Origin of the sequence: Phyllobacterium sp. P30BS-XVII, from assembly GCF_014138335.1 — a bacterium.
In the GTDB taxonomy this organism is placed as follows: Bacteria; Pseudomonadota; Alphaproteobacteria; order Rhizobiales; family Rhizobiaceae; genus Phyllobacterium; species Phyllobacterium meliloti.
Map to the genome: position 1 here is coordinate 114,521 of NZ_JACGXO010000002.1, position 57,393 is coordinate 171,913.

Annotated in this window: 54 protein-coding genes and 1 riboswitch (2 of these 55 only partly in view); of the genes, 33 read left to right on the top strand and 21 right to left on the bottom strand. The window is 56.1% G+C overall.

The features are described from left to right. Together FHW17_RS06495 and FHW17_RS06500 are read right to left on the bottom strand one after the other, a co-directional pair. On the bottom strand, positions 1-715 hold the 5' portion of the coding sequence (locus FHW17_RS06495; RefSeq protein ID WP_182509457.1) for an amidohydrolase. Its footprint begins 119 nt before the window's first position; 715 of the gene's 834 nt are visible here — the first part of the coding sequence; its start codon is at positions 713-715; its stop codon lies off the left edge, out of view. A 13-nt stretch (positions 716-728) separates the two neighbouring features. Further along, positions 729-1,529 (bottom strand): IclR family transcriptional regulator, encoded by an 801-nt coding sequence (locus FHW17_RS06500; protein ID WP_182509661.1) that lies wholly within the window; start codon positions 1,527-1,529, stop codon positions 729-731. A gap of 168 nt (positions 1,530-1,697) precedes the next feature. Between FHW17_RS06500 and FHW17_RS06505 the strand changes: the two genes are divergently transcribed. From FHW17_RS06505 to FHW17_RS06575, 15 genes are all read left to right on the top strand, one after another. Next, positions 1,698-3,014 (top strand): sugar ABC transporter substrate-binding protein, encoded by a 1,317-nt coding sequence (locus FHW17_RS06505; protein ID WP_112530247.1) that lies wholly within the window; start codon positions 1,698-1,700, stop codon positions 3,012-3,014. A 107-nt stretch (positions 3,015-3,121) separates the two neighbouring features. Continuing rightward, complete coding sequence (locus FHW17_RS06510; RefSeq protein WP_112530249.1) at positions 3,122-4,018, top strand: sugar ABC transporter permease; 897 nt, start codon at positions 3,122-3,124, stop codon at positions 4,016-4,018. 1 nt (position 4,019) lies between these two features. Beyond that, on the top strand, positions 4,020-4,886 hold the full coding sequence (locus FHW17_RS06515; RefSeq protein ID WP_091878146.1) for a carbohydrate ABC transporter permease: 867 nt from the start codon (positions 4,020-4,022) through the stop codon (positions 4,884-4,886). Between the two features lie 6 nt (positions 4,887-4,892). Continuing rightward, positions 4,893-5,990, top strand: coding sequence for a sn-glycerol-3-phosphate ABC transporter ATP-binding protein UgpC (gene ugpC / locus FHW17_RS06520; protein ID WP_182509458.1), 1,098 nt, complete (start codon positions 4,893-4,895; stop codon positions 5,988-5,990). A 2-nt stretch (positions 5,991-5,992) separates the two neighbouring features. Further along, positions 5,993-7,105, top strand: coding sequence for a mandelate racemase/muconate lactonizing enzyme family protein (locus FHW17_RS06525; protein ID WP_182509459.1), 1,113 nt, complete (start codon positions 5,993-5,995; stop codon positions 7,103-7,105). A gap of 3 nt (positions 7,106-7,108) precedes the next feature. After that, positions 7,109-7,438, top strand: a complete 330-nt coding sequence (locus tag FHW17_RS06530; protein ID WP_182509460.1) for an L-rhamnose mutarotase — start codon at positions 7,109-7,111, stop codon at positions 7,436-7,438. Positions 7,439-7,622: 184 nt separating this feature from the next. Continuing rightward, positions 7,623-8,708 carry a Gfo/Idh/MocA family oxidoreductase gene (locus tag FHW17_RS06535; RefSeq protein WP_182509461.1) on the top strand — a complete coding sequence of 362 codons (1,086 nt, stop codon included), beginning with the start codon at positions 7,623-7,625 and terminating at the stop codon, positions 8,706-8,708. Then, a complete protein-coding gene (locus FHW17_RS06540; protein ID WP_113095569.1) occupies positions 8,709-9,164 on the top strand; it encodes a MaoC/PaaZ C-terminal domain-containing protein in 456 nt (151 codons plus the stop codon). 33 nt (positions 9,165-9,197) lie between these two features. After that, positions 9,198-9,932 carry an SDR family oxidoreductase gene (locus FHW17_RS06545; RefSeq protein WP_113095568.1) on the top strand — a complete coding sequence of 245 codons (735 nt, stop codon included), beginning with the start codon at positions 9,198-9,200 and terminating at the stop codon, positions 9,930-9,932. A 19-nt stretch (positions 9,933-9,951) separates the two neighbouring features. Then, positions 9,952-10,797 carry a fumarylacetoacetate hydrolase family protein gene (locus FHW17_RS06550; RefSeq protein ID WP_112530261.1) on the top strand — a complete coding sequence of 282 codons (846 nt, stop codon included), beginning with the start codon at positions 9,952-9,954 and terminating at the stop codon, positions 10,795-10,797. A 39-nt stretch (positions 10,798-10,836) separates the two neighbouring features. Next, entirely contained in the window at positions 10,837-12,114 is a 1,278-nt protein-coding gene (locus tag FHW17_RS06555; RefSeq protein ID WP_182509462.1) for an L-fuconate dehydratase, read from the top strand. A gap of 109 nt (positions 12,115-12,223) precedes the next feature. Next, the gene (locus tag FHW17_RS06560) at positions 12,224-12,934 is read left to right on the top strand and encodes a DUF1868 domain-containing protein (protein WP_182509463.1); all 711 of its coding nucleotides are present in this window, start codon (positions 12,224-12,226) and stop codon (positions 12,932-12,934) included. A 100-nt stretch (positions 12,935-13,034) separates the two neighbouring features. Continuing rightward, positions 13,035-13,236, top strand: a riboswitch (cobalamin riboswitch). A gap of 122 nt (positions 13,237-13,358) precedes the next feature. After that, positions 13,359-14,603: an aromatic ring-hydroxylating dioxygenase subunit alpha gene (locus FHW17_RS06565; protein ID WP_182509464.1), complete on the top strand. Its 1,245-nt coding sequence runs from the start codon at positions 13,359-13,361 to the stop codon at positions 14,601-14,603. A 6-nt stretch (positions 14,604-14,609) separates the two neighbouring features. Continuing rightward, positions 14,610-15,701, top strand: coding sequence for a hybrid-cluster NAD(P)-dependent oxidoreductase (locus FHW17_RS06570; RefSeq protein ID WP_182509465.1), 1,092 nt, complete (start codon positions 14,610-14,612; stop codon positions 15,699-15,701). 57 nt (positions 15,702-15,758) lie between these two features. After that, on the top strand, positions 15,759-16,658 hold the full coding sequence (locus FHW17_RS06575) for a LysR family transcriptional regulator (protein WP_182509466.1): 900 nt from the start codon (positions 15,759-15,761) through the stop codon (positions 16,656-16,658). A 370-nt stretch (positions 16,659-17,028) separates the two neighbouring features. Here the strand turns inward: FHW17_RS06575 and purU are convergent, their stop codons facing one another. From purU to FHW17_RS06600, 5 genes are read right to left on the bottom strand one after another with little or no spacing between them, the layout of a single operon-like run. Beyond that, on the bottom strand, positions 17,029-17,925 hold the full coding sequence (gene purU / locus FHW17_RS06580; RefSeq protein WP_182509467.1) for a formyltetrahydrofolate deformylase: 897 nt from the start codon (positions 17,923-17,925) through the stop codon (positions 17,029-17,031). A gap of 4 nt (positions 17,926-17,929) precedes the next feature. Continuing rightward, positions 17,930-18,727: a 3-methyl-2-oxobutanoate hydroxymethyltransferase gene (locus FHW17_RS06585; RefSeq protein ID WP_182509468.1), complete on the bottom strand. Its 798-nt coding sequence runs from the start codon at positions 18,725-18,727 to the stop codon at positions 17,930-17,932. Positions 18,728-18,739: 12 nt separating this feature from the next. Further along, positions 18,740-19,972 (bottom strand): FAD-dependent oxidoreductase, encoded by a 1,233-nt coding sequence (locus tag FHW17_RS06590; protein WP_246706751.1) that lies wholly within the window; start codon positions 19,970-19,972, stop codon positions 18,740-18,742. Beyond that, positions 19,969-20,286 (bottom strand): MocE family 2Fe-2S type ferredoxin, encoded by a 318-nt coding sequence (locus tag FHW17_RS06595; protein WP_112530598.1) that lies wholly within the window; start codon positions 20,284-20,286, stop codon positions 19,969-19,971. The genes FHW17_RS06590 and FHW17_RS06595 overlap by 4 nt, the downstream gene beginning before the upstream one ends. 60 nt (positions 20,287-20,346) lie before the next feature. Then, positions 20,347-21,438, bottom strand: a complete 1,092-nt coding sequence (locus FHW17_RS06600) for a fatty acid desaturase family protein (RefSeq protein ID WP_182509469.1) — start codon at positions 21,436-21,438, stop codon at positions 20,347-20,349. Positions 21,439-21,603: 165 nt separating this feature from the next. Between FHW17_RS06600 and FHW17_RS06605 the strand changes: the two genes are divergently transcribed. The 6 genes from FHW17_RS06605 to iolG all read left to right on the top strand — a co-directional run bounded on the left by FHW17_RS06605 (position 21,604) and on the right by iolG (position 28,935). Beyond that, positions 21,604-22,635 (top strand): LacI family DNA-binding transcriptional regulator, encoded by a 1,032-nt coding sequence (locus FHW17_RS06605; RefSeq protein ID WP_182509470.1) that lies wholly within the window; start codon positions 21,604-21,606, stop codon positions 22,633-22,635. A 123-nt stretch (positions 22,636-22,758) separates the two neighbouring features. Continuing rightward, positions 22,759-23,586, top strand: coding sequence for a TIM barrel protein (locus tag FHW17_RS06610; protein ID WP_182509471.1), 828 nt, complete (start codon positions 22,759-22,761; stop codon positions 23,584-23,586). A gap of 434 nt (positions 23,587-24,020) precedes the next feature. Next, complete coding sequence (locus FHW17_RS06615) at positions 24,021-24,950, top strand: sugar ABC transporter substrate-binding protein (RefSeq protein ID WP_113096874.1); 930 nt, start codon at positions 24,021-24,023, stop codon at positions 24,948-24,950. Positions 24,951-25,026: 76 nt separating this feature from the next. Beyond that, positions 25,027-26,568 (top strand): sugar ABC transporter ATP-binding protein, encoded by a 1,542-nt coding sequence (locus FHW17_RS06620; protein WP_112530588.1) that lies wholly within the window; start codon positions 25,027-25,029, stop codon positions 26,566-26,568. 28 nt (positions 26,569-26,596) lie between these two features. Further along, positions 26,597-27,622 carry an ABC transporter permease gene (locus FHW17_RS06625; protein WP_112530586.1) on the top strand — a complete coding sequence of 342 codons (1,026 nt, stop codon included), beginning with the start codon at positions 26,597-26,599 and terminating at the stop codon, positions 27,620-27,622. Between the two features lie 323 nt (positions 27,623-27,945). Next, positions 27,946-28,935 carry an inositol 2-dehydrogenase gene (iolG, locus tag FHW17_RS06630; RefSeq protein ID WP_091878117.1) on the top strand — a complete coding sequence of 330 codons (990 nt, stop codon included), beginning with the start codon at positions 27,946-27,948 and terminating at the stop codon, positions 28,933-28,935. A 260-nt stretch (positions 28,936-29,195) separates the two neighbouring features. On the opposite strand, the gene FHW17_RS06635 is transcribed toward iolG, so the two are convergent. Further along, a complete protein-coding gene (locus FHW17_RS06635; protein WP_182509472.1) occupies positions 29,196-30,329 on the bottom strand; it encodes a Gfo/Idh/MocA family oxidoreductase in 1,134 nt (377 codons plus the stop codon). A 159-nt stretch (positions 30,330-30,488) separates the two neighbouring features. Between FHW17_RS06635 and FHW17_RS06640 the strand changes: the two genes are divergently transcribed. The 6 genes from FHW17_RS06640 (at position 30,489) to iolB (ending at position 37,537) form a co-directional block, all read left to right on the top strand. After that, positions 30,489-31,331, top strand: a complete 843-nt coding sequence (locus tag FHW17_RS06640; protein ID WP_182509473.1) for a MurR/RpiR family transcriptional regulator — start codon at positions 30,489-30,491, stop codon at positions 31,329-31,331. A 312-nt stretch (positions 31,332-31,643) separates the two neighbouring features. Further along, entirely contained in the window at positions 31,644-33,575 is a 1,932-nt protein-coding gene (gene iolC, locus FHW17_RS06645; protein ID WP_112526009.1) for a 5-dehydro-2-deoxygluconokinase, read from the top strand. A 31-nt stretch (positions 33,576-33,606) separates the two neighbouring features. Continuing rightward, on the top strand, positions 33,607-35,457 hold the full coding sequence (gene iolD / locus FHW17_RS06650) for a 3D-(3,5/4)-trihydroxycyclohexane-1,2-dione acylhydrolase (decyclizing) (protein ID WP_182509474.1): 1,851 nt from the start codon (positions 33,607-33,609) through the stop codon (positions 35,455-35,457). A 173-nt stretch (positions 35,458-35,630) separates the two neighbouring features. Continuing rightward, positions 35,631-36,515: a myo-inosose-2 dehydratase gene (iolE, locus tag FHW17_RS06655; RefSeq protein WP_112526004.1), complete on the top strand. Its 885-nt coding sequence runs from the start codon at positions 35,631-35,633 to the stop codon at positions 36,513-36,515. Beyond that, entirely contained in the window at positions 36,512-36,733 is a 222-nt protein-coding gene (locus tag FHW17_RS06660) for a hypothetical protein (protein WP_091878111.1), read from the top strand. The genes iolE and FHW17_RS06660 overlap by 4 nt, the downstream gene beginning before the upstream one ends. 3 nt (positions 36,734-36,736) lie before the next feature. Continuing rightward, positions 36,737-37,537 (top strand): 5-deoxy-glucuronate isomerase, encoded by an 801-nt coding sequence (gene iolB / locus FHW17_RS06665; protein WP_112526002.1) that lies wholly within the window; start codon positions 36,737-36,739, stop codon positions 37,535-37,537. Positions 37,538-37,823: 286 nt separating this feature from the next. Here iolB and FHW17_RS06670 read toward each other — a convergent pair whose 3' ends face one another. Beyond that, positions 37,824-38,465, bottom strand: coding sequence for a DUF1109 domain-containing protein (locus tag FHW17_RS06670; RefSeq protein WP_112526001.1), 642 nt, complete (start codon positions 38,463-38,465; stop codon positions 37,824-37,826). Beyond that, positions 38,452-39,009, bottom strand: coding sequence for a sigma-70 family RNA polymerase sigma factor (locus FHW17_RS06675; RefSeq protein ID WP_182509475.1), 558 nt, complete (start codon positions 39,007-39,009; stop codon positions 38,452-38,454). Before FHW17_RS06675 ends, FHW17_RS06670 begins: the two co-directional genes overlap by 14 nt. Before the next feature lie 207 nt (positions 39,010-39,216). On the opposite strand from FHW17_RS06675, the gene FHW17_RS06680 reads away from it, so the two are divergent. The 4 genes from FHW17_RS06680 to FHW17_RS06695 all read left to right on the top strand — a co-directional run bounded on the left by FHW17_RS06680 (position 39,217) and on the right by FHW17_RS06695 (position 42,099). Next, complete coding sequence (locus tag FHW17_RS06680) at positions 39,217-39,930, top strand: DUF1223 domain-containing protein (RefSeq protein WP_112525997.1); 714 nt, start codon at positions 39,217-39,219, stop codon at positions 39,928-39,930. A gap of 145 nt (positions 39,931-40,075) precedes the next feature. Continuing rightward, on the top strand, positions 40,076-40,396 hold the full coding sequence (locus FHW17_RS06685; protein WP_112525995.1) for a pentapeptide MXKDX repeat protein: 321 nt from the start codon (positions 40,076-40,078) through the stop codon (positions 40,394-40,396). Between the two features lie 72 nt (positions 40,397-40,468). Continuing rightward, positions 40,469-41,329 (top strand): cytochrome b/b6 domain-containing protein, encoded by an 861-nt coding sequence (locus tag FHW17_RS06690; RefSeq protein ID WP_182509476.1) that lies wholly within the window; start codon positions 40,469-40,471, stop codon positions 41,327-41,329. After that, a complete protein-coding gene (locus FHW17_RS06695) occupies positions 41,326-42,099 on the top strand; it encodes a molybdopterin-binding protein (protein WP_112525991.1) in 774 nt (257 codons plus the stop codon). The genes FHW17_RS06690 and FHW17_RS06695 overlap by 4 nt, the downstream gene beginning before the upstream one ends. 1 nt (position 42,100) lies before the next feature. Here FHW17_RS06695 and FHW17_RS06700 read toward each other — a convergent pair whose 3' ends face one another. Together FHW17_RS06700 and FHW17_RS06705 are read right to left on the bottom strand one after the other, a co-directional pair. Then, a complete protein-coding gene (locus tag FHW17_RS06700; RefSeq protein ID WP_182509477.1) occupies positions 42,101-42,487 on the bottom strand; it encodes a RidA family protein in 387 nt (128 codons plus the stop codon). Positions 42,488-42,617: 130 nt separating this feature from the next. Continuing rightward, complete coding sequence (locus FHW17_RS06705) at positions 42,618-43,700, bottom strand: AraC family transcriptional regulator (RefSeq protein ID WP_182509478.1); 1,083 nt, start codon at positions 43,698-43,700, stop codon at positions 42,618-42,620. Between the two features lie 153 nt (positions 43,701-43,853). On the opposite strand from FHW17_RS06705, the gene FHW17_RS06710 reads away from it, so the two are divergent. Then, positions 43,854-45,344 (top strand): coniferyl aldehyde dehydrogenase, encoded by a 1,491-nt coding sequence (locus tag FHW17_RS06710; RefSeq protein ID WP_348643709.1) that lies wholly within the window; start codon positions 43,854-43,856, stop codon positions 45,342-45,344. Here FHW17_RS06710 and FHW17_RS06715 read toward each other — a convergent pair. The 5 genes from FHW17_RS06715 to FHW17_RS06735 all read right to left on the bottom strand — a co-directional run bounded on the left by FHW17_RS06715 (position 45,341) and on the right by FHW17_RS06735 (position 52,087). Then, on the bottom strand, positions 45,341-46,468 hold the full coding sequence (locus FHW17_RS06715) for an alanine racemase (RefSeq protein ID WP_182509480.1): 1,128 nt from the start codon (positions 46,466-46,468) through the stop codon (positions 45,341-45,343). The genes FHW17_RS06710 and FHW17_RS06715 overlap by 4 nt on opposite strands. 38 nt (positions 46,469-46,506) lie before the next feature. Beyond that, positions 46,507-47,799, bottom strand: coding sequence for a D-arabinono-1,4-lactone oxidase (locus FHW17_RS06720; protein WP_210275826.1), 1,293 nt, complete (start codon positions 47,797-47,799; stop codon positions 46,507-46,509). Between the two features lie 19 nt (positions 47,800-47,818). Beyond that, positions 47,819-49,009 carry an MFS transporter gene (locus tag FHW17_RS06725; protein WP_182509481.1) on the bottom strand — a complete coding sequence of 397 codons (1,191 nt, stop codon included), beginning with the start codon at positions 49,007-49,009 and terminating at the stop codon, positions 47,819-47,821. A gap of 90 nt (positions 49,010-49,099) precedes the next feature. After that, the gene (locus FHW17_RS06730; protein ID WP_182509482.1) at positions 49,100-50,215 is read right to left on the bottom strand and encodes an outer membrane protein transport protein; all 1,116 of its coding nucleotides are present in this window, start codon (positions 50,213-50,215) and stop codon (positions 49,100-49,102) included. Positions 50,216-50,548: 333 nt separating this feature from the next. Next, on the bottom strand, positions 50,549-52,087 hold the full coding sequence (locus FHW17_RS06735) for an MFS transporter (RefSeq protein WP_182509483.1): 1,539 nt from the start codon (positions 52,085-52,087) through the stop codon (positions 50,549-50,551). Positions 52,088-52,314: 227 nt separating this feature from the next. Between FHW17_RS06735 and FHW17_RS06740 the strand changes: the two genes are divergently transcribed. Continuing rightward, the gene (locus FHW17_RS06740) at positions 52,315-53,199 is read left to right on the top strand and encodes a LysR family transcriptional regulator (RefSeq protein ID WP_112525977.1); all 885 of its coding nucleotides are present in this window, start codon (positions 52,315-52,317) and stop codon (positions 53,197-53,199) included. A gap of 3 nt (positions 53,200-53,202) precedes the next feature. Here the strand turns inward: FHW17_RS06740 and doeB are convergent, their stop codons facing one another. The 4 genes in view from doeB to eutB are tightly spaced (at most 23 nt apart) and all read right to left on the bottom strand, a layout consistent with a single transcriptional unit that may run on beyond the window. Continuing rightward, positions 53,203-54,210 carry a N(2)-acetyl-L-2,4-diaminobutanoate deacetylase DoeB gene (gene doeB / locus FHW17_RS06745; protein WP_246706753.1) on the bottom strand — a complete coding sequence of 336 codons (1,008 nt, stop codon included), beginning with the start codon at positions 54,208-54,210 and terminating at the stop codon, positions 53,203-53,205. A 5-nt stretch (positions 54,211-54,215) separates the two neighbouring features. Further along, positions 54,216-55,397 carry an ectoine hydrolase DoeA gene (doeA, locus tag FHW17_RS06750; RefSeq protein ID WP_113096893.1) on the bottom strand — a complete coding sequence of 394 codons (1,182 nt, stop codon included), beginning with the start codon at positions 55,395-55,397 and terminating at the stop codon, positions 54,216-54,218. A gap of 23 nt (positions 55,398-55,420) precedes the next feature. Next, positions 55,421-56,413: an ectoine utilization protein EutC gene (gene eutC / locus FHW17_RS06755; RefSeq protein ID WP_182509485.1), complete on the bottom strand. Its 993-nt coding sequence runs from the start codon at positions 56,411-56,413 to the stop codon at positions 55,421-55,423. Next, positions 56,401-57,393, bottom strand: partial view of a hydroxyectoine utilization dehydratase EutB gene (eutB, locus tag FHW17_RS06760; RefSeq protein ID WP_182509486.1) — the 3' portion only. It continues 9 nt past the right edge of the window; 993 of the gene's 1,002 nt are visible here — the last part of the coding sequence; its start codon lies off the right edge, out of view — the gene reads right to left on this strand; it ends in the stop codon at positions 56,401-56,403. The genes eutC and eutB overlap by 13 nt, the downstream gene beginning before the upstream one ends.

A 57,393-nucleotide genomic window follows, 5' to 3' on the forward strand; every position in this document is an offset into this window, starting at 1 on the left:
TGCAGACGGGCCAGTCACTGCCCCAGACAATGCGGTCCCAGCCGAAACTGTCGATAATATGATGCACATAGGGTTTGAGCGTATCGGCAACCCATTCTCCATCGGCGTAGGCGACCACGCCGGAAATCTTGGCGATCACATTGGACCGCTTGGCGATCTCTGCAATCTTGCCGCGCCACGCCTCGAAATCATTGCCCTTGATATCTGGCACGCCGCAATGATCGAGAATGAATGTCACGTCGGGCGCCAGATCGACCAGAACAATTGCCCTGTCCATCTGGCGTGGCAGAACGCAGAGATCAAACGTCAGACCTGATCCGCCAATACGCCTGATGTTGTCGCGGAAAAGCGGGTTTTCCGAGAGTTCATCCGGCATGGTGTGCAGGATGCGGCGGAAGCCTTTGACGAACGGGTTGGCTTTCTGGTGTTCGAGATAGGCTGCAAACCCGTCTTCCTCCGGACGGCAGGCGGCAATTGCCCCGGCGATCAGATTATCATTGCGCTTTAATAGATCGGCCACATAGTCGATTTCCGTCTGGATTTGCGATGGTGCAACATCCACTTCCATATGGAGCGCCTGAGTGATTCCGGCGCGGCGGGCCTGAAGCGCATATTCCTCGTAAAGAAAATCGCGGTTGAGCGCCTCGACGCCCGATAGCCAGGGGTAGTGCAGGGCCGACTGGTCAATGAGATGAAGGTGTGTATCGATCAACATGCTTGGCTCCGGTTCAGGCGTGACGGATGACACTGGAATGGATCACGTCAGCACCCGCCAGTTCCGAGAGTTTTTGTGCCGTTGCCACCAGCATTTCGCGGGCCTCATCCACATCGGGCGCGTCGGCAATGTTCAGGAGCTTGATATAGGGACAGGTCAATGCGGCAATGGACCGTCCGTCAGGCCCGAGAATCGGTGCAGATATGTTGAATACGCCTGCGGTCTGTTCACTTGCCATGATTTCGTAGCCGCGCTCACGGATATGGTCGAGGCGTTCGCGGAAGTCTGACGGCTGGGCGATATCGTCAGCATGTTTTTCATATTCGGCAATCATCATTGCCCGTTCTTCATCGGAGCGGAACGCCAGGAGCACATGGCCGGAGCCGGTGTTGAACAGACTGATATGCGAGCCGACGCGGATCGAAATGCCCCAATAATCAGGCGCTTCCTGCTGGGCAATGACGACGGCTGCACCGCGGTCAAAGACACTCAACTGGTTGGCCTGTTTTGACATGACCGCAAGATCCCGCATCAGCGGTGTAGCATAAGATGCCAGCCGCCGGACCGGCGCATGAAGCTGGGCAAGACCGAAAAGCTTCAATGTCAGCGAATAGCGGTCGCCTTCTAGCCGGGTGACATAGCCACGCCGGACAAGCCGGTCGAGCATGCGGTAAAATTCGTTGGGACTGCGGCCAAGATGTTTGGCAATTTCGGCCTGCGTCAGGCCGCCATCAATTCCCGAAAGTAGTTCGAGAATATCCAGTCCCTTGTCGAGTGCCGGGGCGCGATACCGGTCGCTGTCGTCTTCTTCAATCATGGCAATCCCCTCATTTCACTCAATGCATATACGAAGATTATCTTCATAGGAAAGCGTTTCCACGCTTGACGGTCAAGCCGCATAATGTTTGTATATGAATGACACGCCCATATATGGGTGAAGAAAAGTGCCGGGAGGCGGCACTCTGGGATTGGGAGGAATTGCATGAAGAAGCTTTTGGCCAGTGTTTCGGCTGGCGCCATCGCGCTTTTGAGCACAAGCTTTGCCATCGGCGCCGAGTTGCCGGGCAAGTTTGCAGGCGTGACCATCGACGCCAAGCTTATTGGCGGCCAGCAATATGAGCCGCTCTATGAGCGTATCGGCGAGTGGGAAAAACTCACGGGTGCCAAGGTCAACATCCTGTCGAAGAAGAATCACTTCGAACTCGACAAGGAGATCAAATCGGATATCGCTTCGGGCAGCCTGAAGTGGTGCGTGGGTTCGAACCACTCATCCTTTGCGCCGCAATATCCTGATATCTACACGGATTTGACGAAGCTTATTCCTGCCGAGGAAATTGCAGCCTTCGTTCCTGCCAACATCAAAGCTTCGACTCTCGACGGCAAGCTGGTGATGCTGCCGCGTGCGCAGTTCGATGTTTCGGCGCTCTACTATCAGAAGAGCATCTATGCGGATGAAGCCAACAAGACGGCGTTCAAGGCCAAATATGGTTATGAGCTGACGCCTCCTGATACATGGCAGCAGGTCACGGATCAGGCGATATTCTTCACCAAGGCGCCGGATTTCTACGGCACGCAGTTTGCGGGCAAGGAAGAGGCGATTAATGGCCGCTTCTATGAAATGCTGGTGGCGGAAGGCGGCGAATATATCGACAAGGACGGCAAGCCAGCCTTCAATTCAGCCGCTGGTATCAAGGCGCTCGACTGGTTCGTCAATCTCTACAAGGCCAAGGCTGTGCCTGCCGGAACAACCAATTACCTCTGGGATGATCTCGGTCAGGGTTTCGCTTCGGGTTCAATCGCCATTAATCTGGATTGGCCGGGTTGGGCAAGCTTCTTCAATGATCCGAAGTCTTCGAAAGTTGCGGGCAATGTCGGCGTCAAGGTGCAGCCGGCGGGATCGTCGGGCAAGCGCACCGGCTGGTCTGGAAGCCATGGCTTCTCAGTAACCAATGCCTGCGCCAACAAGGAAGCTGCCGCTTCGCTGGTCTGGTGGCTGACCAATGAGGACAGCCAGAAGCTGGAAGCGAAAGCCGGGCCATTGCCGACCCGCACCGCAGTCTGGGCCTGGGATATCGAACAGGCCAAGGGCGATGCCTACAAGACCGAGGTTCTGGCCGCTTTCCAGGAGGCTGCCAAGAACGCATTCCCGGTTCCGCCGCTGGCTGAATGGATCGAGATTTCCAACGCTGTTTATCCGGAACTGCAGGCTGCCATCCTTGGGGACAAGACCTCGAAGGAAGCACTCGACACCGCCGCCCAGAAGGCAACCGACATCCTGAAGGATGCCGGCAAGCTTTAACGGGATCTGAGTGGAATGAAAAAGCTGCTTACCCCCTTTGGCCCTTGGTCGGAGGGGGTGGGTAGTATTCATCCCGCAGAGCAGAGATCAGAAGGCCAATATACCAGATGAAATTTCCCAAACTCTCAGCGCCGACGCTTCTGCTGCTGCCTGCCATTATCGTTCTGGCGGCGGTCATCGTCCTGCCGCTGCTGTTTTCGCTCTATTCGAGCTTTACGCCGTTCCGGCTGACCAAGCCGGAGACGCTGTGGATTTTTATTGGCTTCCGCAATTATGTGAGCGCCTTGACCAGTGTGGAATTCTGGTCAGCATTCGGGCGCACGGTCCTGCTTTTGACAATTGCGCTGAATGCCGAAATGTTCCTTGGCCTCGGGCTTGCCATGCTGGTCAACAAAGCGACGCGCGGTCAGCGGCTTTTGCGCACGCTGATGATGTTCCCGATGATGTTTTCACCCGTCCTCGTCGGCTTTCAGTTCAAATTTCTGTTCAATGACAATATCGGCTTCGTCAATAATGTGCTGCAGTCGCTTGGAATAACCACATCGGCCATACCATGGCTGATCGACGGCAATCTGGCGTTGTTCTCTATCATTATTGCCGAAGTCTGGTCCTCCACCTCGGTTTTCGCCATCCTCATTCTCGCTGGCCTTCTCGCCATGCCGCAGGAGCCGGTTGAAGCAGCGCGTGTCGATGGCTGCACGCCGTGGCAGACATTCCGCTATGTCACCTGGCCCTATCTCATGCCGTTTGCCTTCATCGCCATGACCATCCGCTCGCTCGACGTGGCGCGTGCCTATGACATTGTAAAGATCATGACCGATGGCGGTCCGGCAAAACGCACGGAACTGTTGTGGACGCTGGTTGGACGCACCGCCTATAGCGATGCACGCATGGGGCTGGCCAATGCCATGGCCTATATCTCCATCCTGCTTTCCATCCTGTTCACCGTGTATTTCTTCAGAAAGCTCGCCGCTGCGCGCCAGCAAATCGGAGCGGAGTGGTAAGATGGACCAGAACAACGCACATCGCCTCAAGCGCCGCGGCCTGAAAGTCCTGCATTTCGTCGGACTGTTCCTCGCCATGCTGGTTATCTGCCTGCCAGGCCTCTGGATCGTCCTCAATTCACTCCGCCCGACGGTGGAGATCATGGCAAAGCCACCCGTGTGGATTCCGCAGGATATTTCGCTTGATGCCTATCGTTCCATGTTTGGCGGTGCCGGGCAGGGCGGCATTCCGGTCTGGGAATATTTCCGCAACTCTCTGATTATCTCGATTACCTCCACTGTCATCGCACTGATCATTGGCATGGCCGGCGGTTATGCCTTTGCCCGGTACAAGTTCAAGGGCAAGTCGGCGATCTTCCTCGGTTTCATGCTGACCCGCGCCGTTCCCGGCATTGCGCTGTCGCTGCCGCTGTTCATGGTTTTTGCCCGGCTCGGGATTATCGATACGCACTTCTCCATGATCCTTGTCTATGTGGCCCTGAATGTGCCGTTCACGATCTGGTTGATTGATGGGTTCTTCCGTCAGGTGCCGAAGGATCTGGCGGAGGCGGCACAGATCGATGGCTGCACGCGCTGGCAGGCATTCTGGCAGGTGGAATTCCCGCTGGCTGGCCCCGGCATTGCGTCGGCGGGCATTTTCGCCTTCCTCACGTCGTGGAACGAATATGCGCTGGCGGCGCAGATCACCCGCTCGGTCAATTCGAAGACACTGCCAGTCGGGCTTCTCGATTACACGTCGGAATTCACCATTGACTGGCGCGGCATGTGCGCGCTTGCCGTGGTCATGATTGTTCCGGCGCTGACCCTCACATTCATCATTCAAAAGCATCTGGTGTCCGGACTGACGTTCGGCGCGGTGAAAGGTTAAGTTGTAATGGCACCCGTAACCCTGAAAAAGCTGGTCAAGCGCTATGGCAGTGTCGATGTCGTCCACGGCATTGATCTTGAAGTGAAGGATCGCGAGTTCATCGCGCTGGTCGGACCCTCCGGCTGCGGCAAATCCACGACGCTGCGCATGATTGCCGGGCTTGAGGAAATCAGCGATGGCGTGATCGAAATCGGCGGCAAGCCAGTCAACGATCTGCCACCGCGCGCCCGCAATATCTCGATGGTGTTCCAGTCCTATGCGCTCTATCCGCATATGACTGTGCGCGAAAATATGGGGTTTTCGCTGAAGATCGGCAAAATCGCGCAATCCGAGATTGATCAGCGCGTCAATGAAGCGGCTGCCATTCTCGATCTCGATAAGCTGATGGACCGGCGCCCTTCGCAACTGTCAGGCGGACAGCGCCAGCGCGTGGCCATGGGCCGTGCCATTGTGCGCAAGCCTGAAGTCTTCCTGTTCGACGAGCCGCTTTCCAATCTCGATGCGAAACTGCGCACGCAGGTGCGCACAGAAATCAAGCGTCTGCATGCCAAGGTGCAGGCAACTATGATTTATGTGACCCATGATCAGGTGGAGGCGATGACGCTTTCCGACCGTATCGTCATCATGCGTGATGGATATATCGAGCAGGTCGGCACGCCGGAGGAAGTGTTCAAGCGCCCGGCAACGCGCTTTGTCGCGGGCTTCATCGGCTCGCCGCCAATGAACCTGAATGAGGCCACTGTCGATGGCGGCAAATTGGTCTTACAGGGTGGTCAAAGCCTTCCGCTTCCCATTGAATTCCGCAACAAGGTGGTTGCCGGGCAGAAGGTTATTTTCGGCCTGCGTCCTGATGATATCTACCCGACAGGTCATGGCCTGAGTTCCGGCGATGCGACCGATGTACATGAGCTATTGCTGCCTGTCTCAATCACCGAACCGCTCGGCAATGAAACGCTGGTATTCATCACGCTGGGCGAGCGCGAATGGGTGTCGCGCATGCTGAACCCGCGTCCGCTCGGATCAGGCGAAACCATCAAGCTGAGCTTCGACCTGTCGCAGGCGCATCTCTTCTCGCCTGAAACCGGCAAAACCTTGCGGAGCTGACCATGGCCAAAATCGAACGGGTTGAATTGCGCATGGTTGATCTGCCGCCAAAAGTGCTGCGGACCGATGCGATCCAGAGCTTTGTTTCGCAGGAAACACCGATTGTCACGATTACCGATAGCGATGGTGCTGTCGGCACGGGATATAGCTATACGATCGGCACTGGTGGTTCGTCGGTGATGCGGCTTCTGTCGGATCATCTGGCACCGCGCCTGCTCGGCAAGGATGCCGATCAGATTGAAGCGATCTGGCGCGAGCTGGAATTTGCCACGCACGCCACCACCATCGGCGCAATCACAGCTATTGCGCTGGCCGCCATCGATATCGCGCTGTGGGATTTGCGGGCGAAGAAGCAGAACCTTCCCTTATGGAAACTGGCCGGCGGCGCGAAAGATCGCTGTCCGCTTTACACAACTGAAGGTGGCTGGCTGCATATTGAAAAGCAGGCGCTGGTGGATGATGCATTGCAGGCGAAGGCAAAGGGTTTCAAGGGTGCCAAGGTGAAGATCGGGCGCCCGCATGGATCGGAAGATCTCGACCGGTTGTCGGCGGTGCGCGATGCGGTTGGCTCCAGTTTTGAGATCATGACCGATGCCAATCAGGGCTTTACACTGGATGAAGCTATCAGACGCTCGCAGGTGCTGCGTGATATCGATCTGGCCTGGCTGGAAGAGCCGCTGCCTGCCGATGATATTGATGGCCATGTGCGGCTGTCATCGGCCACGCAGACACCGGTTGCGGTTGGCGAGTCGCTCTATTCCATCAGGCATTTCCGCGAATATATGCAAAAGCGCGCCTGCTCCATCGTGCAGGTGGATGTGGGGCGGATCGGTGGCATCACGCCCTGGCTGAAAGTGGCGCATACGGCTGAGACTTTTGACATACCCGTTTGCCCGCACTTTCTGATGGAACTGCATGTGAGCCTCACCTGTGCGGTGCAAAACGGCAGATATGTCGAATATATCCCGCAACTGGATGACCTCACCCAAACACAGATGCGCATCGAGAACGGCTATGCCATTGCTCCGTCGGAACCGGGCATCGGTATCGACTGGGACTGGGATGCGGTGAAGGCACGCAGCGTTGGCGAGTTCACCACGGAAATCCGGAGCTAGATCATGCAGCGCATGGGAATGATGATCGGGCTCAATGGCGAGAAGGTTGCCGAGTATAAGCGGTTGCACGCGGCTGTCTGGCCCGAGATTCTCGCGCTGATTTCCAGCTGCAATATCCGCAACTACACGATCTTCCTGCGCGAGCCGGAGAACATCCTGTTCGGCACATGGGAATATCACGGCGCGGATTTTGCTGATGATATGGCGAAGATGGCTGCCGATCCGAAAAATGGGGAATGGTGGGCTGTTTGTATGCCTTGTCAGGTGCCGCTGGAAACACGCGCGCCGGGAGAATGGTGGGCGATGATGGATGAAGTTTTTCATCTGGATTGAGGAATGATGATGCGTGCTTTCACCCCCCTCTGTCCTGTCGGACATCTCCCCCACAAGGGGGGAGATCACATTGACATGAACGCTTTCCTACAACGGGAAACATTGCAGATTGTGCAAAGGCGGTACTCGCAGCTGATCTCCCCCCTTGTGGGGGAGATGCCCGACAGGGCAGAGGGGGGTGCCGTTGCCTCATACTGAATATTTCAATCCAACCACTCTGCAACAAAGCTGGCCGCTGCCTGCAAAGCTTCGCCCTATTGTGACATTCGGGGCGGGTAGCATTGTTGGTGATGCGCATTATCCTGCCTATCGGAAGGGTGGTTTTCCCATTGCGGGTCTGTTTGACCCGGATCAGGCCAAGGCTGGTAAAATCGCCTGGGAGTGGAATGTGAAAGCCTATGCTTCACTGGCCGAAGCGGCGGCGGTGGAGAATGCGATCTTCGATCTGGCGACACCGCCCGCGCGTCATGCGGATGTGCTGAAAGCCCTACCGGAAGGTTCATTTGCGCTGATCCAGAAGCCGATGGGCAGCGACCTTGAAGAGGCCTCGGAAATCCTTCGCATTTGCCGTGAACGGAATATCACGGCTGCGGTCAATTTCCAGCTGCGGTTTGCGCCGATGATGCTGGCGCTCAAGGATGCGATTGCTCAGGACTGGCTTGGCGAGGTCATCGATTTTGATGCGTGGCTTGCGCTGGATACGCCATGGTCGCTATGGCCATTTCTGGCTGATCTGCCGCGTGTCGAGATTGCCATGCACTCGATCCATTATATCGATCTGATCCGCCAGATTCTTGGCAATCCGCTGGGCGTACACGCAAAGACGCTTGGTCATCCCGCTCACAAGGTGGCGCAGACCAGAACCAGTGCGATCCTCGACTATGGCGACCGGGTGCGCTGTTCGCTGTCGATCAATCATGACCACAAATTCGGGCGCAGGTTTCAGGCCTGCGAATTCCGTGTCAGCGGCACCGAGGGTGCCGCCTATGTGAAACTCGGGGTTAATCTCGATTATCCGCGCGGCGAACCGGATGAGTTGATGATTTACCCCAAGGGCGGTTCGGATTGGGTCAATGTGCCCTTGCAGGGCGCGTGGTTCCCGGATGCTTTTACCGGGCGCATGGCCAATCTGCAGCGCTTTGCCAGCGGCGAGGACAAGGAGCTGGTGAGTTCCGTTGAAGATGCCTGGCACACCATGGCGCTGGTCGAGGCTGCTTATGAGTCAAGCGCAGCGCCCGCGACACCGCTCGCCCAAAAGCCGGAGGCCTGAATGTCAGAACAGACCGTTTATTTCGAGGAATACGAACTCGGCCATGTGCGCACAACGACGGGGCGAACCATAACCGAAACGGATTTCGTTGTGCATGCGGGGCATACGGGCGATTTCTTCCCGCATCATATGGACGCTGAATTTGCCAAGACGACACCGTTCGGCCAGCGCGTGGCCCATGGCACGATGATTTTTTCCATTGGCGTCGGCTTGACGGCGAGCCTTATCAATCCCGTAGCTTTTTCCTATGGCTATGACCGTTTGCGGTTTGTGCGCCCGGTCTTCATTGGCGATACGATCCGCACGCGCGTGACGATCAGCGCCAAGGAAGATGACCCGAAACGGCCGGAAAGCGGGCGTGTGGTCGAGCGCTGCGAAGTTCTCAATCAACGCGGTGAAGTTGTGCTGGCTGCCGACCACATCCTCATCGCCGAGCGCAAAACAAAAGTGATATGACGGGTACATCAATGTGCCAAATGGAGGTTTGAAATGACAGGTAAGCTTGAAGGCAAGCGGGTATTGATCACAGCGGCAGGGCAGGGCATCGGCCGTGCCTCTGCGTTGGCTTTTCTGCAGGAAGGCGCGATTGTTCACGCCACAGATATCAACCAGCAATTGCTCGATGCGCTGCCAAAGGAAGCTGGCCTCAAACCGCGCAAGCTCGATGTTTTGAACACCGATGAAGTGACCAAAGTGATCGGCGAGATTGGCCCGGTTGACGTCCTCTTCAACTGCGCCGGTTTTGTTCACAGTGGTTCCATACTGGAAATGCCCGATGCGGATCTGGAGTTCGCCCTCGATCTCAACGTACGGGCGATGGTGCGTACGATCCGGGCCGTTCTGCCCGGTATGATCGAGCGCAAAGATGGCGCGATTATCAATATGTCGTCGGTTGCCAGCAGTGTGAAGGGCGTGCCGAACCGCTTCGCCTATGGCGTTACCAAGGCTGCCGTTCTCGGCCTGACGAAATCCGTGGCTGCGGAATACATCACGCAGGGTATTCGCTGCAATGCGATCTGCCCCGGCACGGTGGAAAGCCCATCGCTGGAACAGCGCATGCGCGCCGGTGGCGACTATGAAGCGGCGCGCGCTGCTTTCATCTCCCGCCAACCCATGGGTCGTCTCGGCCTGCCCGAAGAAATTGCCGATCTCGCTGTCTATCTCGCCGGTGCAACCTACACCACGGGACAGGCATACAACATTGATGGCGGCTGGACCGTCTAGTGAACCAAAGGAATAAATGATGAAGTATCTCCGTTACGGCGAAGCAGGGCAGGAAAAGCCCGGTGTGCTCGATGCCAAGGGGCAAATCCGCGATCTTTCCGGCAAGGTGAACGATCTTTCCGGTGCTGCACTTGATCCCGCTGCGCTGGCAAAACTTTCCGCTGCGGATGTGGAAAGCCTGCCTCTGGTCAGTGGCGATCCGCGCCTTGGCCCCTGCATTGCCGGGACTGGAAAGTTCATCTGTATCGGCTTGAATTATGCTGATCACGCGGCGGAATCCGGTATGGCGGTGCCACCGGAACCCGTCATTTTCATGAAGGCAACATCGGCCATTGTCGGCCCGAATGATGATCTTGTTATTCCGCGCGGTTCGCAGAAGACCGACTGGGAAGTCGAGCTTGGCATCGTCATTGGCCGGACGGCAAAATATGTCAGCGAGGCCGAAGCACTGGATTATGTCGCGGGGTACTGCACCGTGCATGATGTCAGCGAGCGCGCCTTCCAGATTGAACGTGCGGGCCAGTGGACCAAGGGCAAATCCTGCGACACGTTCGGTCCGACCGGCCCATGGCTGGTGACAAAGGATGAAATCACCGATCCGCAGAATCTCGGCATGTGGCTGAAGGTCAATGGCGAGACAATGCAGAACGGCTCTACCAAGACCATGGTCTATGGTGCTGCATTCCTCGTCTCCTATCTCAGCCAGTTCATGTCGCTGCATCCCGGTGACATCATCTCGACGGGAACACCGCCCGGCGTTGGCATGGGCATGAAGCCACCGCGCTACCTCAAAGCCGGTGATGTGATCGAGCTTGGCATTGATGGTCTTGGCACCCAGAAACAGGTGGCTCGCGCTGACGTTTAGTTCAGTGCTGGTCCCGCAACATTATTCAAGAGGCATATTGTGACCCGCATCACCGATCTTCGCGTCTTCGACGTCCGCTTTCCCACCTCGCAGAGTCTGGATGGATCGGATGCCATGAACCCGGATCCGGATTATTCCGCCGCCTATGTTATCCTCGATACGGATAACAAGGCACTCTCCGGTCATGGCCTGACCTTCACCATCGGTCGCGGCAACGAAATCTGCTGCCTCGCGATTGAAGCGATGAAGCATCTGGTTGTCGGGCTTGAACTGGACTGGGTGAAGGAAGATCCGGGCCGTTTCTGGCATTTCATCACGGGTGACAGCCAGTTGCGCTGGATCGGGCCGGATAAGGGCGCGATGCATCTGGCAACCGGTGCCGTGGTCAATGCAGTATGGGATCTTTTGGCGAAAGAAGCGGGCAAGCCAGTCTGGCAGCTGGTTGGCGAAATGACGCCTGAGGAGATCGTCAATATTGTCGACTTCCGCTACCTGACTGATGTGCTGACACGCGAGGAGGCGCTGGACATTCTGCGCAAGGCTGAGACCGGCAAACGGGAGCGGATAGCAACGCTGAAGGCGGAGGGTTATCCCTGCTATACAACGTCGGCGGGATGGCTTGGCTATTCCGACGAAAAGCTGCGCCGTCTTTGTCAGGAGGCTGTTGATTCAGGCTTCAACCACATCAAGATGAAAGTTGGCCGCGATCTTGAGGACGATATTCGCCGTCTGACCATTGCGCGCGAGGTGATCGGGCCGGATCGTATCCTGATGATCGATGCCAATCAGGTATGGGAAGTCAACGAAGCCATCGATTGGGTCAACAAGCTTGCCTTCGTCAAGCCATTCTTCATCGAAGAGCCGACCAGCCCTGACGATGTGGCTGGGCATCGCAAGATCCGGCAGGCGATCAAGCCAGTGAAGGTTGCCACGGGCGAGATGTGCCAGAACCGCATCATGTTCAAGCAGTTCATCGCTGAAGGCGCTATTGATGTGGTGCAGATCGATTCGTGCCGCATGGGCGGACTGAATGAAGTGCTTGCCGTATTACTGATTGCCGCGAAGTACGAGCTGCCCGTCTGGCCGCATGCTGGCGGCGTGGGTCTTTGTGAATACGTGCAGCATCTGTCGATGATCGACTATATTGCTGTGTCGGGCACGAAAGAGGGCCGGGTGATCGAATATGTCGACCATCTGCATGAGCATTTCATCGATCCCTGCAACATTCAGGACGCGGCCTATATGCCGCCATCACTGCCGGGTTTCTCGATTGAAATGAAACAGGCTTCGATCGAGGAATATCTTTACCGGCCATAGGCGGGCTTCATCTGCCTGACAAAGAGCTGTCCTATGGCGGAGGGATCATTTGCGTGCCAGTGAGTCCCATTGGCATGTGACACTCTCATTTACTCGTCACGGGGTTTCCATGCTCGACCTGATCAAGCCTTCACTTGCCCGCTTTGCCGCCAGCCTTCACCCGGAGCCGCCCGTTCATCTCGGCAGGCGCTATAACACCAAGGGCGAGTTTCAGCTTGAGCCGGGCAATACGGTGGTCTGCCATCTGGTGAAAGGTTCTGAGTCTGAGGCGGCTGTTATTGCGGTGCGCGAGCGGATGCTGGCTATGCCGGATGCCGGGCAATTGGCATTCACACCCATCTCCAGCCTGCACATGACCCTGTTTCAGGGTATCATCGAATATCGCCGCCGGGCATCCTTTTGGCCAGATGATGTTGCGCTTGAGACCAGTATTGACGATATGACCCAGCTTTATGTGGATCGTCTGCAGGATTTTGAAGGGTGTGGGCCGTTTAATGTCAAAGTGATCGATGTCACACCTGCGGGACTTACGGTTGCCGGTGCGAGCGAATATGACGAGCAAATCCTGCGGGCCTGGCGCGACGCATTGGCCGTTCCGTTCGGGTATCGGCATCCTGATCACGACACCTATGTTTTCCATATTACACTGGCCTATGTGATCGAACGTTTTCCCGATGAACGGCTTGGCGCATGGCAGGCGCTTCTCGATGATTGCCTTGCTACCATTCAACGCGATGCGCCCATTATTGCGCTTAATCCGCCGGCTTTTTGCAGTTTCGTCGATATGAACCACTTTGAAGAGCTTGTTGTTCTCGGCTGAATTAGGGGCACCTGCTGGCCATTCTGCGACATAGTGTACAGTGTCGTCTTACGTAAATGGGATGTCGTTTCCGCACCTATTCTTTTTTTATGCCGAATGCTTTTATCGGGGCACTTGAGGTGCCGCTTTTTTCTAGGGAAGCGGAGAATTGGGAAGCCGGTCGGAAACCCGGCGCTGCCCCCGCAACGGTAGTGGAGTGAAACACGGCATAACAGCCACTGGGCCACAACCCGGGAAGGCGTCGTGACAGCCGAGATGGCAACTCCAGAGCCCGGAAACCAGCCTCGGGACTGAAACCGACTGATCGCGGTGGGCGATCAAGGAGCATGATTTTATGCGGGCATCGGCTTGTGCTGACCGTGTAGGCGTTCTTCCTCCGTCACCACCAGTCAGTTCTTTCGCAACATTGAGGCGAGGACACGACATGGATATGCGCAACGAACTGCTCCGGAACCTGAAAAACCGGAAACCCGGCTACGGCCTCGAACAGGCCTTCTATTCCGATCCGGACTATTACCGTCTGGATATGGAAAATATTTTTTATCGTGACTGGCTGTTCATCGGCCATGATTGCGAAGTCACCAAGCCCGGCAATTTCTTCACCGTGCAGGTGGGCGACTATCCTGTGGTCATCGTGCGTGACCGTCAGGGCCAGATTCGTGCTTTCCACAATTCCTGCCGCCATCGCGGTTCGCGCGTCTGTGCGGCTGAGCGCGGCACATCGGCAAAGCTCGTCTGCCCCTATCACCAGTGGACCTATGAGCTTGACGGCCGCCTGCTTTTCGCGCGCCAGATGGGCGATGATTTCGACCCCAGCCAGCACAGCCTCAAGCCTGTGCATTGCGAAAGCGTTGGTGGTTACATCTTCATCTGTCTTGCGCAGAACCCGACTGATTTCAGCGCAACCCGCGCACTGATCGAGCCTTATCTTGCACCGCATAAGCTCATCGACACAAAGGTTGCCTATCAGAGCACCATTGTGGAGAAGGGCAACTGGAAGCTGGTCTGGGAAAACAATCGCGAGTGCTATCACTGCGTCGCCAACCATCCTGAACTGTGCAAGACTTTCCCGGAAGCGCCGAGTGTCACCGGTGTACAGGGCGCCGGTGACGATCCAGAAATTGCTGAACATTGGCAGCGTTGTGAAGCTGCGGGCCTCCCAAGCACTTTCCGCATGTCCGATGATGGTCAGTATCGCGCCACCCGTGTTCCGCTGCTGCGGGATTCGGAAAGCTATACGATGACCGGTCGCCGCGCCGTCGGTAAGCAGCTCAGCGATATTGTCAATGAGAAGCGGATCGGTTCGCTGTTGCTGTTCCATTATCCGACCACCTGGAACCACATTCTTGGCGACCATGCCATTTCGTTCCGTGTGCTGCCGCTTGGCCCGGATGAAACACAGGTTACAACCAAGTGGCTGGTACATAAGGATGCCGTCGAGGGCGTAGACTATAACCTCGAAGAACTGACGCATGTGTGGACGGAAACCAATGATCAGGACCGCCGTATTGTCGAGGAAAACGCTTTCGGCATCCGCTCGCCCGCCTATGAACCCGGTCCCTATTCGACCGAACATGAAGGCGGCGTACTGCAGTTCCTCGAATGGTATTGCAGGTTCATGGAAGAGCGTCTCACCGGCGGTGATACGCGGCTCAGCAAGGTAGCATAGGTAAAAATGAATATGGGCGTTCCTCAGTCTTACCCGCACCTCGACCAGATGCAGCCGTGGAATGATCGGCTGCATTTATTGGAGTGCCTGTCGATCATTGAGGAAGCGCCGAATGTGAAGACTTTCACATTCCGTTCCGACAATCAGAACTGGTTCCGCTATGAGCCGGGCCAGTTCATGACCTTCGAACTGCCGACCCAGCCCGAAGCTGTTTTGCGTACCTATACGCTGTCATCCAGCCCGTCACGGCCATTCACTATTGCTGTGACGGTCAAAGCGCAGGAAGGCAGTATCGGCACCCGCTGGATGCTGGATCACCTGACGCCGGGTGTCCGGCTGAAGGCATTCGGGCCGCTCGGCGATTTTTCCATGCGCAAGCATCCGGGCGAAAAATATCTGTTCATCTCGGCGGGATCTGGCATTACGCCGATGATGTCGATGACCCGCTGGATGCATGATTGCGCGCCGCAGAGCGATATCAGCTTCGTTACCTGCGCCCGCCGCCCCAGCGATATTATTTTCCGCCGGGAACTGGAATATCTCACCAACTGCATGCCCAATCTGAAACTGTCGTTTCTGATCAAGGAACACGAGATGGGGCAGCTTTGGACCGGCATTCGCGGCAGGCTTGAGGCGCCCAAACTGCCGCTGCTTTCGCCTGACTTCAAGGATCGGACAATTTTCTGCTGTGGCCCGGAAGGTTTCATGCGGGATGTGCGTACCATGCTTGAGGCCAATGGCTTCGATATGGCGCATTATCATCAGGAAAGCTTTGGCCCCGCCGCCGAGCCGGTATTGCCCATGCTCGATGTCATTTCCACGGAAGCATTGGAATCGGCTGCCACGATCACCTTCTCCATGTCTGGTATGGAAGTGCCCTGCATGCCGGGTGATACGATCCTGAAAGCAGCGCGTGGTGCGGGTATACGCATTGCAGCCGCTTGCGAATCCGGCCTGTGCGGCACCTGCAAGGTGATGAAACTGTCGGGCAAATCCGAGATGGATCACAATGGCGGTATTCTCGATGAGGAAATCGACGAGGGGTTTGTGCTTGCCTGCTGCACGAAGCCGCTTGGCAATGTGGAAATCGAGGCCTGATTATTGCCGTTTGGGTATTCTTCATTTCAATAAAATAAATGTGCTAGTATTCAGCGCATGAATTTGCGATCTGTCGATTTGAACCTGCTCGTGGTGCTCGATGCGCTTCTGGATGAAGCGCATGTGTCGCGTGCGGCTGACCGGCTTGGCCTCTCGCAGCCCGCCACCTCAAGCGCGCTCGATCGTTGCCGCCATCTGTTCGACGATGCGTTGCTGGAACGCGGCAAGGGGATGATGCGGCTGACGCCAAAGGCAGAATCGCTGCGCGTACCCATCAAAAACCTCTTGGCGCAGATTACGCTCGTTCTTGATCCACCCGACATTGATCTTGCCACCATTCACCAGACGGTGCGCATACTCACTGCTGATCTTCCAGCTGTGGCGATCATCGGGCCTTTGCGCGAGAGGCTTGCACGATCAGCGCCCGGTATTGATCTGGTGATCCAGCCCTGGCATGGCACTGAGGATTCGCTGGACAAGCTTGCGAAAGGGGCGGTTGACCTCGCCGTGGCGGTTTTCCCGAAAACGGATGTTTCGTTCCGGCGTGTGGATTTGCTGCACGAGCACTATGTGGTGATGATGCGCAAAGATCATCCCGCGGCAAAGGATTTTACACTCGACCGCTGGCTGGAATTCCCGCATGTGATCGTTTCGGGGCAGGGGCATCGGTACAGCCCACTGGATGAGGAACTGGCAAAGATTGGCCGCGAGCGGCGGGTGGGCATCGTCGTCCCGAGCTTTCTGATGGTCCCGCCGCTGGTTGAAAATTCCGACATGATTGCAATGACGCCGAGCCTGTGTGTTCCGGCGGATAGTATGGGCTTCGCGTTGTTTGAACCGCCTATTCCGGTCGAGGGCTTTACGCTGCATCTGGCATGGCATGTCAGGCGCGACGAGGATCGCGCCGTTCAGCATGTGGGGGGTATTATCAGGGAGTTGTTGCAGAGCCCGGTATGAGATTTCTGCGTTGCATGAACATTGTGTGTGGCGTGGTTCGTTGTTCGACAAGCTCACCATGAGGGGCTTGGGTGGATGCAATGCTAATCGCAGAGATTGCAGAACTTGGCTTCCCCCGTCACACCCAATTCCGTCATCCTCAGTCCTCGGGTTTAACCCGAGGATGACCCGAGGACCCACAATTTAAAAGCTGCGAGCATCCAAGTTCGTTCAATCTCCTTAACCGTGGTCCTCGGGTCAAGCCCGAGGATGACGGAGAGGGTGAGGTTGCAGGGAGTTTTACTCTGCAATCTCTGCGATTAGCATTGCATCCTCACTCTCCCTCATGGTGAGCTTGTCGAACCACGAACCACACTGCAGATTTATAATGTTAAAACACCACCGTCTTATGGCCATTGAGCATGACACGGGATTCAAGGTGTTTCTTGACTGCCCGTGCCAGCACCCGGCTTTCAATATCGCGGCCGGTGGCAACAAAGTCCTCGGCGCTCATGGCGTGGCTGACCCGCTCGGTCTCCTGCTCGATGATCGGACCTTCATCCAGATCAGGGGTGACATAGTGTGCCGTCGCACCGATCAGCTTCACGCCGCGCTCGAAGGCCTGATGATAGGGCTTGGCCCCCTTGAAGCTTGGCAGGAAGGAGTGGTGGATGTTGATCACCTTGCCAAAGAGGCGCTTGGAGATGTTGTCTGACAGCACCTGCATATAGCGGGCAAGGATGACCAGATCAGCACCGGTGTCCTTGACGATCTTCAGAAGCGCTTCTTCCTGCTCCTTCTTGTTGTCCTTGGAAACGGGCAGGACATGGTAGGGGATACCCTCATGCTCGGCAAAGCGGCGGCTGTCCTCGTGGTTGGAGACGATGGCGGCCACTTCCGCATCAAGCCAGCCAACCTTGATCTGGTAAATCAGATGCAGCAGCGCATGGTCGAATTTCGATACCATGATGACGATCTTTGGCTTCTTCGCCTGATCGATAAGGGTTGTCTTCATGCCGAAACGCTCGACGGCAGGTTTCAGCGCCCGCTCGACATCATCCTTGGAGGTGGCTTCCGAAGCGGCAAAGGCAATGCGCATGAAGAAGCGGTTGGTCTGGCGATCCCAGAACTGGTTGCTCTCGGCAATATTGGCATCAAGTGCCGCAAGCTCCGTTGTCACCGATGCCACAATCCCCGGCTTGTCTTCGCATGAGAGGGTGAGGACAAAGCTGTGCGTGTAATCAGAGGACTGACGGGCTGCGGGCAGGGTGGGGGACTGATGATCCATTGGTTCAAACTCCAGGAAGCTCTTTCAGAAAACGGTCGAGTTCGTCGTGCGCAATTCTAACCATATGTTCGGCTCCCGGATAGGTTTTTGCATGTACGTCTGCGACAAACTCGGAAAAGGCTGCGACCCTTTCCTGCTGGAGGCGGTCATATTCTGCGGAAAAATTGCGATAGACCTTGGCATGGCGGGGATAGTGGCCGCGGTTTGACCCAAGAATATCCTCGGCGAAAAGATATTGCGCGTCGCAGCCCGCGCCTGCACCCATGGAAATCATGAACATGGATGTGCGCTCGCAGATGGCTGTCGCCACATCAACGGGCACGACCTCAATCTCGGCGGCAAATGCGCCCGCTTCTTCCAGCGCTTTGGTCTGGTGCCAGATATCAAGGGCGCTCCGGGCTGTTTTGCCAACCGCCTTGAACCCGCCGGTCCATGTTGCTTTCGAGGGGATCAGGCCGACATGGCCGCAGACGGGAATGCCTTCATCGTGCATTCGCCGGATAGTGGAAAGGCTGGCCGCGCAATAGACAGCATCGCCGCCAGCGCGCAAGGCGGTAAAGGCTGCACGCATATAATCTTCAGCCGTGACGAAATCTCCATACTCCAGACCGGGGATGGTGAAGCAGTTGGGTGCCGCATCGCGAAAAACAGGGGTCAAAAGCGTGGGCGGTACCGAAAGGATGTCAATGCGTGCGCGTTCGGCGGCTTCGGCTTCCTCCAATGTTTCAACCCGCAGCATGGTCAGCTGACGGCGACCCTTCATGGATAAAATGTCTGCCACCGTGGGGCGTTTATTGGCCATATGGGTTATCTTTCAAGCTGCGAGTAGGGATTTGAGTTTGATATCCGACGCGGCAAGATGTGCCGGATCAGGATAGGCGCGCCGTGCAATCAGCATTTCGGCGAGGCGGATATCCCGGGCGACAGCATTGCCGGGACCAATACCGCTGGCGGCGACAAGGCGTCCGTCCGATGCGAGATGGAAGAGAATGAAAGCGTCATCGCCTAAATCGCGGCGGATTATGGTGCTGCCTTCGTCGGCAAGCCCTGCCACCTGTAGCCCCAGATCATATTGATCGGACCAGAACCACGGAACCGACAGATGCGGCTCGGCAAGACCCAGCATATTGCGCGCGGCCAGCGTTCCCTGCTCCTGCGCGTTGCGCCATGCTTCGAGCCGCACGCGCCGGCCGCCATAGATGGAGAGCGGGAAATCACAGCAATCACCAGCGGCAAAGATCGCCGGGTCATCAGTCTGCAAGTGTTCATTGACAATGATGCCATTGCCTATTGCAAGGCCTGCGGCTTCGGCAAGTGCTGTGACCGGTGTAGCGCCGATGCCGATGACAATGAGATCAGCGGTCAGGCTTTCACCATTGGCAAGGGTGATCGTGGCGCACGCATCATTGTCGGAAATTCCCGATAGCCCAATCCCGCAGCGAAGATGCACGCCCTCCTTGGCATGACGGGCTGCAATAATTTTGGCGATTTCCTCCGGTACGCCGCGCATCAGCACCCGCGTCTGCGTTTCAAGCACGCTCACCGAAGCACCGCGTTTGCGCGCACTGGCGGCAAGTTCCAGCCCGATAAAGCCGCCACCGATGATGGCAATGTTTGCCCCCGGTTGAAAGCGCGCGCGAATAGCAAGCGCATCATCATAGCTGCGCAGATAGGCGCAATGTCTGCTTTCCACCGCCAGCGGCAGGGCGCGGGGAACAGCTCCAGTTGCGAGCAGGACCTTGTCATAGGCAAGACTATTTCCGTTTGCGAAGACGACTTTCTTCGCTTTCCGGTCGATTCCTGTCACTGCTGTATCAGCCAAAAAGCCGATATTCTGCCCAAGGAATTGGTCTTTACTTGCGATGGTTTTCGGCGCGGGATGTTCCTGCGAGATCATTGCATCCTTGGACAAGGGCGGGCGCTCATAGGGAAGATGCTTTTCAGCACCAATCAGAGTGATCGAACCCTCGTGGCCATTTTCGCGCAAGGCAAAGGCGGCCCGGACGCCGCATTCGCCAGCGCCGATGATGACCATGCCCGATGTCATTGACTCAACTGGATGAGGACTTTGCCCGCTTCCACCTTTACCGGGTAGGTTTTCAGATTAACGCAGACTGGTGCGCCCTTGGCCTGTCCGGTCTTGTAGTTGAAACGGCCATTGTGTTTGGGACACTCGATGATGTCATCCATGACAAGCCCGTCGGCCAGATGAATATGCTCATGCGTGCATAGCCCATCGGTCGCGAAGAACTCGTCGTCCGGGCTGCGATAGATGGCAAAGGTGCGGCCTTCGTGGTCAAATCGCATGACATCCTCCTCGTCAATATCGTCAGCCGTGCAGGCCTCTATCCAGTCGTTCATGGTTTCCTCCCTTTGGTGAGAGCTATAAAAGCTCTATCGTTACGTAAGTTTTTACTTACGTTATTCTGCTGCTCGGGCTGCTTCCCCATGAAACTCGTCGCGATAGGGCTTGGCGGTCAGCGGCAGTTCACGGCGCAGGTAATAGTCTTCGTTGCGCAACTGGCGCAGGAAGGCCGGCAGCATCTCCCGGTAACCGTCCAGAATCCCGGGATTGGGTGCAGGAAGGTCGTGCCTGATCATGGCGTGGAGGCGTGGCAATGCGTGGTAGGGCACCATGGGAAACATATGGTGTTCGACATGATAATTCATGTTCCAGTAAATGAACCGGCTGACCGGATTCATGAGGACCGTGCGGCTGTTGAGGCGGTGATCCACAACATTATCGGCAAGGCCGCCATGCTGCAGCAGACCGGTCAGGACGTGATGCCATGCACCGTAAAGGCGGGGCAGGCCAATCAGCACGAGGGGCAGGACCGAGCCCATATAAAGAGCCAAAGCAATGGTTACGATATAGATGGCCAGCCATATGCGGGCAATGCGGACGGCCTTGGGTTGCTCCTGCTCGGGGATGAATGTCTTTTCTTCGGCGCTAACGAAACCGGCAGCATTGCGCAGCATGTCGACAACCGCATGCCCTGCATCGAGAATCCCGAAGAAATTCAGGACGAGCCGCAAAAGATCGGGCGGGCGCATGACCGCAATTTCGGGATCGCGTCCGACAATAACGGTATCGGTATGGTGACGGGCATGGCTCCAGCGCCATGTCACGGGATTACGCATGATCATGAAACAGGCGATCTGATAGACCACATCATTCATCCAGCGGGTTTTGAAGGCTGTACCGTGGCCGCATTCATGCCAGCGGGAATCGGAGGCCGATCCATAAAGCACTCCATAAGCGAGGAAGAACGGGACACACCAGATACTGCCCCACAGGGCAACACCAGGCACTGCCAGAATAACCATGCTGCCGAGCCAGATCGCCGTGTCGCGAATGGCTGGGCCATCATCGCGCTTCATCAGCTCTTTCATATCTTTGCGGGAAACATCCGTGTGATACCATTCCGCTGCGGCAAGGCCAGTTTCAACAGCGCGTTGTGAATCGCGGCCGATAAGGCTGTAGTCGCGTGCTGCGGGTAATATTGCGTCCATTACAGGACCTCCCAATCCTCTGGCTTGAAGGTTTAAAGACCTCCGTATCTCCAGGGGAATGGTACCGATGCGACAGCTGGGGCTCAATCGCAGATGATAATATTCTATCATCAGCCATCATCTGATGCTATCAATTGATGATAGAATCTATCATTTGAGGCGCATATGGCAAACAGACCGACAATTGCTGATCTGGCCCGGGTTTCCGGGGTCAGTGTTGCCACAGTGGATCGCGTGCTCAACAATCGCCTGCCGGTGCGGGAAGAAACAGCGCGCCGCGTTTACGAGGCGGCAAACAGCATTGGTTATCATGCGGCTGGGCTAATCCGTCAGCGGATGCGGCAGGAATTGCCGGAATATAGGCTGGGTTTTCTCCTGCAAAAATCAGGCCAATATTTCTATCAGGAATTTGCAAGGGAAATCGATGCGGCGGTGAATGCCGCGCCGCATTTTCGCGGGGTGCCGGTGGTCGATTTCTGTCCATCGCTGGCGCCTGAGGATATTATCGCCAAACTGAAATCACTGGCTGGGCGCACGCAGTCAATCGCGCTTGTCGCCCCGGATCATCCGGCGATCACCATGGCGATTGACGCGTTGAAAGCCAAAGGGATAGGCGTGTTCTCGCTGCTTTCTGATTTTGCGGCGGGCGTGCGGGAAGGATATGTCGGTCTGAACAATCGCAAGGTCGGGCGCACGGCGGCATGGATGATCGCCAAGGCAGCGCGCCGCCCCGGAAAGGTCGCCATATTCGTTGGCAGTCATCGTTTTCAAGGGCACGAGCTTCGGGAAATTGGTTTCCGCTCCTTCTTCCGGGAGGAAGCGCCAGATTTTACCGTGCTTGATACATTGATCAATCTGGAGACACGCCAGATCACCCATGAAGCAATGCTCAATCTTTTGGAGCATCACCCGGATTTGGTGGGTTGTTATGTTGCCGGTGGTGGCATGGAAGGGGCGATTGCGGCGCTCCGCCAGAGCGATTTGCCCGCGCCACCTGTCATGATCTGCAATGAAATTACACCGGAATCCCGCGCTGCATTGGCGGATAATGTAGCGACGATGGCAATTGCGACCCCCCTGCCGCGTCTCTGCCGCGAATTGGTGGAGTTGATGGGCCACGCCATTGAATCGGGAGCGGCCAATGCGCCGGGGCAAACCTTCCTGCCGTTCGATATTTACCTGCCGGAAAACATCTAATTCACTGAATCTATCAGAAATGATAGTTTTTGGTTTGCGGGCAATTGACTGGCCGGGCAATGGAACAGATGTTTCGCGCAGCGCCTACAATGCGCTGACATTTCATTCCCAGGAGATTTTCGGATGAGCGCGACACGTTCCGCACCGGTTTTTGCAATCAATCATATGGCCGCGCCAAAATTACCAGCGCAGGCGTTTTTCCAACTGGCGCGCTCTCTCGATTTGCAGGATGTCGAAATCCGCAACGATCTGTCAGGCAATGCCATTATTGATGGAACGCCGGCAGCGGAGATCCGTGCGCAAGCTGCAGAGGCTGGTGTGAAGATTGCAACGATCAATGCCCTGCAACGCTTCAACGAATGGACGCCTGAGCGCGAACAGGAAGCCATTGAACTTGCGGATTACGCCCGTGATGCCGGGGCTGCCGCTCTGGTTCTGGTGCCTGTCAATGATGGAACGGGCCAGAAGGACGGCGAGCGGCAAGCCAATCTGCGGGTCGCATTGAAAGCTTTGTTGCCTATTCTGGATGCGCGCGGTTTGAAAGGATTTGTTGAGCCGCTCGGCTTTGAAATCTGCTCGCTGCGCTCAAAGCGGGAGGCTGTGGAAGCCATCAAGGATGTGAACGGGCTGGGCACTTTCCGCGTCGTTCATGATACATTTCACCACCATCTTGCCGGAGAACCGGCACTTTTCCCCGAATGGACCGGCCTCGTCCACATATCCGGGGTGACGGATACCGCTGTATCGGTCAGCGATATGCGCGATTCGCACCGGGTGCTTGTCGATGCACAGGATCGTCTTGGCAATGTCGCACAAATTCAGGCGCTGCTGGATGCTGATTATACGGGGCTGTTCTCGTTCGAACCATTTGCCGAGGAAGTGCAGGCGCTTGAGAAACCTGCCGCTGCCTTGTCCGAGAGCATTGCCCTGATCCGGCGCCACCTGGCCTGATCGCCCCCGGACGCATAGCCGGATCGTTCCGCTATTCTTTTTCTTTGGTTTCTGATGAACCTTCCGCGCACTTGCTGCGCACTTGGGGATGCCAACCAGAAACTGCACAGCAGTGCAAAATAATTTCCCATCGAATGAAGTGCCGTTGCCCCAGCCGGGTTGGTGAGAAACTTGCCCGAACAACCCGTTTTTGTGATCTGCGCTGTTGGAATCGCGCTTGACGCCTTCTTCGGAAAATGGAATAAATATTTCAGAAACTGGATGCAACGGTTTTTATATTCCGTATGACAAGTCCAGAAAAAGTTTGCGCGGCGTTTCGCGCACTCTAGGGGCAGAGGTATCGCTGGCGGCAGGGGTTGCATGGCTACGATGTCGATGTTCGCGGAGCTTCCGGATCAGGACGGTGTGGCCGGGCACCATGTGGAGGAGAAGAAATGAAGAAGCTGATTTTGACTATGGCTGTCTCAGCCTTGATGAGCACATCGGCACTTGCCGCCAATATTGGCGTGTCGATGGCGCAGTTTGACGATAACTTCCTGACGGTTCTGCGCAATGGTATGCAGGACTATGCCAAGACGCTCGACGGCGTGACGCTGCAAGTGGAGGACGCGCAGAACGACGTTGCCAAGCAACAGAGCCAGATCCAGAACTTCATCGCTTCCAAGGTTGACGCGATCATCGTCAATGCGGTGGATACGGATGCGACTGCCGCCATGTCGAAGCTGGCAACAGCCGCCGGTATTCCGCTTGTTTATGTCAACCGCGAACCTGTCAACGTGAATGAACTTCCTGCCAAGCAGGCTTTTGTTGCTTCGAATGAAGTGGAGTCCGGTACGCTTGAAACCAAGGAAGTCTGCAAGCTTCTGAAGGGCAAGGGCAAGATCGTCGTCATGATGGGCGAATTGTCCAATCAGGCTGCGCGCCAGCGCACAAAGGACATTCATGACGTTATCGCCACCGACGAATGCAAAGGCCTGACGATTGTTGAAGAGCAGACCGCCAACTGGTCGCGCACACAGGGTGCTGATTTGATGACCAACTGGCTCTCTGCCGGTCTGGAATTCGATGCGGTTATCTCCAACAATGACGAAATGGCAATCGGTGCTATTCAGGCTCTGAAAGCTGCTGGCCGCAAGATGGATACGGTTGTTGTCGCCGGTGTTGACGCAACGCAGGATGCGCTTGCAGCCATGGCTGCCGGTGATCTCGACGTGACGGTGTTCCAGAATGCCGCCGGTCAGGGCAAGGGCTCGGTCGATGCCGCGCTGAAGCTTGCCAAGGGCGAAAAGGTCGAGGCCAAGGTCTACATTCCGTTCGAACTGGTCACGCCTGACAATCTGTCAAAATACCAGTCCAAGAACTAAGGCACAGCGCCTTTGCCCCGGAACGCGCTTTGAGTGCGTTCCGGTCTCTGTTCAATGTCTCGGGGAGGAGACGATTATGGCAGTCAGCCCAACGACTATGGCTGCGGTGCGCGCCAGTGGTGCGGTGCCGAAGGCCGAATATCTGCTTAATGTTGAAAACATCCGCAAGGAATTTCCCGGCGTTCTGGCGCTGGATGATGTGTCGTTCCGGCTGAAGCGCGGCACTGTGCATGCGCTGATGGGTGAAAACGGCGCCGGTAAATCCACGCTGATGAAAATCCTTGCCGGAATATATGTTCCGGATCAGGGCGAGGTTTTTCTGAAGGGCCTGCCGATCCGTTTGAAGTCTCCGCTGGATGCGCTGGAAAACGGCATTGCCATGATCCATCAGGAATTGAACCTGATGCCCTTTATGACCGTGGCCGAAAATATCTGGATTCGGCGCGAGCCGAAAAACATGTTCGGCTTTGTCGATCACGGCAAGATGTTCGAAATGACCGCCGATCTGTTCAAGCGGCTGAATATCGCGCTTGATCCTGAATCGCAGGTGCGTGATCTCAGTGTGGCCAACCGGCAGATGGTCGAGATTGCCAAGGCGGTCTCCTACGAATCCGATGTGCTGATCATGGATGAACCGACCTCGGCACTGACCGAGCGCGAGGTGGCGCATCTGTTCGAGATTATTCGTAACCTGCGCAGTCAGGGCATCGGCATTGTCTACATCACCCATAAGATGAATGAGCTGTTCGAGATCGCCGACGAATTTTCAGTGTTTCGCGATGGCCGTTATATTGGCACGCACGCCTCCACGGATGTGACGCGCGATGACATCATCAAGATGATGGTCGGGCGCGAGATCACCCAGATGTTCCCGAAGGAGATTGTGCCCATTGGCGAGGTTGTTCTTTCGGTGAAAGACCTTGCGCTGAAGGGGGTGTTCTCGGGTGTTTCCTTTGACGTGCGGGCGGGCGAGATTCTTGGCATTGCCGGTCTTGTTGGTTCAGGCCGGTCCAATGTCGCTGAAACCATATTCGGCGTAACGCCAGCAACGTCAGGTTCGATTGCCATCAACGGCAAATCAGTTGTCATGTCCTCGCCCAATCAGGCGATCCAGCACGGCTTGGCGTTCATTACGGAAGACCGCAAGGAAACCGGCTGCCTGCTCATCCTCGATGTTCTGGAAAATATGCAGATCGCCGTTTTGCAGGACCGGTTTGTCAAATTCGGCTTTGTCTCGGAAAAGGAAATTTCCGCAGCCTGCAAGGTCATGAGTGACAAGCTCAGGGTCAAGACGCCCAATCTGCAGGAGCGGGTGGAAAATCTTTCCGGCGGCAATCAGCAAAAGGTGTTGATCGGGCGCTGGCTGCTGACAAATCCGAAAATTCTCATTCTCGATGAACCGACGCGTGGCATCGATGTCGGCGCCAAGGCGGAAATCCACCGCCTTGTCTCCGAACTCGCCAAACAGGGCGTTGCCGTCATCATGATCTCGTCTGAAATGCCCGAGGTTCTCGGCATGAGTGACCGGATCATGGTGATGCATGAGGGCCGCGTCACCGGCTTTCTGGATCGGGAAGACGCAACCCAGGTAAAAGTTATGGAGCTGGCTTCCAAGTGAAGCGGCTACCCGACGGGGAGGAACAGCAATGACAAGCGAACAGGCAACCGCAAAGGCAGCAGGTCAAACGCCTTCGAAGCAGGGGCGACGGCTACCGCCGGAGGTCAGCATCCTTCTGGTGCTCATCGGCATCGCGCTGATCTATGAGGTGCTCGGCTGGATTTTCGTTGGCCAGAGCTTTTTGATGAACCAGCAACGCCTGACAATCATCATTCTGCAGGTTTCGGTTATCGGCATTATTGCTGTTGGTGTGACGCAGGTCATTATTACAGGCGGTATTGATCTTTCGTCTGGCTCGGTTGTGGGCATGACAGCCATGATTGCGGCGAGTTTTGCACAGGCGTCAACATGGGCAAGACCTGTCTATCCTGGCCTGACGGATTTGCCGTTTATCATTCCACTGATTGTCGGCCTTGGCATTGGTCTTCTCGCGGGCATTGTTAATGGTGCGCTCATCGCACAGACCAAAATTCCCCCGTTCATTGCGACACTTGGCATGATGGTTTCAGCGCGCGGTGTCGCCAAATGGTACACCAAGGGATCGCCGGTTTCGGGATTGACAGACCAGTTCAATTTCATTGGCACGGGTATCTGGCCGGTGGTGGTGTTTCTGGTTGTTGCCTTCATCTTTCATATTGCCCTGCGCTATACCCGCTACGGCAAATTCACCTATGCCATCGGTGCCAATGTGCAGGCGGCGCGCGTCTCGGGCATCAATGTCGAGCGGCATCTGATCAAGGTCTATGCCATTGCCGGTGTTCTGGCCGGCCTTGCCGGTATCGTCACTGCGGCCCGCGCCCAGACGGCACAATCGGGCATGGGCGTGACCTACGAGCTTGATGCGATTGCCGCTGCGGTTATCGGCGGAACATCGCTGACCGGCGGTGTCGGGCGCATCACCGGAACAGTGATCGGTGCGATCATTCTCGGCGTGATGATCTCCGGCTTCACCTTCCTGCGTGTCGATGCCTATTATCAGGAAATCATCAAGGGCCTGATTATCGTTGCAGCCGTCGTGGTGGACGTTTATCGCCAGAAGAAGAGAAAAGTTTAAGGTGGTGGGTAGTGGGTAGTGAAGTGGTTCGTGGTTCGACAAGCTCACCATGAGGGAGAGGGGTGATGAAAGGGAGCCACGTTCTGCACCTGTTGCGATCAGAACCTTTTCATCTGCAACCTTTTTGATCTGCAATCTATGCAATTATCGTTGCATCACCCCTGTCCCTCATGGTGAGCTTATTGAACTATTTCACTACTCACTACTCACTACTCACTACTCACTACTCACTACTTACAACTCCCCACAACGAAACCGCAGGCTTTGAAAATCAATCTGTAACGCCCGGAACCCATCCGGGCTTCTTTCCAAGAGGTAATGAAATGACTCTACGCTTTGGTCTGCTCGGTGCGGGCCGTATTGGCAAGGTTCACGCGAAAGCCGTGATTTCCAACAGCCAGGCGAAACTCGTGGCTGTGGCGGATGCGTTTGAACAGGCTGCAAAAGACCTTTCGGCTGCCTATGGCTGCGAAATCCGCACCATTGATGAGATCGAAAAGGCCGGGGATATCGATGCGGTGATCATCTGCACGCCGACCGACACCCATGCGGATCTGATCGAACGCTTTGCCCGTGCCGGTAAGGCAATCTTCTGTGAAAAGCCAATTGATCTCAACGTAAAGCGCGTCGAGGAATGCCTTGCTGTGGTTGATGAGACCAAGGCAACCCTGATGGTTGGTTTCAATCGCCGCTTTGATCCGCATTTTGCTGCCGTGCGCAAGGCCATTGATGATGGTTCCATCGGCACGGTTGAAATGGTCACGATTACTTCGCGTGATCCGGGTGCGCCGCCAGCCGAATACATCACCCGTTCCGGCGGTATATTCCGTGATATGACGATCCATGATTTTGACATGGCGCGTTTCCTGCTGGGTGAAGACCCGGTTGCCGTCACCGCCCATGCCTCGGTTCTTGTTGACAAGAAGATCGGCGAGCTTGGCGACTATGACAGCGTCAGCGTGATCCTCTCCACCGCATCAGGCAAACAGTGCGTCATTTCCAATTCACGCCGTGCAACCTACGGCTATGATCAGCGCATTGAAGTGCATGGCTCGAAGGGCATGGTTGCGGCGGAGAACCAGCGTCCGGTCTCGATCGAAGTTGCCAACAGCAACGGTTATACGCGTCCACCGCTGCATGATTTCTTCATGACCCGCTACACGGAAGCCTATGCCAACGAGATCGCTGCTTTCATCAACGCGATTGCGACGGGCACAAAGGCTGCGCCAAGCGGCAAGGATGGGTTGATTGCACTGGCGCTGGCCGATGCCGCATTGCGCTCGGTCAAGGAAGGCAAGACGATCAATCTTTGAGTTTTGGTAATGAGCGCTCTGCCAGTGGAATAACTGGCAGAGTGATTGTGTGGTTCGTGGTTCGACAAGCTCACCATGAGGGAGAGGGGTGGATGCAACGCTAATCGCAAACATTGCAGCACAAAGGGTGCAGAATTTAACTCCCTTTCATCACCCCTCTCCCTCATGGTGAGCTTGTCGAACCACGAACCCTTCAACACAAACCACGGGTCTGTAATCAACCTAATAAGTAATAAGATAGAAGAGGGGAAATCCCCTCTTTACCGTACATCAACCCAGCGCTGCTCATGAAACGAACGGGCCATGGCATGAACCGTGCGCTCGATGTCCAGACCCTCTTCAAATCCAATCAGATGTGCATCCTGACCGTTGATACGCTTGATCAACTCATGGCATTCGATGATCTTGAGATCGTTGAATCCAAGGCCATGGCCGGGAGCAGGGATGAACCGGCCATAGGGATCATGATGCGGGGCGGTGAGGATTGTCCGATAACCCTGTTCCGTCGGGCGGTCTGCCGTCACATAAAGCTGAAATTCATTGGCGCGTTCCTGATCGAACAGGATCGATCCCTTTGAGCCGAAGATTTGCAGGGCGATGCGGCCCTTGCGGCCCCAGGCCGAGCGGTTGACCTGAAGCGTTCCGGCAACGCCGTTTTCCATATGCAGGAGCACACTGGCGCTGTCATAGGTTTCAACAGCCTTGGTGCTGCCACCTTCAGTTTTGCGCTCCGCATAGGGTTTGGACATGTCGCACATGACCCTGCCAACGCGACCGAACAGTGCCCAGAGCAGCGAAAGCGGATGGACGGCGAAATCATCAAGTGCGCCATATCCGGAGGTTGCAGCGTGTTTCCAGTAGAACAGCGCATCGGGATCGGCCATGAAATCCTCATCCATCTCAATGCGCAGATGGTTGACATCACCAATGATCTTTTCCGCCAGCAGTTGGCGGATGTGACGAATGGCCGGGCCCTGAATATAATTATAGCCGAGGGCGGCAACCTTGCCTGACTTCTTTGCTGCTTCAGTCATCGCCTTGGCATCGTCAAATGCCGGTGCCATGGGCTTTTCGCACCAGACATGCTTTCCGGCCTGAAGCGCGGCCAGCGCCATCTCGGGATGAAACTGGTTGGGAGTGGTGATGGAGACGATATCGACTTCAGGATCGTTGATCACAGCGCGCCAGTCGCCCGAGGCTTTGCGGAAGCCAAACTCTGCTGCACGTTGATTGGCAAGGTCGGCATTGGCTTCGCCCAGATGCACGAGATTGACGGCAGGCACGTCGCCAAAAACCGCACGGACAGAATTCCAGGCCAAGGCATGGCATTTGCCCATGAACCCCGTACCAATCAGCCCAACACCCAGCGCGCGCGCATTCCCATGACCCGACATGTCTTCACTCCCACGACATTGAGGATGTCTGCATCTCTTGCAGATACTGATTGAAGTAATCTATAACAGATGAAAATGGAATAACTGATCCGTTTTGTGTGGTAGATTATTTTGGTAATCTCCAGATCAGTTACGCCAAACCAGAGGGAACGATTCGCAATGGGCAGCACGGCCACCCAAGCACCTTTGCCGCAGGACTTTGATGCCCTGCGCACGCTGATCCTGGATCGCCGCCAGATCCTGCCCAAGCGGCTGGCGCAGATTGCCGCCTATGCACTTGGCAATCCGGATGAAATCGCTTTCGGTACGGCGGCAAGCATTGCCCAATCAGCAGGTGTGCAGCCCTCGACGCTTATTCGCTTTGCCCAGCATCTGGGATTTGATGGCTTCACCAGCCTGCAATCGGTGTTTCGCGAGCGCCTGCGCGAACGGCAGGGCTCCTATGAGGAACGGCTTTCCGGGTTGCGCGGTGATACATCGGGTCTTTCGAAAAACCGGGTTATTCTCAATGGTTTTCTCAATGCTGCCAGCCAGTCGATCCAGACCATCTCCCGCAGCGTGGAAGACGATGTGCTGGAACGTGCGGTGGAAGTGCTGGCACAGGCAGAGACAATCTATCTCATTGCCCGCCGCCGCTCCTATCCGATCTCCGCTTATATGGCCTATGCCTTCGGCAAGCTGAAGATCCGCAACCAGCTGATTGAATCAACAGCCGGTATCGATCCGGAGATACTCTCTTTTGCCACGCCAAATGATGCAGCCATTGCCATCAGTTTTTCGCCCTATGCCTCGGCGACGGTTGAACATGCAGCGGCTCTTGCCGCGCGTGGTGTGCCTGTGGTGGCTATTACAGACAGCGCTTTTTCACCTTTGGCACAATCAGCGAGTGTGTGGTTTGAAGCGGCAGAGGGGGATTTCTCCGGGTTCCGTTCGCTGTCGGGAACAATGGCATTGGCAATGGCTTTGACTGTCAGCGTGGCGGAGAGACGGCGCAGTCTTTGAACAAGAGCGGATGTGGAGATGTGGTTCGTGGTTCGACAAGCTCACCATGAGGGAGAGTGGTGATGAAAGGGAGCCAAGTTCTGTACTCTCTGTAATCTGCAATGCTGGCGATTAGCGTTGCATCGTTGCTCTCCCTCATGGTGAGCTTGTCGAACCACGAACCATCTTTTCATAATTTTCTATTGGTCAATCAGGTAGAATTATAAAAAGAACGTACATTCCATATTGACGATTTGATAGAATTATTATTTCATATAAGAAAATTCCCGGCCTGTTTTTGGCGGGCTGGATCAGCATATCGGGAGGAACATCATGGGCAGCGCTGAAACAGGCAAAAAGCTTGATGTCATTACCATTGGCCGCTCGTCGGTTGATCTTTATGGCCAGCAGATCGGCTCCCGTCTTGAGGATATAGCATCCTTTGCCAAATCCGTTGGCGGTTGCCCGGCCAATATCGCCATTGGCACGGCGCGGCTCGGGCTACGTTCGGCGCTTTTGAGCCGTGTCGGTGATGAGCAGATGGGGCGTTTTATTCGCGAGCAGATGCTGCGCGAAGGGGTTGCCGTTGATGGTGTCATCACCGATGCAGAGCGGCTTTCGGCGCTGGTGATCCTTTCGGTTGAAAACGACAAGAGTTTCCCCCTGATTTTCTACCGTGAGAACTGTGCCGATATGGCGCTCAATGCGGATGATGTTGATGCGGATTTCATCCGTTCGGCGCGTTCAGTCGTGGTGACAGGCACACATTTCTCCAAGCCCAATACGGACGCCGCTCAGCGCAAGGCGATCCGCCTGATGAAGGAAGCGGGCGGCAAGGTTGTATTTGATATCGACTACCGCCCGAATCTTTGGGGGCTTGCCGGGCATGGCGCTGGCGATAGCCGCTATATCGCCTCCGATGCGGTATCGAGCCATTTGAAAACGGTGCTTGCCGATTGCGACCTGATCGTCGGTACTGAAGAGGAAGTGCTGATTGCCTCGGGCGAAGCGGATCTGCTCACCGCCCTGAAAACCATTCGCGCGCTTTCCGCCAATGCCACCATTGTGCTCAAGCGCGGCCCCATGGGCTGCATTGTCTATGAGGGAGCTATTTCTGACAATCTGGAAGATGGCATTGTCGGCAAGGGCTTCCCGATTGAAGTGTTCAATGTGCTGGGGGCTGGTGATGCCTTCATGTCTGGCTTTCTGCGCGGTTGGCTGGGTGGTGAGAGCCTTGCAACGGCGGCAACCTGGGCGAATGCCTGCGGTGCCTTCGCCGTATCGCGGCTCCTGTGTTCACCGGAAATTCCGACCTTTGAAGAGCTGCAATACTTCCTTGAACATGGCAGCCCGCAACATGCCCTGCGCAAGGATGAAGCAATCAACCATGTGCATTGGGCAACGACGCGCCGTCACGATATTCCTTCGATGATGGCCTTTGCCATTGATCATCGCGTGCAGCTTGAAGAGCTTTCGCGGAAATTCAACGTCGATATCAGCAAGGTTCAGGCGTTCAAGGAACTGGCCGTGAAGGCCGCCGCGAAGGTTGCGGATGGTCGCAGCGGCTACGGTATGCTGCTTGATGAAAAATTCGGCCGCGAGGCCATGTTCGAATTTGCCCGGCACAGTTTCGACTGGTTGGGGCGTCCGGTGGAACTGCCCGGCTCGCGCCCGCTGCGCTTTGAATTTTCACAGGATATCGGATCGCAATTGGCGGAATGGCCGGTTGATCATTGCATCAAGTGCCTGTGCTTCTATCATCCTGACGATCCGGCTGAATTGAAAGCGGAACAGCAGGCCAAGCTGCGCACGCTGTTTGAGGCAGCGCGCAAGGTTGGCCGCGAATTGCTGATCGAAATCATTGCCGGAAAGCACGGCGCGCTTGATGACAACACCATTCCCCGGGCACTCGAAGAGCTTTATGCACTTGGCATCAAGCCTGATTGGTGGAAGCTGGAGCCACAGGCCTCAAGCGCCGCATGGAAGAACATCGAAGCGGTCATTGAAAAGAACGATCCCTGGTGCCGCGGTGTTGTGCTGCTTGGCCTTGAAGCGCCGCAGGATGAGCTGGAGGCAGCATTTGCGGCCACCGCCAATGCACCTGTGGTCAAAGGCTTCGCCGTGGGCCGGACCATTTTCATGGATGCCGCCGAACAATGGCTGGCAGGGCGCATGTCCGATGAGGCTGCTATCGCCGATATGGCGGATCGTTTCGAAAAATTGACCAGAGCCTGGCTTGCCAGCCGCAAGCAACAAGCGGCATAGGCTATAACATCAAGGCCGGGAGGAGATTGATATGACCAAGACGATACGCCTGACCATGGCGCAGGCACTGACGCGGTTCCTTGCCAATCAGATGACCGTGGTCGATGGCAAGAAAGTGCCTATTTTTGCCGGTGTGTGGGCGATTTTCGGCCACGGCAATGTCGCCGGTATCGGCGAGGCGCTTTATCAGGTGCGCGAGGAATTGCCGACCTACCGCGCCCACAATGAACAGGCGATGGCTCATGCCGCCATTGCCTTTGCCAAGGCGACTTTCCGTCGCCGCATGATGGCGGTGACAAGCTCGGTTGGGCCGGGCGCAACCAATATGGTAACTGCCGCCGCGCTCGCCCACGTCAACCGTCTGCCATTGCTGCTTTTGCCCGGTGATGTCTTTGCCAACCGCATTCCCGATCCGGTCTTACAGCAGGTTGAAAGCTTTGGCGACGGCACCGTCTCGGCCAATGATTGCTTCCGTCCTGTCTCACGCTATTTTGACCGGATCACCCGGCCTGAACAGATCATTCCAGCACTCGCCCGCACCATGGCCGTGCTGACTGATCCGGCCGAATGCGGGCCGGTGACGCTGGCCCTGTGTCAGGATGTGCAGGCGGAAGCCTATGACTATCCGGAGAGCTTTTTCGATGAGCGTGTGTGGACAACGCGCCGTCCGCGCCCTGATCGTGAAGAACTGGTTGCCGCTGTCGAATTGCTCAAATCTGCCAAGAAGCCGCTGGTGATTGCTGGCGGCGGCGTCATCTATTCGCAGGCGTCGAACGAATTGAAAGCCTTTGTCGAAGCAGCAGGTATTCCGGTTTGCGAGACGCAGGGTGGCAAGTCTTCGCTGCCTGACAATCATCCTCTGAACATGGCTGCCATTGGCGTAACCGGCACATCTGCCGCCAATCGACTGGCGGAAGAAGCTGATGTCATTCTGGCCGTCGGCACGCGTCTGCAGGATTTCACAACAGGCTCGTGGGCGCTGTTTCGCAATGGAGCCAAGAAATTCATTGGCCTCAACGTGCAGGCCTTTGATGCGGGCAAGCATCGCGCTGCGCCTCTTGTTGCTGACGCGCGGGAAGGGCTGCTGGAACTGGCGGCAGCGACTGCCGGATATAAGGCACCTGCCAGCTGGACCGAGAACGCCAAGCAAGGCAAGGCAGAGTGGCAGAAGGCTGCCGCCGAAGTTACTGGTCCAACCAATGCGGTTCTTCCATCGGATGCGCAGGTGATTGGCGCCGTGCAGCGGTCGATGGGCAGTGAAGCCACTGTTTTGCATGCGGCGGGTGGATTACCGGGTGAAATGCACAAGCTCTGGCAGGCGGGAGCGCCGGGTTCCTACCATGCGGAATATGGTTTTTCCTGCATGGGTTATGAGATCGCCGGTGGTCTCGGTGCAAAGATGGCAAAGCCCGATGACGAAGTGGTGGTCATGATCGGAGATGGTTCATATCTGATGCTGAATTCCGAAATCGCCACCTCGGTGATGCTGGGCAAGAAGATCAATATCGTTCTTCTCGATAATCGCGGTTTTGGCTGCATCAACCGGCTGCAGATGGGCACAGGTGGAGCGAACTTCAACAATCTTCAGAAGGACTCGCGCCACGAGGTTTTGCCCGATGTGGATTTTGTCGGCCATGCCAAAAGCCTTGGTGCCATCGCTGAAAAGGTCGCATCGATCGCGGAACTTGAAGGCGCGCTTGCTCGGGCAAAGCAGAATGACCGGACGACGGTGATTGTTATTGATACGGACCCGCTGATTTCCACGGATGCCGGTGGGACATGGTGGGATGTGGCCGTGCCCGAGGTCAGCCAACGCCCACAGGTCAATGCGGCACGCAAGGCCTATGAAGAGAAACTGAAATCGCAGCGTGTGGGTGATTGATTTAATTTTTAGATATGTGGTGCGTGGTTCGACAAGCTCACCATGAGGGAGAGGGATGATGCAAGGGAGTCAAGTTCTGCACCCTTTGCGATTATCATTGCAGCCACCAATCTCCCTCATGGTGAGCTTGTCGAACCACGCACCACGCACACAACAGATGAAGGAAGACAAGAATGATCCGTATCGGGGCGAACCCAATCGGCTGGTCCAATGATGACATGCTGGAAATCGGCGGAGATATTCCGCTGGAAACCTGTCTGGAACAGGCAAAGGCTGCCGGGTTTACCGGCATGGAGCTGGGCAACAAGTTTCCGCGCACCGCCGACAAGCTGCGTCCGATCCTTGATGCATTTGGCCACACTCTGGTCAGCGGCTGGTATTCGACCGAGCTTCTGGTGCGTGACGTGGAAGCGGAACTGAAAGCTGTTGTCGGCCATGCAACGCTGTTGAAAGATATGGGCTGCACGGTGCTGATTGCCGCCGAAACATCCAACGCCATCCATTCCAACAAGGATCTGCCGCTATCAGCCCGTCCGGTTCTGGAAAAGTCCGCATGGACGGGCTTTGGCGAGCGTTATACGGCTTTTGCCGAAGCGATCAAGCAGACCTACGGCCTCCAGGTGGTTTACCATCACCACATGGGAACCGTGGTGCAGACCGAAGCGGAAATTGACCGGTTCATGGAAGTTACCGGTGATGCGGTGCATCTGCTGCTGGATACCGGCCATGCCACATGGGGTGGCGGTGATCCCGCGCGTCTTGCCCGTCACCACAAGCCACGCATCAGCCACGTCCACTGCAAGGATATTCGCGAGGCCGTCATGTGGCAGTCGAATCGCGAAGACTGGTCTTTCCTCGATTCCGTGCTGGCTGGCGTTTATACGGTTCCGGGCGACGGTCTGATCGACTATGTTCGTGTTCTGAAAGAACTCAAGGGCTATAGCGGCTGGGTTGTCGTTGAAGCTGAGCAGGACCCCAAGAAGGCTGATCCAGCCGTCTATTCCAAGCTCGGCCACGCAAATCTCAGCCGCTTCATCAAAGAGGCAGGGTTGGTTTGACCAGTGATTCCAAGCATCCGTTTTTTCGTCCCCTGTGGCGCCGTGTTGCGGTGGTGGTCTTTTGCCTTGCATGGGCCATCTTCGAATTCGTGACAGGAACGCCGTTCTGGGGGACGATAGCGCTTGGTTTTGCCGGTTATGGCATCTGGCAGTTTTTCATAGCCTTTGATCCATCCGAGCCGGTCAAACCTGTCGATGCGGACGAAAAAGAGGAATAGATCATGTCGAAATTGTTGCTCAAGGCGAAAGCCGGTACCGGCCATGTGGCAGAGGTGACACCGGAGAGCGCCGGTTGGTCCTATGTCGGCTTCGACCTGCATCGTGCCACGCCGGGGCAGACCATTGCGGGCCGCAGTGGTGACAAGGAAGTCTGCCTTGTTTTCGTGACGGGCAAGGGCTTTGCGCAGGTCAATGGTCATGATCTGGGTTTGCTGGGCGAGCGCATGTCGCCCTTCGAGGGCAAGCCGTGGTCGGTCTATATGCCTTCCAATTGTGACTGGTCCGTGGTTGCCGATACGGCTGTCGAGCTTGCTGTCTGCTCGGCGCCAAGCTTTGGCAATGATTTGCCGGTTAGGGTAATCGCCCCCGATGATCTTGGTCAGGAAACGCGCGGCAAGGGCACCAATACGCGTTATGTCACCAATATCCTGCCGGAAGGCGAACCTGCCGATTCACTGCTCGTGGTGGAAGTCATCACGCCGGGGGGGCACACATCAAGCTATCCGCCGCATAAGCATGATCAGGACAATCTGCCCGCTGAATCCTATCTGGAAGAAACCTATTACCACCGGCTGAACCCGCCACAAGGCTTTGCGTTCCAGCGGGTCTATACGGATGACCGGTCACTGGATGAGGCCATGGCGATCGAGGATGGCGATGTTGTTATGGTGCCCAAGGGTTATCATCCCTGTGCTGCCTGCCATGGCTATGACCTCTATTATCTCAATGTGATGGCTGGTCCCAAGCGTACATGGAAATTCCACAATGCGCCTGAGCATGAGTGGCTGATGAAACAGGTTTAAGTGCTACAATCGGATGGTGTGTGGTTCGACAAGCTCATTAACAGAGATACCCCGTTCCGTCATCCTCGGGCTTGACCCGAGGACCCATGGCGAAGGAGATCAATCAGATCTGGATGTCTGACGCTCCCTAAATTGTGGGTCCTCGGGTCAAGCCCGAGGATGACGGGAATGGGTGGGGGTATGGGAGTCAAGTTCTGCAACGGTGGCGATTATCGTTGCATCCACCCAAGTCCCTCATGGTGAGCTTGTCGAACCACGAACAATACAGTTGCCAATCAGTTACCCTCTACCACCGCAGAACGAAACGCCCGGCAATAGCACCAATCAGCGCGGAAGAAAGCACGCCCAGCGTGTACCAGATGGCGATGAAGGGCATGGCGCTTTCATCGCAATGGAATGAATAGATCAGTGCTGCAATCGACCCCGCTGCGAGGCCCGCAGCGGTTCCCGCCACCGTCAGCCGTGTCGGTGCCAGTCCGCGCAAGATCCAGAAACAGCCGAACAGCAATGGCAGTGACAGAACCACAATATTGAAAGTGCAGACGGTGATCGTGTGGCCTTTCATCATGGGCATGTAATGGTCACGCGGGGACATGGCGAGCTGCGCGAATGCCAGCGCGGCGATGATTGCCACGGCTGTGCCCATGACAATGAGGCTGATGCGTATGCTTCCAAGCGGATAGGCAATGCGTTTGATCGCCCAAGCACCGCCCACGGCCAGGGCCAGCGTGTAGGCGAACTTTGTCCAGAAAGCCATTGTGCCAGCGGCCGTCATCAGATCAGGACGCATGCCGAGCCATGACCACATGAGAATGGCCGAAGCAACAGCGCTGATACCAAGGCCTATGCCGATTCGCCTGATGACAGCCCTGCGCGATACCGGCTTCAACTCGCTGGCGAGACGCTCGATCAGATCATTTGTCGTCATCGACTGCCTGTCCTCTTAACTTCGCGGCTATGGCCTTCAATCCCCTGTGAATGCTGACCTTTACAAGTGATTCCGAAAGGCCCGTGCTTTGAGCCACCTCGGCAATCGATTGTCCTTCAATCTTCGTCCGGTAAATCAGGTCTCTCGATTTCTCCGGTATGGTCTTCAACAGACGGTCCACATCCATCCGGTCTGCGGCTGCGTCTGAATTGTCCTGCGCAAACAGGTCTTCCGCATCATCCAGCGGTACTGTCGCCCTGATGCGGTTGCGCCGGAAATGGTCGATCAGCTTATAGCGCGCAATGGCATGCAGCCACGCGGTGAACGGCCGATCCGGCTCATAGGTCTGGCGCCGCGTGTGCAAGGCCAGCAATGTTTCCTGCACCAGATCATCCGCATCGCCGCGATGGGTATCAGCCAGACGCCGCAGAAAATAGCCGCGCAGATGTTTTGCTACATCATCAAGCAGCACGCAATAGCTCTGCGCGTCGCCTGCAAGGCTGGCGAGCATCAGTTCCTTCAATCGCGCTTCGACCGAATGCACCCTGGTTCATTCCTTTATTCGCAGCAGCGGCGAAAAGGTTACAGATGGAAAGATCATATCGACAGCAGTTACAGCATGCCAGTAGCCCGCGGTCCAACTTTTTGATCACCAATCCGTGATCGTTGTAACCAAATCCTTCAACCCGACGAATTGCCTGATGTGACCGGTTGCCAACGCCGGTTCACACAAAGAAATCAGGAGGCCGTCATGGGTTTGCTCGCTAAGATCGGATATTTGGGTACAGTATCAGTCGCCGTCGGCTTATTGAGCTTTGGCGCAAGCAATGCCTTTGCCGACAGTGCAAAGCCGCTGACTGTTGTCGAGCTTTTCACAAGTCAGGGTTGTTCATCCTGCCCACCCGCCAATGCCAATCTGATCGAGATCAGCAAGCGCCCCGGCGTTCTGGCCCTGAGCTTCGGTGTGACCTATTGGGACCGGCTCGGCTGGAAAGATATTTTTGCCACCCCTGAATATACGGACCGGCAGATCACCTATGAAACGCCTCTGGGTCGCGATGGGCCATTTACACCGCAAGTGGTCGTCAATGGCCGTGCCGATGTGGTCGGCAACCGGATCGGCGAAATCGACGATCTGATCGCAAAGGAACCAAAGCCCGACGCGCTTGGCGTTACGATCAATAAGAATTCGCTCGCCATCGGTGCTGGCAAAGCCCCCGAGAATGGCGCCGATATCTGGCTCGTGACCTATGACGACAAAACGATCAACGTTCCAGTCAGTCGCGGCGAGAACACAGGCCACACACTGCCGCACAAGAATGTCGTTCACAGCCTTTCCAATCTTGGAAACTGGGACGGCAAGGCGGTGACGCTGGACATTCCTCCCACCAAAGCAGGCCTGCGCACGGCTGTTCTGATCCAGACCCCGCATGGCGGGCCGATCCTGGCCGCCGCGACCAATTGAATTCCGCCATGGCGGACACGAGAATTCCTGGCATGAAAAGCTGTGAGACACGCAGCGCGATGCCCAGGAAGTGTGGATGACCGCATGGTTGTCCGAAACTCAACGGCACGCAGATACGTGTCTTATTCAAATCGAGGAGACTACCATGAACATTATTGCACGCCGCATCGCCCTGTCGGCTTTCGTTCTTGCTTCCGGCTTTGCCGGTATCAACAGCGCTCTTGCGGAAGACGCCATGAAGGCAGACCCTATGAAGACAGAGGCCATGAAGGCCGACTGCATGAAAAAGGCCGGCATGGAAAAGGATTCCATGAAGAAGGATGCCATGACCAAGGATTGCAACAAGCAGGCTATGGCAACTGATGCGATGAAGCCGGATGCCATGAAAAAGGACGCGATGAAGCCCGACGCAATGAAAAAAGATGCCATGAAGCCAGCGGATGCCATGGCTCCGAAGAAGAACTAAGAATCATCATACCGGTGCTGTCTCGTGAACGAGGCGGCACCGGGCGACCACCTGAGAGCCAAGGAAACAATCATGACAAGCGTGACTGATCATGAAACGGTACGGCCAAAGAAAATCCTGTTCTATCGTCATTCGTTTGCTGTGCGCCTGACCCACTGGCTCAATGTCCTGTGCCTTAGTTTCCTGCTGATGAGCGGGTTGCAAATCTTCAATGCGCATCCCGAGCTTTACTGGGGCCAATACGGCGCTGATGCCGACCATTCCTTTATCTCGATCGGAGCTTTTCAGGATGGTGACACCATTAAGGGTGTCACGCGCATCGGGTCGATTTCCATTCCTACAACGGGTGTTCTTGGTGCCTCGACTGTCGATGGCGAATTGACGCCGCGGGCATTCCCCAGCTGGATTACCATTCCGAGTTTTCAGGACCTGGCCACGGGCCGCCGCTGGCATTTTTTCTTTGCCTGGTTTTTTGTGATCAACGGTTTTGTCTATCTGCTCTATGGCCTGATTGCCGGGCACTTCAAACGCGATCTCGTGCCAAGCAAAGACCAGTTGACGCCACAACATCTGGCCCATGAAATTGGCGAGCATGCCCGTCTGCGCTTTCCAAAGGGCGAAGAGGCAAGGCGTTACAACAGCCTGCAGAAGCTGAGCTATATGGCGGTTATTTTCATACTTCTGCCGCTGATGGTCCTGACCGGCCTTACCATGTCGCCCGGTTTTGACTCCATCGTTCCATGGCTGGTTGATGTTTTTGGCGGTCGCCAGTCCGCACGCACCATTCATTTCATCACCGCATCGCTGCTGGTTGCCTTTGTCGTGGTCCATCTGGTGATGGTTCTGGTCTCAGGCGTCTGGAACAATCTGCGCTCGATGATCACCGGGTATTACGGCCTGACTGTTGATACGGACAAGGAAACAGCCAAATGAAATTCGAACTCACACGCCGCCGTTTCCTGATTGGCTCAAGTGTCGCCGCCACCGGCCTTTTGACCGGGTGCGATGCTTTGGTCACCAACACCAGCGTCAATGATATTCTGCAAAAGGCGGAGGCCCTGACCATGGGCTCGCAGCGGCTTTTGCAGGCGCACGAGCCCTTGGCCCGTGAATTTACTGAAGCGGATTTGTCGCCCACGTTCAAAGCTAACGGTACACAAATGCCTGACAGCGAGGATTATGCCCGGCTCATGGAAGGCAATTTTGCCGACTGGCGGCTGGTGGTCAACGGCATGGTACGCACGCCGCTTAGCCTGTCGCTGGCTGATCTCAAGGCACTTCCGTCCCGCACGCAGATCACACGGCACGATTGCGTTGAAGGCTGGAGTGCCATCGGCAAGTGGACCGGCGTTCCACTGGGTCTGGTGTTGCAAAAGGCGGGAATTGCGCCCGGTGCGCGCTATGCGGTGTTCTACTGTGCCGATGAGTATGAGAAGACACTGGATGGTAGCGGTCAATATTACGAGAGCATCGATCTCGTCGATGCTTTCCATCCGCAAACCATTCTGTCCTACAGCATGAACGGCAAGGATCTGGAGGTCGCCCATGGCGCTCCTTTGCGCCTGCGTGTTGAACGGCAGCTTGGCTATAAGCACGCCAAATATGTCATGCGCATTGAGCTGGTCGACAGCTTCAAAGGCGTGTGGGGCGGCAAGGGCGGTTTCTGGGAAGATCGCGGCTATGAGTGGTATGCAGGCATCTGATTCAGGCGGCGGCTATAACCTCGATCTCGACCAGCCATGCCTCCAGTAGCGTCTGCGCGACGATAGTCGTTGTCGGGATTGTGCGGCCATTAAGCGCCGCAACCCGGGCATTCTGGTTGGCCTCGGCAAAGGCCGGGTCACGCAGGTAGCTTGTCGTCCTGACAACATTGTCGACTGTCATCCCGGCGCTGGCAAGAATTTCCCGGATGTTGTTCCAGACGAGATCAAGCTGCTCAGCCAATGTCGTGCCGGGCATACCATCAGGATCAAGCCCCATGGTGCCGCTGATATAAAGAAAACGTTCCGGCTGATACACCTCCAATGCATGGAGGTAATCAGGTGTCGCTGCGTAGACGCCGTTGTCGGGATTGCGCGGGATCAGTTTCATGATGGATGTTCCTTCCTGAAATTGTTCGGATAGAAGTGCCCCATTGTGGGGTATTTGTAGGCATACTCATTCAAACTTGCAGGCAATCCGGCAATGTATGGCTGATAAGTTCAGATGTATGGGCTGAAGATCAATAGCTATCGCTGGTGATGCGCATAACGCTGAGAGGCAATTCGATGTCTTGCCCGCGGGAAGGACCAGACCTGAATTCCATGGGGGTCATATCGGTCCAGCGGCGAAAAGCATGGCGAAAGTTCGAGGCGTCGCTGTAATCAAGACGGCTGGCAATTTCATCCATCGTCAGTTCGGTTTCGCGCAGATATTTTTTGGCAAGGCCAAGCCGGGTCTCGTCGAGCAGCGATTGATAGGATGTGCCTTCACCGGTCAATTTACGCCTGAGGGTGCGGGCGCTGATGCCCAATTGCTCGCAGGCGATATCAATGGGCGGGAAACGTCCGGCGCTTTGCACGAAGAGTTGCCGCAACCGCCCGGCTACACCGGCCGATGATGCCATGCGGTCGACCATTTCGTCGCAAAGCTGGCGGACCATGGAGAAGGTCATTTCATGGGCGCGGCGCGGGGTTCGCTCGAGCCATGCCACGTCGACAAGCAGTTCATTATCAGGCTGGTCGTAGTGGATCGGACAGTTGAATACTTTTTCGTAGACAGAGGCATCAGCCGGTTTGGGAAAACTCAGCCGGATCGCCGCCGGACTGAAATCCGGATCGGCGATATCCTTGGCAAAGGATATGATTGTCCCGAGCACATGCTCGACTTTGAAGATATAGAGTTTGGGATCGGTTATTCTGTTCAAGTCGGGTTCGGTGGACCATATGCCGTGTTTGCTGGTCTCGCGAAAAGTCTGCTTTCCCATGGGAACAGTCAGCGCATGGTATTTTTCGGCGAAATGACAGGCGCTGCGGCAGGTGGCGCTGCTCAGAAGTGCAAAGCCATAAATGCCGTACATGGTGATCTGCATGCTCAGACCCAGCCGCAATCCCACATGCGGATCGTCGGACAGGGTGAACGCATTGCGGATCGCCGTGAGCATCTGGTTGATGGAGATCAGCGTGTCGGGTGATGAAAGCTCCCGTTCACTGAGGCCGGTTCCATTCAGGGCAAGTACTGCGGGAATGCCATCACCGGTCAACAGGTCAACCAGCGCCAGTAACTCCGACGCGGAATGAATCCTATCGCTGGCGCTATGGATCAAAACGCAATTCTCCCGGCTTTTGTTACCCCATTTTTAGCGAAATTAGCACGGTCATAGCGGGACGGAAATCCATTGTTTCTCCAACTGGCCGTTATTCACCGGCCATTGACCGCCCCGAACCTTGAAGGGCGTGGCGGTCTGCGGCAATGATCCATGAAAGCGCTGACGGGCAGCACAAGATCCGTGATAGAACGCATGGAAGAGAAGACCGGAGGAAAGCACATGGATATGAATGCCACACCTGCTGATGCATTGGTGCCGGTTCTCAACCGGTTGCGCGCCTCCTGGCTGGCCCACCGGCCCGATTATGCCCAGCGCCATGATGATCTGAAACGCCTGCGCGCCGCGTTGAAAGATCGGCTTGAGCCAATGGTCAAGGCAATCAGTGCTGATTTTGGTCATCGCTCCCGCCATGAGAGCATGCTTGGCGAAGGCATGACCGTCTTTGGTGAGATCGACCATATGCTTTCGCACCTGAAATCCTGGATGAAACCGCAACGCCGTTCGGCGGGTTGGCGCATGTGGCCAGCCAAAGCGGAAGTACGTTATGTGCCGCTCGGCGTCGTCGGGGTCATTGCCCCGTGGAACTATCCGGTCAATCTGGCGCTGACGCCGCTGGCGACAGCGATTGCCGCTGGAAACCATGTCTTTCTTAAACCTTCCGAACATACGCCGCGCACCAGCGAATTCCTGCGCGAACTGCTCGCCGATGTTTTTTCGGAGGATCGTGTTGCCGTGGCGCTTGGCGGCGCTGACGTTGGCAGTGCGTTTGCCGGTCTGCCGTTCGATCACCTGCTGTTCACCGGCTCCACCGCTGTTGGCCGCAAGGTCATGGCTTCGGCGGCACCAAACCTGACGCCGGTGACGCTGGAGCTTGGGGGTAAGTCGCCCGTATTCATCGGTGAAGAAGCGCCTTTCGCCAAGGCTGTCACCCGCGTTGTCACCGGCAAACTCTACAATGCGGGCCAGACCTGTATCGCGCCTGACTATGCGCTGGTGCCTCTGGCGCGGCGCCATGAATTTGTTGAAGCGGTGCGCAACGAGGTCAAATCCCGCTATGCCCAGCTAGATGCCAATCCTGATTATACCCACATCGTCAATGAAGGGCAGTATCGCCGCCTGCGCGGTCTGCTGGAGGATGCGCGTGGGCGTGGTCTTGATGTTGTAACGCTGGTTGAACCGAAGGATGCCGCGAAGGCAGAATCCGAGCGGCTTTTGCCGCCGACGCTGGTGCTTGATCCTGATGATGACAGCAAGATCATGCAGGAAGAAATCTTTGGCCCGATCCTGCCGATCAAGACCTATGGCACCGCCGATGAAGCCATTGCCTATATCAATGCGCACGACCGGCCACTGGCCTTCTATTGCTTCAGCAATGACAAGGCGGAAACGGAAAAGATGCTGTCGAGCATTGTGGCTGGTGGTGTCTGCGTGAACGAGACCCTTTTCCACAATGTCTGCAACGATCTGCCATTCGGCGGCGTTGGTGCGAGCGGTATGGGGCACTATCATGGTCGTGAGGGTTTTCTGACCTTCAGCAAGATCATGCCTGTTTTGTATCAGGCCAAGATGCCGCTGACTGACCGGGTGAAGCCGCCCTATAAGGGGCTGGCAAACACGGTGGTGAAGCTCTTTGCCCGTTAGGAGAAGGGCAGTGTCTGCCAGCGGTCGATGATTTTACCGTCGGAATAGACGGCAATCGAACTGAATTGCTGCAACACAAATTCGCTCTGTGTCGGCCGCAGGAAGGCAAAATCATCAGGCTTGATCGTGGCGCTTGCGGGCAGGCGCATGAACTGCTGGTTTGTTGAATATCCCATTGTCTTGTCGGGTTTCATGCCGAAGGGATAGACCGCTTCCGCCATCCACTTGCCGCCATAGAGGAAGCAGCCGCGCTTGGGGAACAGGCCAAGCTTTTGCATGATCCACGTCTTGTCATCGAGACCTGGCACCAGAGGATCGACAACCTTCAGAACCGGGGTGGCGATGAAAATGGCGGGTGCCAGTTTGGCAAGGCTCGGTACGTCGAAATCGGTTGGCAGGACGAAGGCGGAACCCATGGAAACATCGTTGGCTGCAATAGCGGAATCGTAGAGTAGGGCGGTTGAACTGCCTCCGAGATTGAGGATTGCGCGCTGGTCCGGGCCAAGGCACGCAGCAAATTCCTGAAAGAGTGCTTTTGTCTTGGCCAGCGCTTTTTTCGGACCGCCAAAGATGGCGGGGATATGATTGATATGGGCCTCATAGGCCATGATGCCCTGACAATGCAGCCGGGGATATTGCTTGAGCAATTGCAATGCGCGGGTCAAAGCTTCGCCATTGTGATAACCGCCGCGATGCAGGCCAACATCCACTTCGAAGCAGAATCGCAGATCAATGCCGAGTTCATTGGCAAGCGCGCCATAGGCCGCCAGCCGGTCATCCGTGTCGATCAGCCATGCAATCCGCTGTGGTGCATTCTTTGCCTTGGCGAGAATCCCGCCCTTTTTGAGTGCAAGGCGCACGTCTGCAACCGGCATGGGTTTGCCGAGAATGGCCGTGGCATCGGGAAATTCATTCAATACTGCCGCCGTAACAGGCAAATGGAACGTCATGAAATGGCGATCTGGAAATGTCTTGCCGATATGCGCCAGCAAGGGCAGGCACGGTAGCGATTTGTCGACAAGCCGCAGCGTCAGATTGGGCGCAAGGCCACGCTTGATCGTGACGATATTCTGGTTCAGACGGTCGAGATCAAGCACGAGGCAGGGCTGATGAATATCAGCCATATGGAGCGCCTTTGAGACCGCGGTGAAATAAGGAGTGCTCACAGATCAATTCCCAGAAGATCAGCCAGATAGGGCGAGACAAAGCGGTTGTCGGGGTCCATGTCGCGGCGGACAGCCATGGCATCGGCCCAGCGCGGATAGAGCGCACTTAGATCCTTTGCCTTGAGATTATGCATCTTGCCCCAATGCGGACGGCCACCATGGGCCCGGAAAATGGCTTCTGCCGCTTTGAAATAGGGTTGCGGGTCCTCGCGGGCGTCGTGATGAATGGCAATTGAACAGCTGGCGCGTTTGTAGAACGGGCTGAGCCAGATATTGTCAGGCGCGACAACACGCACCTCGATAGGGAAATAGACGTGCGGGAACTTTTCCTCCAGCAGCCGGATGATCTGGCGCAAGACGGTCGCGCCTTCTTCGAATGGCAGGTGATATTCCATCTCGTTGAATTTCACATTGCGCTCGGAGGCGTAGACGTTGAGCCATTCACCCACATAATCTTCCTTGGGCAGCCGGGCGATGGCCGTGCCGATCAGCTTGCGGCGCAACCACGGAAAGCGCTGGAGATAGGTCCGCAGTTTTCGCAACGTGCCAAGCGCATCATCATCTTCCGTTGGCGGACGCGTGCCTGCTGGAGCCTCGGTGATGTCACTTGCGAGAAACAGCGCCTGTCCGGAGAATGGAATGTAATAAAACTCGGATGAGCGATGAGCGGACATGCGCTTTTCAAACTGGTCGAGTACGCCATCAACAGGCTCGGTCCAGCGGCGGCGGCGCAAGCGATAATTCGCCATGTTCTGGATCGCCACTTCCGTGACCGCACCGAATGCGCCGAGCGAGGCACCCATGGCATCCATCACATCGGAATGTGCAGCGCGATCAAATTCGCGGATGTTGCCGCGCCCGTCAACGATCTGCATTGCGGTAAGCTGGGTATGATAGGCGCCAAGGGTGACGCCGGAACCGTGCGTTGCGGTGCCAAGCCCGCCGCCGAATGCCTGCTTGTCGATATCGCCCATATTGGGCAGTGCCTGTCCAACGCTGTGCAGCAGTTTTGTCAGCGCGCCGATCTTGGTCCCCGCACCAATGCGTGCCTGTAGCTTGTCGTTGTCATGCGAAATGAGGCCGCTGAAATAGTCGAGCGAGAGAATGGTGCCCTGGCTCTTGACCAAAGGCGTAAAGGAATGACCTGTACCGGCGATACGGATGGGGCCCGGCGCGGTTTTGATCGTGGTGCTCAACTGCTCGAGATGTTTGGGATGTGACATCAATTGCGGTTGCGCGGTGACGGAACCCGACCAATTTTGCCAGTCATTACCAATAGCTATGTTCATGGAAGATGAGCCTCTTCAATCAAACAGTGATGGCGCGGCGGCGCGAAAACATAAGGAACATGCCGAACAGGCCGAGACTGCAAAGCAGCGCGCCTATGCCGAACCATGGAACGATACCCACATTATCATTGGTGATGAAAACGGATGCAGCGAGCGGCCCGAGTGCAGCGCCGAGAATCTGGGCCGCTGGAATGAGCAGCGCCGTGCTGCGTGATGAGTCCGCCACGACGGCGAGGCCAATCTGATAGGGCGTGATGAACATCCAAAGGAACGCGATCACCAACGCTGCTGCCCAGAACATCGATATGGATGGATGGTCGGCAAGAATGGCCGATGCGGCAATGGCGGCGAGAACGCACAGGATAATCGACAGGCGGTAGTCAAGGTGGCGATCGATCCATGTGGCGCAGACCGCGCCGAGCACCTGAAATGCAAGGCTGGCAGACACCAGTAGTCCGACCGTTTGTGCATCAATGGCATAAAGTGCGCCCAAGGGTTCGAGGAACGCCCAGAGTGAGCCGATGAACAGGAAGAAGGTGAAGATCACCAGCAGCGCCAGTATGGCACGGACCGAGAAAACGCCGTCCATATTGCTTGGCTGTTTTGGCAATTCGCCATATTCGCCAGGAACGAGTGCTGATATTGCGAGGGAGCCAAGACAGACAATAGCGAGCACATGAAATCCGCCGCTGGAACCCATAGCTGGTACGACCCATAGGGCCAGAATGGCGGCGAGAATGCATTGGGCGAGTGTCTGCAGGGAGATGAAGAAGCCGCCGAGACGCTCCGCATGGCGCGAGCGGGCAATCAGCTCGATGGAAATGGCAACGGTTCCACCTTCAACAAAACCGGCGAGGGAGCGGACGAGCAGCAATTCATTGGGCGTTGTGGCATAGGAGACGGCGAAATCGAGCACGGCCAGTGCTGCGAGCAGCACGGCGGATTTTATCCGAAGATGCCGGGTTGAAATCAGCATGCCCGCAATGACGGAGCCCAGCGCTATGGTAATAAATTCGGCTGTAGCAATGAGAGCCAGCTCGTCAAAATTGACGCGTTTTTCGGAATAGAGCGCGCCGAGGAGAATGGGTTGCAGCCCCAAAATCTGCAATCCGGCAGAGCCGATCCATAACGCGGCCCATTGCTGTATGCGCGTTGGATTTCCGACAAGCCAGTCGGAAGAATGGGGCGACGAAGACTGGACAGGTGCCATGCTATGGCTTCCCTTCACACTGAGATTCATGATCATGACGGCTGGCTTCAGGTTTGCCAGCCCGGCTTGGCGTAAGGCTATACAGATAGCCTACCACTTGATCGCATAGCCAAGATTTCCCGATACGGCCCAACCGGCATCAAGCGCCGAATTGTTGAAGCCATATTTGGTTTCCTCGACCGATGCCATGTAGGTCACGCCAAGGCCGCCGCGCAGTTCGCCGCCTCGCTTGTCTTTCCACGAGCCGCCGACCGCAAGTGTCCACGTCTCGCCTGTTACGTCCCAGCCGGTGGCAACAGCCTGATCCCAGCTCAGGCTGACGCTGCCCGCAAGATCCTTGGTAAATTCATGCGCGATACCGCCTGTAATCGTCCATCCGTCTCGCCAGTTATACTGGTCGATGGTCTCGGAAATATCGGAGCGCACAATGAGTGTCTTGGTCACACTCCAGTCCATCCATTGGACCGATGCGAAGGCCAACCATCCGGGCGCTATACCGCTTTGCAGATCAAGCTCGACATTCTGAGGCAAGTTGCCATAACCCTTGGCGGCAAAATCCACCTTTGGTAGGGGAACACCTACCAATTCACCGGGGACGGATAATGTACCATCGGCACCATAGGATGTTGCCGAGCGGTATTTCAGCTGGGCGCGGAAGGCAATGTCAGGAATGTCATAGGCAACGCCAAGGCGATAGCCGGTGTCCTGTCCTGTAAGATTGAGATTGATGCCACCGAAATCCTCGCGCTCGTAGTCGAGCTGTTCAACGAACATGCCGCCGAGAAGATAGAAATTGCCTTTGCCTACGGAGAATTTGACGGCGCAGGTCGCGCCAAATTCATCGATGTGAAATTTTTCCACGAGTTTGCCGTCATAGGTCGGCGCATCATATTTCTTGCTGCCGCCATAGGGCTGCGTGTAGGTACCGGCACAGCTGACGCTGTCGGTCAGTTTGAACTTGGTGGCAAAGGACGGGATGACATAGGTGTCATAGGGATCGGTACCGACCAGATCGGGATTTCCGTTCTTGGAATATTTCTGGCTTGGGCGCACAAACGTTACGCTGGACCGCATGTTGAAATTGCCGTCCTCATAAAGGATTTCGGTATCGGCAGTTCCGCGAGAAAATCCGCCCGCATAGGCAGATGTTGCGGCCTCAGCGACCACTATGGCCAAAAGCAATGTCTTGAGATTCATCTGATGCATACGCTCCCCTCATAAATGCATGTATGATTGCGGGGACGCTGCTGGATGCCATCGTGTTTTACCCATCGACATGGATGAAACAGTCAGGCTCGGGCCGCGGGATCATCAACCTCTGGTGCAGGACACGCCCTCACGGTCTGCCAAACGGGTTGTTGTGATCACGCTTCAGCGCCATCAACAATCATGGTCAGCCCAGAGTGCCGGAATGTGCGCCGGCTTCAAAGGTTCACGGCGGTCAGGGGGAGGTTAATTCCGGCCAAAACTGTTGAGGACTGCAAAAAATTGGTCTGAAAAGTGTGTAAGCGGGAAGGATCAGCCCTCCCGCTCAGCTATTTAGGCTGTGGCTGCACTGAACCGTTTGCCAGGGCCGAAGATGATGAAACTGATCACGGCCAGAACCCAGACGCCGATGCCACCATACAGCATGATATTGCCGAAGCCGTGAATAAGCGCCGTATGGACGATCGTTCCGGAGGCGTCGAGCGTGGCGAGTTCCGGGAAACTCTGCTGAAGACCTGCAAAGTTTCCGGCAGCGATTTTCTCGGCAAGCAGCCGCAAGCGGGACGGGTCGAACGATGCGGCAAATACACCCCTGAGATAGGACAGGGTGCCTTCCAGCAGGATGAAACCCATCAGGGCGATGTTGATTGCCAGAGTGATTAACCGGGCGCTCATATCAATGCCGGAGGCCATTCCGGCGCGTGCGCTGGAAACCGAACCTGTTGTGGTGTTGGTGACAGGCGTGTTGGTCAAGCCGAGACCCATTCCGGCGAGCAGGCAACCCGGAAGCATGGTCAACCAGCTCGCATGCTCGACACCGCTGCCAAACCACATCAGCATGAAGCCGAGGCCAATCGCAAACAGACCTGCCGGAATGATGATGCCGGGGCGATAGCGTAGTGACAGACGTTCTGCCACTGGCGGAATGACCAACGTAGGCAGCGTATAGGCCAGCAATGCCAGACCTGCCGCAACGATGTCATAGCCAAGACCGCTCTGGAAGTAGATTGGCAGATAGATCATCAACGGCCAGAAGCTGAAGTTCATACCGATGGAGCCGAGGATCGCCCCGGAGAAATTGCGAATTCGGAATACCGAGAAGTCGAACATCGGATGCGGACTGAACTTTTCGGCAAACAGGAATACGATGAAGCTTGCGGCCGAGGCGCCGATGATGGCGAGGGCCGCCGGGCTGGTAAAGCCAAGATCGGGACCCTGCGTAATGAAATAAGTCAGCCCGAAAACCGCGAGCGACAGGGTGGCGATCCCCAGAACGTCCAGTTTCTTGGCTTCCGGATCGCTGGATTCCTCGACGCTGCTAAGCACAAGGATCAGCGTCAGGATGGTCAAAGGTACATGGACAAGAAAGACCCATTCCCAACTCGTCAGGGCAACAATGATGCCGCCGATAATTGGTCCAAATCCGAGGCCGATGCCGAAGACAATGCCCCATATGCCGAAGGCCTTGCTGCGTTCGTGGCCTGCCTGAAACTGGTGGGAGAGAATGGCGATCTGACAGATCAGCATTGCACCGCCAGCGACGCCTTGAAGGAACCGGCTGGCGATCAGAATGGGCGCATCCTGAGCGAGGCCGCAAATGAAGGATGTGATGGCAAACAGGACAAGGCTGATAATGTAAATGCGCTTGCGCCCATACCGATCAGCCAAGGTTCCAACGGCCATCAGAACCGTCGTGCAGGCAATGGTATAGGCATTCATGATCCACTGCATGTCTTTCAGCGTGCCGTGCATAACCTTTTCCAGTGTCGGCAGAATTACCGGAACGCTGGAAATTTCAAGGCCAAACATCAGGGAGGACAGACATATGGCGGCCAGCGCCACCATGTTCTTGCGGGAGGGGGAGAGACTCATGAATGGTTCTTTCCAAGTTGGGCTTGGCAACAGCCTCCACCCACGCCGGAACATGCGGTGCCGGAGAGCTTTGGGCCAAGTCAGATCGAAGAATGCGCCCGCACGATAGGTGGTTGTGCAGGCGTCCGCCGAGGCGGATAATGAGACTCACTTTAAGTCAGTCCCGTTCATGATAGAAATGATTTAATTTACTAGAACAAATTAGCAGAAATCATTAATCTGACAGGATGGACTTTGAACCTACACTCCTGCGCGCGTTTGTTGCCGTCAAAGAAGCCGGGAGCTTTACCCGTGCTGCAAGGCGGCTCAATCTGACACAATCTGCTGTCAGCCATCAAATCCGGCGGCTGGAAGAGCAGGTGGGGCGCCCGTTGCTGTACCGGACGACGCGCAGCGTGACGCTGACTGAAGATGGTTCGGACTTTTTCCGTTGCGCGGAGCAGATTCTGCTATCGCTCGATGCGTTGAACCGCCGTTTTCAGGCGTCACCGGTTTCGGGCGTTGTGCGTTTTGGCGTGCCCGAAAATTTCATCGGAGATAGGCTACCCACACTTCTATGTCAGTTTGCCCGTGCCTATCCTGCTGTTCAGCTCGATGTGAATGTCAGCATGAGTATTGATCTCGGTATGATGGTCAAGGCTTGTGATCTTGATCTTGCGGTGGTGCTGACATTGCCAGAGGCTGCGAATGGCAAGGTCTTGAAAGAAACCCGGTTTGTTTGGGTGGCGGCGGATACTTTTGAAGTCAAACCGGGGGCGCCTTTGCCGTTGGCGTTCATTCCGGCACCATGTCTCAACCGCAAGGTCGGGGTTGAAGCGCTCGACCGCACATCCATTGACTGGCACGTGGTTTTTACATCGGCGAGCATGAAGGGGATGAGTGCAGCGGTTCTCTCCGGGCTCGCCATGACCGTCATGACGGTTGATGATGTGGAGCCCGGAATGAAAATCTTTGATGGTCAATATGGTTTGCCACCATTGCCCAAAGCGGTTTTCACTCTCATCTGGAGTGACGAACAACAAACCCCCGCCACCCGTGAATTCGGGCGACTGGTTCTGGATATGCCTGATCAGGCCGCAGCGATAAAAAAGATACTCAAAGTTGCCTCCTGATCGCTATTCGGGAACAGCGACCACGGCCACACAATCTCCTGCATTGGCCAGACCCGGAAAATGGCGGGCAGCAAGAATGCCTGAAAGCTTGGCTTTGATCTCCGCCGGTGCTGTGCCAGTTCGGCCAACGGGATAGATCCGGGCAATGATCTGCCCTGCTTCGACGGAAGCCCCCAGATCGACCATGGTTTCGATCATGCCGGCATCTTCAGCAAACGAGAAGCAGTCACCGGAGGGCATGTCGATCCAGCGTGTTTCGTGCTGTTCGACCTTGCCGCGCAAAATGCCCGTATGACGGAGAAAGTTGGACACGCCCCGCTTGGCAATGCGGATCGTTTCGGCGCTGGCACTACCACCGCCGCCAAGTTCCGTTGTCACGAACGTCTTGCCCAGTTCCTCGACCGTCGTGTCGTACATGCCGACCGCATCGATCTCAAGCATACGCATGGACCATGGAGCCGAGAAAGCTTTGACGGCATCGAACCCGCGTGCTTCCTGTGCCTTGTCAGCAAGCACATGGGCGGCAGCGAAGGGTAGAAAATCAAGCGTCTTTCCACCCGAATGAAAATCCAGAACCACATCGGCACGGGGCAGCAGTTCCCGTGTGAAATAATCAGCGATTTTCTGCGTGACCGTTCCGTCGGGCCGTCCCGGAAAGCTGCGGTTCATATTGCCCTTGTCGATGGGCGATGTGCGCGTTCCGGCACGAAACGCCGGATAGTTCATGGCCGGGACGATAATCACCGTGCCACTGATGTCTTTGGGCTCAAGTGTGCGGGCCAGATCGAACAGTGCGACCGGACCCTCATACTCGTCGCCATGGTTTCCGCCGGATAAAAGAGCAGTCGGACCATTGCCATTGCGGATGACCGCAATGGGGATCATGACCGAACCCCATGCGGAATCATCCCGGCTATAGGGCAGGCGCAGGAAGCCATGCTGCACACCGTCCCTGTCGAAGGCGACAGTTGGGGTGATGGCAGACGGTGGAAGAAGATTGGCTGACGTCATGGCGATCAATTCTTCACAAAGAGCTGCCGGGGCACATTGGCAAGGCATTCCACGCCGGTGTCGGTGATCAGGATGCTTTCGGTGATTTCAAGCCCCATGGTTTCAAGCCAGAGGCCGGTCATGAAATGGAAGGTCATGCCGGGTTCCAGCACTGTTTTGTCACCGGGGCGCAGGCTCATGGTACGTTCGCCCCAATCCGGTGGATAGGAAATGCCGATGGGGTAGCCGGTGCGGTTGTCCTTGACGATGCCGTATTTTTTCAGGACGCCGAAAAACGCATTGGCAATGTCTTCGCAGGTATTGCCGGGTTTGGCGGCGGCAAGGCCCGCTTCCATTCCCTCCAGCGTTGCTTTTTCCGCATCGAGAAATTCCTGGGTTGGCTTGCCCAGAAAAACCGTGCGGGACAGGGGAACATGGTAACGGTTGAAGCAACCGGCGATCTCGAAGAATGTGCCTTCACCGCTTTTCATGGGTTGATCATCCCATGTCAGATGCGGCGCAGATGCATCCGTGCCGGAGGGAAGCAGCGGAACGATGGCGGGATAATCGCCGCCAAATTCGCTGGTGCCGCGAATACCCGCATCATAGATCTCCGCCACGAGATCGCATTTGCGCATCCCGACTTCGACCTTGTCGACAATGCGCTGATGCATGAGTTCAACGATACGCGCGGCCTTGCGCATATAATCTAGCTCTGTCCTGCTCTTGACCGCGCGCTGCCAATTGACAAGGGCGGTGCCGTCGACAAAGCGGGCATTGGGCAGATGCTTTTGCAGTGAAGCAAAGGCGGCTGCCGAGAACCAGTAATTGTCCATTTCGACGCCGATTGTTTTTTTATCCCAGCCGCGTTCTTCCAGCAGCTTCGACAGAAAATCCATCGGATGACGCTCGGTGGATTGGACATAATGATCGGGATAACCGACAATATTATCGTGGTGGAGATAGGCGGTTCGCTTGGCGCCATTGGCGTCCTGACCACGGCCATACCAGATGGGTTCGCCTTCAGGTGGAACAATCACTGCCTGATGCACGTAGAACGACCAGCCATCATAGCCCGTGAGCCACGCCATATTGGATGGATCGCTGCAGATGAGAACATCTATGCCCTTCTTTTCCATCGCCTTGCGGGTTTTTGCCAGCCTTTGCGCGAATTCTTCGCGGCTGAACTTCAGATTGGGCTCGGTCATACCTGTTTCCTCACTTTCGGATATCAACTTTCAAACGCGGTTCCGGCGCCAGCATCTTTGGCGCGGTCGCGGGCAAGCGTGGCAATGGCGGTGTCCTGAACACCTGTTCCGGTCAGATCGGCAATCGTGATCGCATGATCTGACTGGCGGCCGGGATTGGCACCTGCGATAATGGTGCCGAGTTCCGGAAAGGCCTGACCTTCGGGGATTAGTCCAGCTGCTATGGCGTGGTGCAGTTCGCCCAGCCGCCGTGTCTGTTTCAGGCTGTCGGCAACGTAGAGATCGGCGAAGCGGATGATGGCCGGATCAAGCTCATTTTTATGCTCGGCATCAGACCCCATGGCGGTTACATGCTGACCGGGTTCCAGCCATTCGGCGCGCAGCAATGGTTCCTCGGATGGGGTTGTCGTGACAATGATATGGCTTCCCGCCACCGCCTTTGCCGGATTGCTTTCAACCTGTATTTCAATGCCGTGCTCCACCCGCATATGCTCGGCGGTTGCTTCAGCCTTTTGCAGATCGCGCGCCCAGAGACGTACCTCGCCAATGGGGCGCACCAGTGTCAGCGCTTTCAGCTGCAGCTGTGCCTGAACGCCTGCGCCGAAGATTGTCGCCACGCTTGCGTCCTTGCGGGCAAGATATTTCGCTGCCACTGCCCCAGCCGCCGCGGTGCGGACGTCGGTGAGATATCCGTTGTCGAGGAGCAGAGCTTCCACCAGCCCTGTTTTGCTGGAGAACAGCACCATCATGCCATTGACACTCGGAAGGCCGATTTGTGGATTGTTGAAGAAACCGGGGCTGATCTTGATCGCGAAGGCATCAATGCCGGGGATATAGGCGGTTTTGACATCCACTTCGCCGCGATGTTCGGGGATGTCCAGCCGCAGGATCGGCGGCATGGCGACAGCCTTGGTCGCAAGCGCCTCGAAAGCAGCTTCGACACATGCGACCGCATCAAGGTCGAGAGAAACGATGCGGCGCAGATCAGCTTCGGTAAGAATGGTCATGCGGGGCATGGCACGCTCCCCTTTGCATAATGTTTGGCAATGACGCGGCGATGCTGATCCATGTCGATATTGCGACCGGAAAGCAGTGCGACGACTGGCCCCTGCAACCTGATCTTGCCCGCGAGCAGCGCTCCGATGCCGACGGCGGCGGCGCCTTCGATGATCTCCCGCTCCTGTATGTAGGCGTGGACGATACCCGCAGCGATTTCATCTTCAGTAAGCAGGACGGCTTCATCGACCAGATCACGCACCATGTGAAACGTCACATGGTTGTCGAGACCGATGCCGCCGCCGAGCGAGTCTGCGAGACTGGCCTGTTCGGCAACCTTTACCGGATGTCCCGCCTTCAGACTGGCGGCCATGGCAGCGCCATTCTGCATTGAAACGCCGATGATCTTTGTCTTTGGCTTCAAGGCTTTGATCGCAGCTGCAATTCCAGAAATGAGCCCCCCGCCGGAAAGTGGAACGAGCACGGTTTCAACGTCGGGCACTTCTTCGATGATTTCGAGCCCGATCGTTCCCTGACCGGCGATAATGGCTGGGCTATCAAAGGGCGGAACCATGATCAGACCATCCTGCGCGACGATCTTTTCCACCTCTTGCTGGGCGTCGTCCTGCGATTGACCAACAATGCGGATTTCGGCGCCGAGTTTGCGGATTTCGTCGATCTTGTTGCCGGGTACGAGGTTCGACATGCAGATGATTGACCGAACGCCTTGCAAGCCGGCGGCATAGGCGAGGGCGCGGCCATGATTGCCGGTTGATGCGGTGACAACGCCGCGCTGCCTTTCATCTGGCGATAATCTGCTCAGCGCGTTAAGTGCGCCGCGCAGCTTGAATGCCCCGGTAATCTGCCGGTGTTCGAGTTTGAGATGGACAGGCATACCTGTTTTCTCAGTCAGGCTTAGCGAGGAAGCCATTGGCGTGCGCAAAACATGCGGCGCAATTACTGCGCGTGCGGCCTCGATTTCGGTCAGGGTGACGAATGT

Bases quoted from the DNA above. Each gene is read 5' to 3' on its own strand.
- FHW17_RS06525 (WP_182509459.1), top strand. From the start codon at position 5,993: ATGGCCAAAATCGAACGGGTTGAATTGCGCATGGTTGATCTGCCGCCA.
- ugpC (WP_182509458.1), top strand. From the start codon at position 4,893: ATGGCACCCGTAACCCTGAAAAAGCTGGTCAAGCGCTATGGCAGTGTC.
- FHW17_RS06575 (WP_182509466.1), top strand. From the start codon at position 15,759: ATGAATTTGCGATCTGTCGATTTGAACCTGCTCGTGGTGCTCGATGCG.
- purU (WP_182509467.1), bottom strand. From the start codon at position 17,925: ATGGATCATCAGTCCCCCACCCTGCCCGCAGCCCGTCAGTCCTCTGAT.
- FHW17_RS06720 (WP_210275826.1), bottom strand. From the start codon at position 47,799: ATGAACATAGCTATTGGTAATGACTGGCAAAATTGGTCGGGTTCCGTC.
- FHW17_RS06550 (WP_112530261.1), top strand. From the start codon at position 9,952: ATGAAGTATCTCCGTTACGGCGAAGCAGGGCAGGAAAAGCCCGGTGTG.
- iolG (WP_091878117.1), top strand. From the start codon at position 27,946: ATGACTCTACGCTTTGGTCTGCTCGGTGCGGGCCGTATTGGCAAGGTT.
- FHW17_RS06620 (WP_112530588.1), top strand. From the start codon at position 25,027: ATGGCAGTCAGCCCAACGACTATGGCTGCGGTGCGCGCCAGTGGTGCG.
- iolC (WP_112526009.1), top strand. From the start codon at position 31,644: ATGGGCAGCGCTGAAACAGGCAAAAAGCTTGATGTCATTACCATTGGC.
- FHW17_RS06710 (WP_348643709.1), top strand. From the start codon at position 43,854: ATGAAAGCGCTGACGGGCAGCACAAGATCCGTGATAGAACGCATGGAA.
- FHW17_RS06600 (WP_182509469.1), bottom strand. From the start codon at position 21,438: ATGGACGCAATATTACCCGCAGCACGCGACTACAGCCTTATCGGCCGC.
- iolE (WP_112526004.1), top strand. From the start codon at position 35,631: ATGATCCGTATCGGGGCGAACCCAATCGGCTGGTCCAATGATGACATG.
- iolD (WP_182509474.1), top strand. From the start codon at position 33,607: ATGACCAAGACGATACGCCTGACCATGGCGCAGGCACTGACGCGGTTC.
- FHW17_RS06695 (WP_112525991.1), top strand. From the start codon at position 41,326: ATGAAATTCGAACTCACACGCCGCCGTTTCCTGATTGGCTCAAGTGTC.
- FHW17_RS06545 (WP_113095568.1), top strand. From the start codon at position 9,198: ATGACAGGTAAGCTTGAAGGCAAGCGGGTATTGATCACAGCGGCAGGG.
- FHW17_RS06740 (WP_112525977.1), top strand. From the start codon at position 52,315: ATGGACTTTGAACCTACACTCCTGCGCGCGTTTGTTGCCGTCAAAGAA.
- FHW17_RS06725 (WP_182509481.1), bottom strand. From the start codon at position 49,009: ATGGCACCTGTCCAGTCTTCGTCGCCCCATTCTTCCGACTGGCTTGTC.
- FHW17_RS06530 (WP_182509460.1), top strand. From the start codon at position 7,109: ATGCAGCGCATGGGAATGATGATCGGGCTCAATGGCGAGAAGGTTGCC.
- FHW17_RS06715 (WP_182509480.1), bottom strand. From the start codon at position 46,468: ATGGCTGATATTCATCAGCCCTGCCTCGTGCTTGATCTCGACCGTCTG.
- FHW17_RS06690 (WP_182509476.1), top strand. From the start codon at position 40,469: ATGACAAGCGTGACTGATCATGAAACGGTACGGCCAAAGAAAATCCTG.
- FHW17_RS06560 (WP_182509463.1), top strand. From the start codon at position 12,224: ATGCTCGACCTGATCAAGCCTTCACTTGCCCGCTTTGCCGCCAGCCTT.
- FHW17_RS06700 (WP_182509477.1), bottom strand. From the start codon at position 42,487: ATGAAACTGATCCCGCGCAATCCCGACAACGGCGTCTACGCAGCGACA.
- doeB (WP_246706753.1), bottom strand. From the start codon at position 54,210: ATGACGTCAGCCAATCTTCTTCCACCGTCTGCCATCACCCCAACTGTC.
- FHW17_RS06730 (WP_182509482.1), bottom strand. From the start codon at position 50,215: ATGCATCAGATGAATCTCAAGACATTGCTTTTGGCCATAGTGGTCGCT.
- FHW17_RS06605 (WP_182509470.1), top strand. From the start codon at position 21,604: ATGGCAAACAGACCGACAATTGCTGATCTGGCCCGGGTTTCCGGGGTC.
- FHW17_RS06610 (WP_182509471.1), top strand. From the start codon at position 22,759: ATGAGCGCGACACGTTCCGCACCGGTTTTTGCAATCAATCATATGGCC.
- FHW17_RS06590 (WP_246706751.1), bottom strand. From the start codon at position 19,972: ATGACATCGGGCATGGTCATCATCGGCGCTGGCGAATGCGGCGTCCGG.
- FHW17_RS06585 (WP_182509468.1), bottom strand. From the start codon at position 18,727: ATGGCCAATAAACGCCCCACGGTGGCAGACATTTTATCCATGAAGGGT.
- eutC (WP_182509485.1), bottom strand. From the start codon at position 56,413: ATGCCCCGCATGACCATTCTTACCGAAGCTGATCTGCGCCGCATCGTT.
- FHW17_RS06540 (WP_113095569.1), top strand. From the start codon at position 8,709: ATGTCAGAACAGACCGTTTATTTCGAGGAATACGAACTCGGCCATGTG.
- FHW17_RS06565 (WP_182509464.1), top strand. From the start codon at position 13,359: ATGGATATGCGCAACGAACTGCTCCGGAACCTGAAAAACCGGAAACCC.
- FHW17_RS06570 (WP_182509465.1), top strand. From the start codon at position 14,610: ATGAATATGGGCGTTCCTCAGTCTTACCCGCACCTCGACCAGATGCAG.
- FHW17_RS06635 (WP_182509472.1), bottom strand. From the start codon at position 30,329: ATGTCGGGTCATGGGAATGCGCGCGCGCTGGGTGTTGGGCTGATTGGT.
- FHW17_RS06510 (WP_112530249.1), top strand. From the start codon at position 3,122: ATGAAATTTCCCAAACTCTCAGCGCCGACGCTTCTGCTGCTGCCTGCC.
- FHW17_RS06640 (WP_182509473.1), top strand. From the start codon at position 30,489: ATGGGCAGCACGGCCACCCAAGCACCTTTGCCGCAGGACTTTGATGCC.
- FHW17_RS06615 (WP_113096874.1), top strand. From the start codon at position 24,021: ATGAAGAAGCTGATTTTGACTATGGCTGTCTCAGCCTTGATGAGCACA.
- FHW17_RS06735 (WP_182509483.1), bottom strand. From the start codon at position 52,087: ATGAGTCTCTCCCCCTCCCGCAAGAACATGGTGGCGCTGGCCGCCATA.
- FHW17_RS06515 (WP_091878146.1), top strand. From the start codon at position 4,020: ATGGACCAGAACAACGCACATCGCCTCAAGCGCCGCGGCCTGAAAGTC.
- iolB (WP_112526002.1), top strand. From the start codon at position 36,737: ATGTCGAAATTGTTGCTCAAGGCGAAAGCCGGTACCGGCCATGTGGCA.
- FHW17_RS06670 (WP_112526001.1), bottom strand. From the start codon at position 38,465: ATGACGACAAATGATCTGATCGAGCGTCTCGCCAGCGAGTTGAAGCCG.
- doeA (WP_113096893.1), bottom strand. From the start codon at position 55,397: ATGACCGAGCCCAATCTGAAGTTCAGCCGCGAAGAATTCGCGCAAAGG.
- FHW17_RS06680 (WP_112525997.1), top strand. From the start codon at position 39,217: ATGGGTTTGCTCGCTAAGATCGGATATTTGGGTACAGTATCAGTCGCC.
- FHW17_RS06505 (WP_112530247.1), top strand. From the start codon at position 1,698: ATGAAGAAGCTTTTGGCCAGTGTTTCGGCTGGCGCCATCGCGCTTTTG.
- FHW17_RS06685 (WP_112525995.1), top strand. From the start codon at position 40,076: ATGAACATTATTGCACGCCGCATCGCCCTGTCGGCTTTCGTTCTTGCT.
- FHW17_RS06625 (WP_112530586.1), top strand. From the start codon at position 26,597: ATGACAAGCGAACAGGCAACCGCAAAGGCAGCAGGTCAAACGCCTTCG.
- FHW17_RS06595 (WP_112530598.1), bottom strand. From the start codon at position 20,286: ATGAACGACTGGATAGAGGCCTGCACGGCTGACGATATTGACGAGGAG.